The organism is Caulobacter sp. GW821-FHT10C03, assembly GCF_059415485.1.
Genome location: NZ_JBWKNI010000004.1, coordinates 220930 through 278600 on the forward strand (window position 1 = coordinate 220930; position 57671 = coordinate 278600).

General features: G+C 70.6%; 41 protein-coding genes and 1 tRNA gene (2 of these 42 only partly in view). 23 read left to right on the forward strand and 19 right to left on the reverse strand.

Annotated elements, in window-relative coordinates:
* The 6 genes from AC07NG_RS06970 to AC07NG_RS06995 all read left to right on the forward strand — a co-directional run.
* On the forward strand, nt 1-215 hold the final stretch of the coding sequence (locus tag AC07NG_RS06970) for a PaaI family thioesterase (protein WP_110121365.1). The gene continues 259 nt to the left of window position 1, outside the view; the window shows 215 of its 474 coding nt (coding positions 260-474); the start codon falls outside the window, past its left edge; it ends in the stop codon at nt 213-215.
* A gap of 3 nt (nt 216-218) precedes the next feature.
* Nucleotides 219-1139, forward strand: coding sequence for an alpha/beta fold hydrolase (locus tag AC07NG_RS06975; protein ID WP_494592905.1), 921 nt, complete (start codon nt 219-221; stop codon nt 1137-1139).
* 98 nt (nt 1140-1237) lie between these two features.
* A complete protein-coding gene (locus tag AC07NG_RS06980; RefSeq protein WP_487292030.1) occupies nt 1238-1477 on the forward strand; it encodes an aa3-type cytochrome c oxidase subunit IV in 240 nt (79 codons plus the stop codon).
* A 210-nt stretch (nt 1478-1687) separates the two neighbouring features.
* Entirely contained in the window at nt 1688-2830 is a 1143-nt protein-coding gene (locus AC07NG_RS06985; RefSeq protein ID WP_494592907.1) for a Re/Si-specific NAD(P)(+) transhydrogenase subunit alpha, read from the forward strand.
* A gap of 23 nt (nt 2831-2853) precedes the next feature.
* The gene (locus AC07NG_RS06990) at nt 2854-3177 is read left to right on the forward strand and encodes a proton-translocating transhydrogenase family protein (protein WP_110121368.1); all 324 of its coding nucleotides are present in this window, start codon (nt 2854-2856) and stop codon (nt 3175-3177) included.
* A 31-nt stretch (nt 3178-3208) separates the two neighbouring features.
* A complete protein-coding gene (locus tag AC07NG_RS06995; protein ID WP_487292027.1) occupies nt 3209-4627 on the forward strand; it encodes an NAD(P)(+) transhydrogenase (Re/Si-specific) subunit beta in 1419 nt (472 codons plus the stop codon).
* A 167-nt stretch (nt 4628-4794) separates the two neighbouring features.
* On the opposite strand, the gene AC07NG_RS07000 is transcribed toward AC07NG_RS06995, so the two are convergent.
* Complete coding sequence (locus tag AC07NG_RS07000) at nt 4795-5139, reverse strand: UrcA family protein (protein ID WP_492855847.1); 345 nt, start codon at nt 5137-5139, stop codon at nt 4795-4797.
* A 323-nt stretch (nt 5140-5462) separates the two neighbouring features.
* Between AC07NG_RS07000 and AC07NG_RS07005 the strand changes: the two genes are divergently transcribed.
* Entirely contained in the window at nt 5463-6248 is a 786-nt protein-coding gene (locus AC07NG_RS07005) for a M23 family metallopeptidase (protein ID WP_494592910.1), read from the forward strand.
* Nucleotides 6249-6258: 10 nt separating this feature from the next.
* Here AC07NG_RS07005 and AC07NG_RS07010 read toward each other — a convergent pair whose 3' ends face one another.
* A complete protein-coding gene (locus AC07NG_RS07010) occupies nt 6259-6615 on the reverse strand; it encodes a phage holin family protein (RefSeq protein WP_492855849.1) in 357 nt (118 codons plus the stop codon).
* A gap of 214 nt (nt 6616-6829) precedes the next feature.
* On the opposite strand from AC07NG_RS07010, the gene AC07NG_RS07015 reads away from it, so the two are divergent.
* Both AC07NG_RS07015 and rpoH read left to right on the forward strand, forming a co-directional pair.
* Nucleotides 6830-8965, forward strand: coding sequence for a histidine kinase dimerization/phosphoacceptor domain -containing protein (locus AC07NG_RS07015; RefSeq protein WP_494592912.1), 2136 nt, complete (start codon nt 6830-6832; stop codon nt 8963-8965).
* 386 nt (nt 8966-9351) lie between these two features.
* Nucleotides 9352-10239: an RNA polymerase sigma factor RpoH gene (gene rpoH, locus AC07NG_RS07020; protein ID WP_487292019.1), complete on the forward strand. Its 888-nt coding sequence runs from the start codon at nt 9352-9354 to the stop codon at nt 10237-10239.
* A 76-nt stretch (nt 10240-10315) separates the two neighbouring features.
* Here rpoH and AC07NG_RS07025 read toward each other — a convergent pair whose 3' ends face one another.
* Nucleotides 10316-11233, reverse strand: a complete 918-nt coding sequence (locus AC07NG_RS07025) for a hypothetical protein (RefSeq protein WP_494592914.1) — start codon at nt 11231-11233, stop codon at nt 10316-10318.
* A 220-nt stretch (nt 11234-11453) separates the two neighbouring features.
* On the opposite strand from AC07NG_RS07025, the gene AC07NG_RS07030 reads away from it, so the two are divergent.
* A complete protein-coding gene (locus tag AC07NG_RS07030) occupies nt 11454-11936 on the forward strand; it encodes an ASCH/PUA domain-containing protein (RefSeq protein ID WP_494592916.1) in 483 nt (160 codons plus the stop codon).
* A gap of 14 nt (nt 11937-11950) precedes the next feature.
* Here AC07NG_RS07030 and vapC read toward each other — a convergent pair whose 3' ends face one another.
* Genes vapC through AC07NG_RS07045 form a run of 3 tightly spaced genes read right to left on the reverse strand, consistent with a single transcriptional unit; the run spans nt 11951 to nt 13956 of the window.
* Complete coding sequence (vapC, locus tag AC07NG_RS07035; RefSeq protein WP_494592918.1) at nt 11951-12364, reverse strand: tRNA(fMet)-specific endonuclease VapC; 414 nt, start codon at nt 12362-12364, stop codon at nt 11951-11953.
* On the reverse strand, nt 12364-12585 hold the full coding sequence (vapB, locus tag AC07NG_RS07040; protein WP_110121377.1) for a type II toxin-antitoxin system VapB family antitoxin: 222 nt from the start codon (nt 12583-12585) through the stop codon (nt 12364-12366). The genes vapC and vapB overlap by 1 nt, the downstream gene beginning before the upstream one ends.
* A 54-nt stretch (nt 12586-12639) precedes the next feature.
* Nucleotides 12640-13956, reverse strand: a complete 1317-nt coding sequence (locus tag AC07NG_RS07045; RefSeq protein WP_494592920.1) for an MFS transporter — start codon at nt 13954-13956, stop codon at nt 12640-12642.
* Nucleotides 13957-14100: 144 nt separating this feature from the next.
* Here AC07NG_RS07045 and AC07NG_RS07050 point away from each other — a divergent pair, with 144 nt between their 5' ends.
* From AC07NG_RS07050 to mnmC2, 4 genes are all read left to right on the forward strand, one after another.
* Nucleotides 14101-15903, forward strand: a complete 1803-nt coding sequence (locus AC07NG_RS07050; RefSeq protein WP_494592922.1) for a methyl-accepting chemotaxis protein — start codon at nt 14101-14103, stop codon at nt 15901-15903.
* 123 nt (nt 15904-16026) lie between these two features.
* Nucleotides 16027-16896 carry a flagellar motor stator protein MotA gene (gene motA / locus AC07NG_RS07055; RefSeq protein WP_487292013.1) on the forward strand — a complete coding sequence of 290 codons (870 nt, stop codon included), beginning with the start codon at nt 16027-16029 and terminating at the stop codon, nt 16894-16896.
* 143 nt (nt 16897-17039) lie between these two features.
* Nucleotides 17040-17345 carry a hypothetical protein gene (locus AC07NG_RS07060; RefSeq protein ID WP_487292012.1) on the forward strand — a complete coding sequence of 102 codons (306 nt, stop codon included), beginning with the start codon at nt 17040-17042 and terminating at the stop codon, nt 17343-17345.
* Between the two features lie 76 nt (nt 17346-17421).
* A complete protein-coding gene (mnmC2, locus tag AC07NG_RS07065; protein WP_494592925.1) occupies nt 17422-19200 on the forward strand; it encodes a tRNA (5-methylaminomethyl-2-thiouridine)(34)-methyltransferase MnmC2 in 1779 nt (592 codons plus the stop codon).
* Nucleotides 19201-19409: 209 nt separating this feature from the next.
* Here mnmC2 and AC07NG_RS07070 read toward each other — a convergent pair whose 3' ends face one another.
* Nucleotides 19410-20639 (reverse strand): OmpA family protein, encoded by a 1230-nt coding sequence (locus AC07NG_RS07070; RefSeq protein ID WP_492855856.1) that lies wholly within the window; start codon nt 20637-20639, stop codon nt 19410-19412.
* Nucleotides 20640-21406: 767 nt separating this feature from the next.
* On the opposite strand from AC07NG_RS07070, the gene AC07NG_RS07075 reads away from it, so the two are divergent.
* Both AC07NG_RS07075 and AC07NG_RS07080 read left to right on the forward strand, forming a co-directional pair.
* Nucleotides 21407-22714 carry an MFS transporter gene (locus tag AC07NG_RS07075; protein ID WP_494592927.1) on the forward strand — a complete coding sequence of 436 codons (1308 nt, stop codon included), beginning with the start codon at nt 21407-21409 and terminating at the stop codon, nt 22712-22714.
* Nucleotides 22715-23719 carry an AraC-like ligand-binding domain-containing protein gene (locus AC07NG_RS07080; protein ID WP_494592929.1) on the forward strand — a complete coding sequence of 335 codons (1005 nt, stop codon included), beginning with the start codon at nt 22715-22717 and terminating at the stop codon, nt 23717-23719. It abuts the gene before it with no gap.
* Between the two features lie 13 nt (nt 23720-23732).
* Here AC07NG_RS07080 and AC07NG_RS07085 read toward each other — a convergent pair whose 3' ends face one another.
* The 6 genes from AC07NG_RS07085 to bcsA all read right to left on the reverse strand — a co-directional run bounded on the left by AC07NG_RS07085 (nt 23733) and on the right by bcsA (nt 36306).
* Nucleotides 23733-25934, reverse strand: coding sequence for a WD40/YVTN/BNR-like repeat-containing protein (locus AC07NG_RS07085; RefSeq protein WP_494592931.1), 2202 nt, complete (start codon nt 25932-25934; stop codon nt 23733-23735).
* A 175-nt stretch (nt 25935-26109) separates the two neighbouring features.
* Nucleotides 26110-26436 carry a hypothetical protein gene (locus AC07NG_RS07090; RefSeq protein ID WP_494592933.1) on the reverse strand — a complete coding sequence of 109 codons (327 nt, stop codon included), beginning with the start codon at nt 26434-26436 and terminating at the stop codon, nt 26110-26112.
* 31 nt (nt 26437-26467) lie between these two features.
* Nucleotides 26468-27478, reverse strand: coding sequence for a family 8 glycosyl hydrolase (locus AC07NG_RS07095; RefSeq protein WP_494592935.1), 1011 nt, complete (start codon nt 27476-27478; stop codon nt 26468-26470).
* A gap of 7 nt (nt 27479-27485) precedes the next feature.
* Nucleotides 27486-27953, reverse strand: a complete 468-nt coding sequence (gene bcsD / locus AC07NG_RS07100; protein WP_494592937.1) for a cellulose biosynthesis protein BcsD — start codon at nt 27951-27953, stop codon at nt 27486-27488.
* Entirely contained in the window at nt 27950-31903 is a 3954-nt protein-coding gene (locus AC07NG_RS07105; RefSeq protein WP_494592939.1) for a cellulose synthase subunit BcsC-related outer membrane protein, read from the reverse strand. The genes bcsD and AC07NG_RS07105 overlap by 4 nt, the downstream gene beginning before the upstream one ends.
* Nucleotides 31904-31917: 14 nt before the next feature.
* Complete coding sequence (gene bcsA / locus AC07NG_RS07110; RefSeq protein ID WP_494592941.1) at nt 31918-36306, reverse strand: UDP-forming cellulose synthase catalytic subunit; 4389 nt, start codon at nt 36304-36306, stop codon at nt 31918-31920.
* Nucleotides 36307-36829: 523 nt separating this feature from the next.
* Here bcsA and AC07NG_RS07115 point away from each other — a divergent pair.
* Nucleotides 36830-43468 (forward strand): hypothetical protein, encoded by a 6639-nt coding sequence (locus AC07NG_RS07115; protein WP_494592943.1) that lies wholly within the window; start codon nt 36830-36832, stop codon nt 43466-43468.
* A gap of 267 nt (nt 43469-43735) precedes the next feature.
* On the opposite strand, the gene AC07NG_RS07120 is transcribed toward AC07NG_RS07115, so the two are convergent.
* Both AC07NG_RS07120 and cpdR read right to left on the reverse strand, forming a co-directional pair.
* A tRNA-Val gene (locus AC07NG_RS07120) sits at nt 43736-43810 on the reverse strand.
* Nucleotides 43811-43940: 130 nt separating this feature from the next.
* Complete coding sequence (cpdR, locus tag AC07NG_RS07125; RefSeq protein ID WP_110119269.1) at nt 43941-44297, reverse strand: cell cycle two-component system response regulator CpdR; 357 nt, start codon at nt 44295-44297, stop codon at nt 43941-43943.
* A 151-nt stretch (nt 44298-44448) separates the two neighbouring features.
* Here cpdR and AC07NG_RS07130 point away from each other — a divergent pair, with 151 nt between their 5' ends.
* Together AC07NG_RS07130 and typA are read left to right on the forward strand one after the other, a co-directional pair.
* On the forward strand, nt 44449-45381 hold the full coding sequence (locus AC07NG_RS07130; protein ID WP_494592945.1) for an N-formylglutamate amidohydrolase: 933 nt from the start codon (nt 44449-44451) through the stop codon (nt 45379-45381).
* Nucleotides 45382-45916: 535 nt separating this feature from the next.
* On the forward strand, nt 45917-47752 hold the full coding sequence (typA, locus tag AC07NG_RS07135) for a translational GTPase TypA (protein ID WP_487289824.1): 1836 nt from the start codon (nt 45917-45919) through the stop codon (nt 47750-47752).
* A gap of 99 nt (nt 47753-47851) precedes the next feature.
* On the opposite strand, the gene AC07NG_RS07140 is transcribed toward typA, so the two are convergent.
* The 3 genes from AC07NG_RS07140 to AC07NG_RS07150 form a co-directional block, all read right to left on the reverse strand.
* Nucleotides 47852-49033 (reverse strand): glycoside hydrolase family protein, encoded by a 1182-nt coding sequence (locus AC07NG_RS07140; RefSeq protein ID WP_494592948.1) that lies wholly within the window; start codon nt 49031-49033, stop codon nt 47852-47854.
* Nucleotides 49034-49226: 193 nt separating this feature from the next.
* Nucleotides 49227-50537 carry a PQQ-dependent sugar dehydrogenase gene (locus AC07NG_RS07145; RefSeq protein WP_494592950.1) on the reverse strand — a complete coding sequence of 437 codons (1311 nt, stop codon included), beginning with the start codon at nt 50535-50537 and terminating at the stop codon, nt 49227-49229.
* A 17-nt stretch (nt 50538-50554) separates the two neighbouring features.
* Nucleotides 50555-50806, reverse strand: coding sequence for a GlsB/YeaQ/YmgE family stress response membrane protein (locus AC07NG_RS07150; protein WP_110119265.1), 252 nt, complete (start codon nt 50804-50806; stop codon nt 50555-50557).
* A 236-nt stretch (nt 50807-51042) separates the two neighbouring features.
* Between AC07NG_RS07150 and AC07NG_RS07155 the strand changes: the two genes are divergently transcribed.
* Together AC07NG_RS07155 and AC07NG_RS07160 are read left to right on the forward strand one after the other, a co-directional pair.
* Nucleotides 51043-52191 (forward strand): aminotransferase, encoded by a 1149-nt coding sequence (locus AC07NG_RS07155; protein WP_494592952.1) that lies wholly within the window; start codon nt 51043-51045, stop codon nt 52189-52191.
* A 102-nt stretch (nt 52192-52293) separates the two neighbouring features.
* Nucleotides 52294-54156: a glycoside hydrolase family 2 protein gene (locus tag AC07NG_RS07160; RefSeq protein ID WP_494592954.1), complete on the forward strand. Its 1863-nt coding sequence runs from the start codon at nt 52294-52296 to the stop codon at nt 54154-54156.
* Nucleotides 54157-54159: 3 nt separating this feature from the next.
* Here AC07NG_RS07160 and AC07NG_RS07165 read toward each other — a convergent pair whose 3' ends face one another.
* A complete protein-coding gene (locus tag AC07NG_RS07165) occupies nt 54160-54636 on the reverse strand; it encodes an SRPBCC family protein (protein ID WP_494592956.1) in 477 nt (158 codons plus the stop codon).
* A 158-nt stretch (nt 54637-54794) separates the two neighbouring features.
* Here AC07NG_RS07165 and AC07NG_RS07170 point away from each other — a divergent pair, with 158 nt between their 5' ends.
* Together AC07NG_RS07170 and AC07NG_RS07175 are read left to right on the forward strand one after the other, a co-directional pair.
* Nucleotides 54795-55559, forward strand: a complete 765-nt coding sequence (locus AC07NG_RS07170; protein ID WP_492854445.1) for an SDR family oxidoreductase — start codon at nt 54795-54797, stop codon at nt 55557-55559.
* Nucleotides 55560-55687: 128 nt separating this feature from the next.
* Nucleotides 55688-57671, forward strand: the 5' portion of a protein-coding gene (locus AC07NG_RS07175; protein ID WP_494592958.1) for a hybrid sensor histidine kinase/response regulator. The gene runs 590 nt beyond the window's last position; only the first 1984 of its 2574 coding nucleotides appear in the window; the start codon lies at nt 55688-55690; its stop codon lies off the right edge, out of view.

The window sequence follows — 57671 nt, forward strand, 5'->3', positions numbered from 1 at the left end:
CGGTCCGGCTGATGACCGACTTTCTGTCCGGCGCGCAGCTGGGCGAATTCGTCGAGGGTCGGGGCGAGCTGCTGGCCGAGGAGGACCTGGTCTTCACCGTGCGCGGCCGCATCTGGACCGGCGAGCGCACCCTGATGACCGGCACGGGGATCTTCAAGGCGCTCTCCCCCCGCAAGCCCCGCCCCGGCGAGGTCGCCTTCCGCGAGGAGGGCTGAGCCATGGCCGACGACCACGCCCCCGCCTCGCTGCTGGCCCCGTTCCACGGCGCGCCGCCGCCCGCCCCCGCCTGGTTCGACGCGGCGATCGCCCACCAGCCCGAGCGCTCGACCATCGACGTCCTGGGAACGCCCATCGAGCTCCTGACCTGGGGCGAGGTCGGCAAGCCGGGCCTGCTCTTTTTGCACGGCAACGGCGCCCACGCCGACTGGTGGAGCTTCATCGCCCCGTCCTTCGCCAAGGAGTGGCGGATCGCCGCCATCTCCTGGGCCGGCATGGGAAGCAGCGGCTGGCGCGAGGCCTACAGCGCCGAGACCTTCGCGGCCGAGGCCTTCGCCGCCGTCGAGGCCGCCCAGCTGGAAGCCGGCGGGGTGAAGCCGATCTTCGTCGGCCACTCGTTCGGCGGCTTTCCCACCCTCTATTGCGCCGCCCGCCATCCCGAACGGCTGCGCGGCGCGATCCTGGTCGACACCAGCATCCAGCCGCCGGAAAAGCGCTGGAAGGGCCCGCCGCCGCGCTCGGGCTTCGGCACCAAGGTCTATCCGACCCTGGAGGAGGCCCTGGCCCGCTTCCGCCTGGCTCCGCCCCAGCCCTGCGAGAACCTCTACGTCGCCGACTACATCGCCCGCCGCTCGCTGAAGGAAGTCGAGGGCGGCTGGACCTGGAAGTTCGATCCGGCGATCTGGCAGCGATTCTCGATGCCGGACCTTGGCCAGCTGCTGACCGAAATCGCCTGCCCGGCGGCGCTGATGTGGGGTGAGCGCTCGGGCCTGATGCACGCCGAGACCCTGGACTACATGATCGCCCAGATGCCGGACGCGGTGCTGCGCCTGCCCGTGCCCGACGCCGACCACCACGTCATGCTCGACCAGCCGCTGGCCTTCGTGGCCGGACTGCGCGGTCTGCTGGCGGCCTGGGAATAGTTGGAACGTCGTTCTACGTCATGGCGCCGCCCCAGCTTGAGCCCCGGGCGGGCTTGATATACTTCGGCTGTGGAAAAAATTCAGGGAGAGGCTCCTCGATGGGCAACCAAGCGTCCGACTACCACCGCGGTGAAATGGACATCCACGAACAGGCCGCGACCTATGCGGCGTTCGGCAAGATGACCAAGTGGGGCTCGCTGGCGATCGCTGTCGCCCTGACCTTCTTTACCCTGCTCTTCTGCACCCCCGCGGGCTTCATCGGCGCGGCCGGAACGGCTGTCGTGCTGGCCGTCGTCGGAATCCTGGCCCTTCGCGAGAAAGCCGCCCCGGCTCACTGACACCGGTGGACATCGGCAATTTTTTGCGCCCGACACGCGGGTATTTCTCGACAAGAGGCAAGAACCTCCCCTAAAGAGCGGCTCAAGTTGCTGGAGCGGCGTTAGGCGAAAGTGTCAGCGGCATCAACGCTGAACGCCGCTCCAACTTTAGGATCCCGTGCCTGCGAGACCTCGCGGGCTCGGGGAGCGAACAACGCTCACGGGGGAGGTATGCCGATGGCCGTCATCGCCGTCACGAAAGAGACCCGCGCCAATGAGACGCGGGTCGCCGCGACGCCCGAGACCGTCAAGAAACTGACCGCCGCCGGCTTTTCGGTGGTGGTCGAGGCCGGAGCCGGAACGGCCGCCTCCTATCTCGACGCCGACTACGAAGCGGCCGGCGCCAAGCTGGCCAAGACCGCCAAGGACGCGATCAAGGACGCCAATGTCCTGTTCAAGGTCCGCGCGCCCGAGGCCGCCGAGATCGCGGCCCTGAAGAGCGGCGCGATCGTCGCGGCCGCCCTCAATCCCTACCAGGACAAGGACACGCTGAACGCCCTGGCCAAGGCGGGCGCGAGCGCTGTCGCCATGGAGTTCATCCCGCGCATCACGCGGGCCCAGGTGATGGACATGCTGTCCAGCCAGGCCAACCTCGCCGGCTATCGCGCCGTGATCGAGGGCGCCGAGGCCTACGGCAAGGCCCTGCCGATGATGATGACCGCCGCCGGCACCGTCGCCGCGGCCAAGGTGTTCATCATGGGCGTCGGCGTCGCCGGCCTGCAGGCCATCGCCACCGCCCGCCGCCTGGGCGCCGTGGTCACCGCCACCGACGTCCGCCCCGCCACCAAGGAGCAGGTCGAAAGCCTGGGCGCCAAGTTCCTCGCCGTCGAGGACGAGGAGTTCAAGAACGCCCAGACCGCCGGCGGCTACGCCAAGGAGATGTCGGCCGAGTACCAGGCCAAGCAGGCCGAGCTGGTTTCCAGCCACATCGCCAAGCAGGACATCGTCATCACCACCGCCCTGATCCCGGGCCGCCCGGCGCCGAAGCTGGTCAGCGCCGCCCAGGTGGCGTCGATGAAGGCCGGCTCGATCCTGGTCGACCTTGCCATCGAGCAGGGCGGCAATGTCGAGGGCGCCAAGCTGGACGAGACCGTGGTCACCGCCAACGGCGCCAAGATCCTCGGCCACGCCAACCTGCCCGGCCGCATCGCCGCCGACGCCTCGGCGCTCTATTCGCGCAACCTGTTCGCCCTGTCGGCCCTGTTCCTGACCAAGGAAGGCGCCTTCGCCCCCGACTTCGAGGACGAGATCCTCAAGGCGGCCGTGGTCACCCGCGGCGGCGAGATCGTCCACCCGAACCTGAAGACCGCCTAACCGGCATAGAAAGGGAGGCTCCCATGGAAGCTGTCGACCCCACCGTGTTCCGCCTGGCGATCTTCGTGCTCGCCATCTTCGTCGGCTACTACGTCGTCTGGAGCGTGACGCCCGCCCTGCACACCCCGCTGATGGCCGTGACCAACGCCATCTCGTCGGTGATCATCGTCGGCGCGCTCCTGGCCGCCGCCGCGCATGGCGCGTCGGGTGCGCCGGACGCCGGTTCTGTGTGGATCTCCAAGGGGGCCGGCGCGCTCGCCGCGGCCTTCGCGGCGGTCAACATCTTCGGCGGCTTCCTGGTCACCCAGCGGATGCTGGCCATGTACAAGAAGAAAGAAAAGAAGTGAGCGGCGAGAGCCACTTGGGGGAAATGACATCATGAACGCCAATCTCGCCGCCATCCTCTACATCGTCTCGGGCGTGCTCTTCATCCTGGCGCTGCGCGGGCTGTCCAGCCCGGTGACCAGCCAGACCGGCAATCGCAACGGCATGATCGGCATGGCCATCGCCGTGGCGACCACCCTGGCCACACTGTGGACGCAAGGCGCGCTCGACATCGTGACCCTGGGCCTGATCCTCGGCGGCGTCGCCGTCGGCGGCGCGGTGGGCGCGATCATCGCCCGCAAGGTCGCCATGACCTCGATGCCGCAGCTGGTCGCCGCCTTCCACTCGCTGGTCGGCATGGCCGCCTGCCTGGTGGCCGTGGCCGCCATCTACACCCCGGCCGCCTACGGCATCGTCGGCGAGGACGGGGCCATCCACCTCAACAGCCTGATCGAGCTGTCGCTGGGCCTGGCCATCGGCGCCATCACCTTCACCGGCTCGGTCATCGCCTTCGCCAAGCTGAACGGCAACATGGGCGGCGCGCCGATCCTGCTGCCGGCCCGCCACCTGCTGAACATCGCGATCGCGGCCGCCATCGTCGCCCTGGTCGTGGTGCTGGTGATCAGCGGCGGCCAGGCCAAGTGGGCCTTCTGGGGCATCTTCGCGCTCAGCCTGCTGATCGGCGTCACCCTGATCATCCCGATCGGCGGGGCCGACATGCCGGTCGTGGTGTCGATGCTGAACAGCTATTCGGGCTGGGCCGCGGCGGCGCTGGGCTTCACGCTCGAGAACACAACCCTGATCATCACCGGCGCCCTGGTCGGCAGCTCGGGCGCGATCCTGTCCTACATCATGTGCAAGGGCATGAACCGCTCGTTCGTCTCGGTGATCCTGGGCGGCTTCGGGGCCGACGCCGCGGCCGCCGGCCCCGGCGGCAAGGTCGAGACCCGTCCGGTCAAGCAGGGCTCGGCCGACGACGCGGCCTTCATCATGAAGAACGCCAGCAAGGTGATCATCGTCCCGGGCTACGGCATGGCCGTCTCCCAGGCCCAGCACGCCCTGCGCGAAATGGCCGACAAGCTGAAGGAAGAGGGCGTGGAGGTGAAGTACGCCATCCACCCCGTCGCCGGCCGCATGCCGGGCCACATGAACGTGCTGCTGGCCGAGGCGAACGTCCCCTACGACGAGGTCTTCGAGCTGGAAGACATCAACTCGGAGTTCTCGACGGCCGACGTGGCCTTCGTGATCGGCGCCAACGACGTCACCAACCCGGCCGCCAAGACCGACCCGACCAGCGCCATCTTCGGCATGCCGATCCTGGACGTCGAGAAGGCCCGCACCGTCCTCTTCGTGAAGCGCGGCATGTCTTCGGGCTATGCCGGGGTCGAGAACGAGCTGTTCTTCAAGGACAACACGATGATGCTGTTCGCCGACGCCAAGAAGATGGTCGAAGGCATCGTGAAGGGGCTCTGAAGCCTTCTTCTCCCGCCAGAAACGCGAAAGCCCCGGTCGCAGGACCGGGGCTTTTTCGTTTGATCCTCCCCCTCTGGGGGAGGTGGTCCGCAGGACCGGAGGGGGCCCTCCGGCAAAGGCCCCGGGTCTACCCGGGCCTCCGCGGCGGATGGCTTTGCATGCGGGGCTCAGCGAGCGGCCACCGCCATCGGGGTCGCGCGGGCGGCCGAGGCCAGGGCCTGACGCTGCTTGTCCGAGAGCTTGTCGTTGATCTCGTCACGGACGTCGATCTTGCAGGCGCGCTGCGACATCAGGTCGAGACGCTCGTGGTTGGCGCGGGCGCGGCAGAAGCGCTTGGTGGCGTCGGCGGCGCGGGTCTCGAACTCGGCGGCGTCGGCCGGATCGGCCAGGTTCAGGTCGCCGACGCGAACCGTGACCGGCGCGGCGTGGGCCGCCTGGGTCAGGCCGATCAGCGGCACGGCCGCCAGGGTCAGGGTCGCGATCGAGGTGAGGCTGATCATGAACTTGCGCATTGGAATTTTCCCTCTGTTCCCGGGCGCGTCCGCCGCGCCTCCATGGACAAAGGTGTACTGAACGATACTTGAAGAGTCTCGTTAAGTGTCGTTCATGACTCCATATTCATAGTATTGACTGGATTTAATATTCTAAAATTCGTGTAATGTTTGACAAATTCGCGACAGCCTCCAGCCAAGCTCTGGCGAACACCACGGCTCAGCTGCCGCCTTTCCGCCCGATCAGGCGGGCAAAGAGCCGCGTTCACGATCGCGAAAGGCCAAGCCCCTAGAACCGCCCGGCCCGCGATCCTCGCACATGACCGATCCACGAGGTTCCGTTCTTGGCGCCAGACACCCAGGCCCCGCCCGCCCGCAATCTCGCCCTGCCGCTGACGCTGGGCTTCGCCGTCGTCGTGGCCGCCGCTTCCGTGCCGGCCGCCCGCGCCCTGGCCGACCTGCTGGCGCCCGCCCCCATCACCGCGCCCGTCGTCCAGGCCGCCGCCGAGCCCGCGCCGCCGGCCCCGCCGCCGCCCGCCTACGCCTTCGACGCGCCCCTGCCCGGCCGCGACATCGCCTCGCCCTTCGGCCTGCGCAAGCTGCCCTGGGAAGAAGGCGGCCGCCTGCATGAAGGCGTCGACATCGCCGCCCCCTCCGGCACGGCGGTGAAGGTCGCCGCCGACGGCGTCGTCCTGCGCACCGGCGTCGACGCCGGCTACGGCCGCTTCGTCGAGGTCAGGCACAAGGACGGCTTCACGACGCTCTATGCGCACCTGGGCCGCAATCTCGGCATGAAGAAGGGCGTCTTCGTGCGCCGCGGCACGCCGATCGCCCTGGTCGGCGACAGCGGCCGCTCGACCGGCTCGCACCTGCATTTCGAGATCAGCCGCAAGGGCCGGCCGCTGAACCCGGCCCTGTTCATGGACAAGACCTTCGCGCAGGCCGACGACCTGCCGCTGAAGGCCGCCGCACGCGTGCCGCGCAAGGTGCGCCTGGCCCAGGTGTCGCGCTGGCCCGAGGGCATGAAGGAAAAGGTCGCCGCCCGCCGCGCCGCGAATGGCGGCGTCGGCGTCGCCACGCGCGGCGAGGACGGCCGCGTGCGCGTTCGGATCCAGGTCGCCGACGGCTAGAGCTTCAGGCTCATTCCCGCTCGGCGCCTTCGCCCAGCAGCAGGTGGCCCAGCCAACTGACCACGCCGATCACGATCGCGCCGAAGACGCCGGCCCAGAAGCCGTGAACGACCAGCCCTCGCAGCAGCATCGCCACCAGGCCCAGCATGGCGGCGTTGACCACCAGCAGGAACAGACCCAGCGTCACCAGGGTGATCGGCAGGGTCAGCAGCACCACGATCGGCCGCACCACCGCATTGACGATCCCCAGCAGCACCGCGGCGATGGCGATCGTCTGCCAGCCAGAGGCGCTGATCCCCGGCACGATCCGCGACGCCAGCCAGAGCCCCAGCCCAGCGAACAGCGCGCGCAGAAGAAAGCCGGTCATGCGGATGGGTCTCCCGAAAAAAACAAGCGCGACCGTGACGCTCTCGAAAGATGCAGACAAGCCCTGTTCGCGTTGTCGTGGGCCAAATGTCGACAAGACGACGGTCAGCCTGTTCAATGCGACGTACTGTCAAGCACCGGCCTAGGCCGTCTGGAGCCGCCGCCGTGACCGTAGCTTTCCCGTCGCACGCCCCCATGCTGGACAGGCTTGACGCATGACGGCCGCGCCGACGCCCGAGCAGATCCAGGCCTGCGATCGCGAGCCGATCCACATCCCCGGCGCCATCCAGCCGCACGGCGTGCTGCTGGCGCTGGACCGCGACGGCCTGACCGTGCGCGCCGCGGCCGGCGACGTGGCCGGCCTGCTGGGCGTCGGGACGTGGCTGGACCAGGCGGTCGGCGCCGTGATCGGCGACGACCTGGCCGGCCAGGTGGCCACCATCTCCAATTCCCGCCCGGCCGGCGGCTTCATCGGCGTGCTGCACCGGAACGGCCGCAATCTCGACCTCAGCGCCACGGTGCAGGGCGAGCTCGTCCTGCTTGAGATCGAGCCCGGCCTCGAGCGGCCGATGGCCGGCTCGCAGATCCTGACCCACCTGGAAGCCGCGGCCGCCGCCTTCGAGCGCTGCCCGGGCCTGAAGACGCTCTATGACCGCGCGGCCCTGGAATTCCGCCGCCTGACCGGGTTCGACCGGGTGATGATCTATCGCTTCGGGGTCGAGGACGACGCCGGCGAGGTGGTCGGCGAGGACCGCGCCCAGCACCTGAAGAGCTTCCTCAACCACCGCTTCCCCGGCTCGGACATCCCCAGGCAGGCCCGCGCCCTCTATGTGCGCAACCTGGTGCGGGTGATCCCGGACTCGGCCTACACGCCCGCCCCGCTGGAGCCCGCGCCGGAAGGCCAGCTCGACATGAGCGACCTGGCCCTGCGCAGCGTCTCGCCGGTGCACCTGCAGTACCTGCGCAACATGGGCGTCGTCGCCTCGGCCTCGGTGTCGATCGTCAAGGACGGCCGCCTGTGGGGCCTGGTGGCCTGCCATCACAACAGCCCGCGCCTGCTGCCCTACGAGATCCGCGCCGCCTGCCGCGCCCTGGCCGGCGGGCTGGCCCGCCAGATCAAGGCCAAGGAAGAGGCCGAGACCTGGCGCGAGAAGCTGCGCCTGCGCGCCCTGGGCGACGACCTGGCCTCGGTCCTGTCGCAGTCCGACATCGGCGACCTGGCGCTGGAGGAGCACGTTCCCGACCTCGTCGCCCTGGGCGAGGCCGACGGCGTGGCCCTGTTCCGCGACGACCGCATCGAGACGGCCGGCAAGACACCGCCGCACACGGCTCTCGCCATGCTGCGCGACTGGCTGCTGGACGTCGACGCCGGCGGGGTGATCGCCACCGACCGCAGCGCCGCCGTGTTCCCCGGCGCCAGCGCCTTCAAGAGCTGGGCCTCGGGCCTGATGGGCGTGGTGGTCGAGCGCTCCCCGCTGCTGGCCGTGCTGTGGACCCGCGCCGAGGAAGTCGAGGTCGTGCACTGGGCCGGCGACCCCTACCGCACCGCCAAGGCGGCCGGCGGCGACGGGGCGCTTACGCCGCGCGCCTCGTTCGACGCCTGGAGCGAGACGGTCCGCGGCCGCTCGCGCCCGTGGAGCACCTCGCAGACCGAGGCCGCCCTGCGCCTGCGCCAAGACCTCCTGGACCTGCGCCGCGCCCGCCGCACGGCCGAGCTGAACAGCCAGCTGCGCGCCACGCTGGACGACAAGGACGACCTGCTGCGGCAGAAGGACTTTCTGCTGCGCGAGGTGAATCATAGGGTCCAGAACAGCCTGGCCCTGGCCGCCGGCTTCCTGACCATCCAGATGAAGACCATCGAGGATCCGGCCGCCCGCGCGCCGCTCGAAGAGGCCAGCCGCCGACTCACCGCCGTGGGCCTGGTCCACCGCAGGCTCTATCGCGGCGACCAGCTGGAGACGGTGTCGCTCGACCGCTACCTCGTCGAGCTGGCCGAGGAGCTGGTGGAATCCCTGGGCCTGGAGTGGGCGCGGATGCTGCGCGTCGACGCCGCCCCGGCCACGGTCTCGACCGACAAGGCCGTGACCATCGGCCTGGTGGTCACCGAGCTGGTGATCAACGCGGTGAAGTACGCCTATGGCGGCCGGCCGGGCCGCATCGATGTCGGCCTGGTCGAGCACGGCGGCCGCGTGCGCATCTCGGTCGCCGACCAGGGCGGCGGCAAGCAGGGCCCCCGCGTCGGCTTCGGCAGCAAGATGATGGACGCCATGGTCCGCCAGCTGGCCGGAACCCTGGCCTATCACGACAACAATCCCGGCGTGCGGGCCGAGCTGGACGCGCCGGCGGGGTAGGTGATCCTTCTCCCCTTGCGGGAGAAGGTGGCGGCGAAGCCGTCGGATGACGGGTCTCTCGGACATCCGACGCCCGCGCCAGCCTGCCCGCCACTCGCGGCTTTGAGCTCTGAAAGACCCCTCACCCGACCTCCCTCCGGGAGGCCACCCTCTCCCGCAAGGGGAGAGGGGCCTATTCAAGCCTCTTGCAATTTTGAGAATGATCGTTCATTTTTTTGAGAATGAACGTTCATTCCGCCATCGAAATGTCCAATACCTGAGCCACGGTGTCGGACATTACATTTGCGTTATCGACCTTACCTTCGCCGCAACCCGTACCTATCTCACCCATTCGAAAGTGGGCCTCGGGAGCCACGTTGGCTTCGGGCCCAGGGGATGTTGAACTCATGGCAGTGAATTCCTTGTCGGTGATGTCGCCGGACGGCGGCCTGTCGCGCTACCTCACCGAAATCCGCAAGTTCCCGATGCTGGCGAAGGACGAGGAGTTCATGCTCGCCCAGCGCTGGAAAGAGCATCAGGACAGCGACGCCGCGCACAAGATGGTCACCAGCCACCTGCGCCTCGTGGCCAAGATCGCCATGGGCTATCGCGGCTACGGCCTGCCGATCGGGGAAGTGATTTCCGAAGGCAATGTCGGCCTGATGCAGGCGGTCAAGAAGTTCGAGCCCGAGAAGGGCTTCCGCCTGGCCACCTACGCCATGTGGTGGATCCGCGCCTCGATCCAGGAATACATCCTGCGCTCGTGGTCGCTGGTGAAGATGGGCACGACCGCCGCGCAGAAGAAGCTGTTCTTCAACCTGCGCAAGGCCAAGAGCCAGATCGCCGCCTTCCAGGACGGCGACCTGCGCCCCGACCAGGTCAGCTACATCGCCACCAAGCTGGGCGTGCTGGACAGCGAGGTCATCTCGATGAACCGCCGCCTGGGCGGTCCCGACGCCTCGCTGAACGCGCCCCTGCGCGCCGACGGCGAAAGCGAGTGGCAGGACTGGCTGGCCGACGACGACCAGGTTTCGCAAGAGACCGTGGTCGCCGAGAACCAGGAGAAGTCCATGCGGATGAGCCTCCTGGAAGAGGCCATGGTCGAGCTGACCGACCGCGAGCGTCACATCCTGACCGAGCGCCGCCTGAAGGACGACCCGACCACCCTGGAAGACCTGGCCGCCCAGTACGGCGTCAGCCGCGAACGGGTCCGCCAGATCGAGGTCCGGGCCTTCGAGAAGCTGCAGAAGTCCATGCGCGAGGCGGCCCTCGCCAAGAACATGGTCGAGGCGTAAGGCTCCCCCTTCGCCTAGCAAGAAGGCCGCCGCGCTCCCCCGCGGCGGCCTTTTTCATGCGTGGACCGGACCCGGATCAGGCCTTGGGCGCGCACTCCCGCACCAGCCGCCGGAAGCCCTCGGAGCGGCCGCCCGGATACTCGTTCGACGGACCGTTCTCGCCATAGAGCGAGATCATCGGCGCCGTCGCCACGGCGCGGGCCAGAGCCGGCGTCAGCGCCAGGCGCCCGACGATGCTGCGGACCTTCGGCTCGCCCTTCAGGACCAGGTTCTGCTCGTGCTCCGTCGCCGGGTCCCGGAGGATCAGCAGCAGGTCCCGCAGATCCTTGTCCCAGGTGCGCGGATCGCCCTCGTCGGTGAAGAACTCCAGCCGCAGCGTCGCGCGCTCGCAGGTCGCGCGGAAGGGAATGCTGCCCGGACCGGCGATGAACTCGGCCACCGCGCCGTGACCGTTTCGTCCGGGCGTGTAGCGCCACAGATCGTACGCGTCGGCCGCGACCGCCCAGGACAGCTCGTCCAGATCCGCGGCGCGGCAGGCGGCCTTGCTGAGCGTGAAGCGGCCATAGTTGACGGCCTTGGCCGGCGACGGCGCCAGCGCCTCGCCCCGTCGCGCCAGATCGATCTCGACCTCGTCTCCGGACCGGCGGACACGCGCCCTCGCCGGCGCGCCCCAGTTGTCCACGAACCGCACCGTCCCGGAGCCGTCCGCCGCCGGGGTCAGGAATTCAGGCGAGAAACTCAAAACCTCGCCGCCCGGCTTCAGGCGGGAGTCGAAGGACACGAACGCCTTCCCCGGGCCGCTCGACGGCGTCCGCCAGACCAGCACGGCCACGCCGTCGCCCGGCAGTCCGGCGTCGGCGGCCTGCAGGCAGAAGCGCTCCTCGACCGGCTCGACATAGCGCGCCGCGCCGGGCGGTGAAGCGGCCTCGGCCATCGAGGCCGTCATTGACGCCACCAGCCCGAAGACCGCCAGCACCACCCCGATCCGCCGCACGCGCATCTCCCCCAAAAGTTGAGCGCGAACTTGACCGCGACGCCCGCGCATCGTCAATCGCCGCCTGGGGTTGGCGCGACTTGCTGCTATGATGCCGCTGGTTTCCTCGCCTGCGCGTCACGGCCCGGTCACAAACCGCCTTTTCCTCGCCGCCGACGCGCTCTAAGAGCGTCGCCTTCGATTTTTCCGGCGCTTTCGGGCGCCAATTCAAAGACTTTCCATGACCCGTCACGAACTGAAGACCTGGCCGCAGTATTTCGCCGCCGTGCGCTCGGGCAAGAAGCGCTTCGAGATCCGCCGCAACGACCGCGAATTCAAGGTCGGCGACGTGCTGGTGCTGCGCGAGTTCGATCCCGATCAGGACGTCTATACCGGTCAGATCGAAGAGCGTCAGATCACCTTCCTGCTGTCGGAAGAAGACTACGGCGTCATTCACGGCTTCGTGGCCATCGGCTTCGGCGACGTGGTGCACCACCCGAGCGCCGCCGAGGACCACCCCCTGACCGCCGGCGAGCTGGCCGAGTGGCACGAGACCGCCGCCGCCAACGCCGCCCTGCGCGGCGAGGAAGCCCGCCGGGTGTCGCAGTCCTACACCACCACCGGCATGAGCGTCGCCGCCGACCGCCACGGCGCGGTGGCCGCCCTGGCCGAAACCGACGCGGCCTTCCACGCCGCCGCCGCGCGGATCATCCGCAAGGGGTGAGCCTCTGAGGACCGTCAGCCGATGTCGCTGGCGGTCCAATCCTCACAGCGCAATCCTTCGACCCTACCGAACTCGACAAGGTTGCCGGTGATGACGGCAAGGCCACGCGAACGAGCGTGGCCGGCGATAAGCAGGTCGTATCCGCCGATCGGACGCCCGGCGCGTTCAAGGCGGGCTCGAATATCCGCAGCGTGATCGGCCGCATAGGCGTCGAAGGACAGCACCTCTAGTTTGGCGGCGAAACGCTCCACCAAGTCACGATGATGCTCGGGCCGGGCCGACTTGGCCGCACCGTGCAAGAGTTCAGTCAGCACGATCGTCGAGATGCAAAGCGCATCGGCATTGCTGTTGAATCGTTCGCGCAAGCTGGGTGGGCGATCCCTGAGCACACGGATGCACAGGCTGGTGTCCAGCATATAGCGCAGCATCAGAAGCTTTCGCGATCCTGGGCCACGGGCTGATCGCGCTCGCCGAGATCGATACCGGGCTCGTCGAAGAAATCATCCCAAAGCGCGTCGGACGGTACGATGACCCGCCGGTTTCCTTCACGCAGCACGGTCACCGAGCGAACGCCTTCGGGAAAAGCCACTTCCTTGGAAAGTCGAACGGCCTGAGAGCGGTTCGATTGGAACAAGGTGGTCTTGACCATGAAAGATCCCCACTTTGGATATACAGACAGTATATCCCAAAATTCCACGACCGCCTACACCCCGCCCTCGTCGCCGCGTTCCAGGCCGGCCAGGGTCGCTTCGCCCGGCGTCTCCTCGTCGCTGACCTTGCGCAGCACGGCCTGGCGCAGGGCGTAGGCCAGCATGGCCGCCAGGATCAGGGCGTTGAGCACGAACGGGGCCCAGCGCACGGCCTCGTAGAGCAGCACGAACAGCGGCGCGACCACCACGTTGAGGCCGTTGATGGCGGCGATGGCGCCAGCCGCTCCTGCTTGGTCCTTGGCCTCGACCGACAGCGACGCTCCCGCCGTGAACCCGGGCCGCGCGAAGCCGTAGCCCAGCGAGGACACCGCATAGCCGATGGCCACGGCCGCATAGTCCGGCGCGAAGGCCACGACCACGTTGCCCAGGGCCGCCACGCCGACGCCCCAGCGCATCAGCTCGCGCGGGCCCATGGCGAACATCCGGATCAGGCCCCACTGGGCCAGCAGGCCCGCCACCGCGCCAGCCGCCATGGCCAGGGTGATGAAGCCCTGGGCCTTGACCGGCGCGACGCCCAGCTTGTCGATGATCAGAAAGCCCAGGGTCTGGGTCTGGGCCGTCTGGCAGGTGGCCACCAGGAAGCCGAAGATCAGGAAGGGCATCAGGCGCGGGTCGCGCCACAGGCTGTCGCCCCGCCGCAGCGACGGAAAGGCCAGACGCGCGCGCGGCTGGACCTCGCCCGCGCTCGCCGGCCCCCTGGCTTCCTCCAGGCCCCGGTGCACGATCCACATCATCACCGCCGCCAGCCCGGCGAAGGCGAACATCGGCCCGGCCAAGCCCACCACCGGCAGCACGAACAGCGGCGCCAGCAGCGGTCCGACCACCGTGCCCAGGCCGAACGCCCCGGCCAGGGTGGCCATGGCCTGGGTGCGCTCCTCGCGCTTGGTGCGCTCGGCCAGATAGGCCTGGGTGGCCGGATTGGCGGCCGAGCCGAACAGGCCAAACAGCGCTCGCGCCAGCAGGAACAGCACGAACACCAGCATCGGCGGAAAGAGATGGTGCAGGCCCGCGCTGACCACGAAGGCGCACAGGGTCATCGACACGCAGAAGCCGCCCAGCCCCAGCAGGATCAGGGGCTTGCGCCCCCGCACGTCCGAACGCTTGGCCCAGAACGGCGACGACAGCGCCCACAGCAGGGCCGATAGCGAAAAGATCGCCGCCACCATGGCGTCGGGGATGCCGATCTGCCGGCCGATGGCGGGGAGGACGGACAGCATGCCCGTATTGCCCAGCGCCGTGGCCGCCGACACCCCGAAAAGGATGGCGAAGGCCCGCCGGTTGACCTGTTGATCTTGAGCGGCGGCAGACATCGAACAAACGTTAGAGTGCGTTCGTCGCCAGGGGAAGCCCGTGGAAGCGCCGGGCGACGCCCGGACGCTCCAGGGACGCTATGTCGCAACCCTGGGGCGGTCCCGGTTAAGGGTCCGCTCATGGCGCGGGCGCGTACTGGACCCATGCTGCGTCACATCTCCGTCCCCCACAAACTGCTGCTGGCCTTCGCCGCCATGATCACCATCTGCGGCGCGGCCAGCGCCGTGGTCGCCCTGGACCTGTGGTCGCTGCGCAAGGCGACCGAGATGACCGACGACTCCATGGCCCTGACCATGGCCAGCGCCCGCATGCAGGCCGCCGCGCTCGAGCAGCAGAACGCCATCCTCGGCTATGTCGCCTCGGGCGCCAGCGAGCACATCAAGCGCTTCGACGCCGCCGAAAAAGCCCTGGAGGCCGATCTCGACGCCCTGCGCAACGCCGACGCGGCCGGCGACTACGCGACCGCCGCCGCCAAGCTCTCGGACGCCCGCAAGCAGTACAAGGCCGAGGCCCAGGCCTTGATCGCCATGGCCGCCACGCCAGAGGGCCGCGCCCAGGCCGCGACGCGGACGGAGGCCAGCGATCGCCTGGCCGACCTGCGCAAGGTGCTGGCCGAGGTCGAGGCCCAGGAGCATCGCGACGAGGCTGTGCGTTCGGCCAGCCGCGAGCGGGCCTTCGGGCGCGCCTTCCTCGGCATCGTGGTCGGCGGGATTCTCGGCCTCCTCGCCTCGCTGGGCCTGGCCTGGCTGCTGACCCGCGTGCTGGGCCGGCCGGTCACCGCCCTGACCGGCGTCATGACCCGCCTGGCCGGCGGCGACAACGGCGTCGAGGTGCCCGACGTCGACCGCCGCGACGAGATCGGGGCCATGGCCAAGGCCGTGCTGCGCTTCAAGGACGCCGCCATCGAGAAGATCGCCGTCGAACGCCAGGTCGAGATCGAGCGCCAGGCGGCCGAAGTCGCGCGCCAATCCGCCGAGGCCGAACGCGAAGCCGCCCGCGTGCAGCTGGAGGCCGTGGTCGACAGCCTGGCCGGCGGCCTGCGCGCCCTGGCCCAGGGCGACCTGACCCGCCGCGTCGACATCGCCTTCCCCGCCGAGTACGAGCGCCTGCGCGCCGACTTCAACGCCGCCATCGCCCAGATGGAGGACGCCCTGAAGGTCATCGTCCGCTCGGCCGGCGGCATCGAGGCCGGCAGCGACGAGATCGCCTCGGCGGCCGACGACCTCTCCCGCCGCAGCGAGCGCCAGGCCGCCAGCCTGGAGGAGACCGCCGCCGCCCTCGACGAGATCACCGCCACGGTCCGCCGCAGCTCGGCCGGCGCCAAGAGCGCGGCCATCGTGGTGGGGGCGGCCCGCAGCGACGCCCAGCGCTCGCGCGTCGTGGTCGGCGACGCCGTCGGGGCCATGACCCGCATCGAGGCCTCCTCGCGCGAGATCGGCCGCATCGTCGGGGTGATCGACGAGATCGCCTTCCAGACCAACCTTCTGGCCCTCAACGCCGGGGTCGAGGCCGCCCGGGCCGGCGACAGCGGCAAGGGCTTCGCCGTCGTCGCCATGGAGGTGCGGGCCCTGGCCCAGCGCTCGGCCGAAGCGGCCCGCGAGATCAAGGTGCTGATCGCCACCGCCGCCCGCGAGGTCGAGCAGGGCGTGTCGATGGTCGGCGAGACCGGCCAGGCCCTTCAGGCCATCGCCGACAAGGTGGGCGAGATCGACGGGCTGGTGGGCGAGATCGCCGCCTCGGCCGCCGAGCAGTCGGCCGGCCTGTCGGAGGTCAACGGCGCCATCAACCTGATGGACCAGACCGTCCAGCAGAACGCCGCCATGGTCGAACAGTCCACCGCCGCCAGCCACAGCCTCAAGACCGAGGCCGCCACTCTTTCCCACCTGATCGGCCGCTTCCGGGTCGGCGGCGCGACCCAGGCCCGCAAACCGGCGCGCGCGGCGTGACGGGGCGTGACGTGACGGGGCGGCCTGCGCTCAGCCGCCGCACGGACCTGCAAACCGCCGATACCTTGGATTAATCATTAACAGCCATGATGCGGGCTGAATTCTTCGGGGCCTCCTGACGTCATGTTCCAGATCATCGGCATCGTGCTGCTCTTCGGCCTCGTGTTCGGCAGCTACCTGATGGGTGGCGGCAAGATGGACGTCATCATCGAGGCGGCCCCTCACGAACTGATGGCCATCCTCGGCGCGGGCGTCGCCGCGTTCCTGATCTCGAACTCGATGACCGTCATCAAGGCCACCGCGGGCGGCTTCGGCAAGATCTTCGCCGGCCCCAAGTGGAAGGCCGGCGACTATCGCGACCTGCTGGCCCTGCTGTTCCTGCTGACCAAGACGATGAAGTCCAAGGGCGTCATCGCCCTGGAAAGCCACATCGAAAAGCCGCACGACAGCTCGATCTTCTCGCGCTACCCGAAGATCTCGAAGGACCACTTCGCCGTCGACTTCATCTGCGACACCCTGCGGATGATGACCATGAACCTGGAGGATCCCCACCAGGTCGAGGATGCGATGGAAAAGCAGCTCGAGAAGCACCACCACGAGGCGCTCGAGCCGGCCCACGCCCTGCAATCCATGGCCGACGCCCTGCCCGCCCTGGGCATCGTCGCCGCCGTGCTGGGCGTCATCAAGACCATGGGCTCGATCACCGAGCCCCCCGCCGTGCTCGGCGGCATGATCGGCGGCGCCCTGGTCGGCACCTTCCTCGGCGTGTTCATGGCCTACGGCCTGGTCGGCCCGATGGCCGCCCGCCTGCAGGCCGTCGTCAACGAGGACGGCGCCTTCTACAAGATCATCCAGGCGGTGCTCGTCGCCCACCTGCACGGCAACGCCGCCCAGATCAGCGTCGAGATCGGCCGCGGCAACGTGCCCAGCGTCTGCCAGCCCAGCTTCGTCGAGCTGGAAGAGGCCCTGTCGCAGATCCCGGCCGAGGGCTGAGCCCGATCCTTCCGTCCGTGCACGGCCAGATCACGCGCCCGTGATCTTTGCTTGCAACGGGGCGTGAAAAGCGGTTCCTTGCCAGCATGGCGCCCGGCTCCCACGCCGGGCGTTTCCATTTAGACGTCGCAAGGGATGCCCCGATGACCACCCAAGTCCTCCGCAAGATCCTCATCGCCGGCGCGGCCATGACCGCCCTGTCGCTGGCCGCCTGCGGCAAGAAGGACGAGGCTCCCGCCGCCGACGAGAAGGCCGCCGCCGCGGCCGCCGCCGGCGCCAGCGAAGTGACCGCCGCCGACGCCGGCTCGGCCGAGGACCAGGCCGCCGCCGACGCCAACAAGGCCGCCGCCGACGCCGCCGCCGAACCGGACGCCGTCTCGGCCGCCGAAGGTACGGCCCCGGCCGCCGCCGCCGCTCCTGCCGAAGAGAAGAAGACCGAAGGCCACTGAGCCTTTTCAGGCTTTTTCGAGCTTCGACTATCCGAAGGGCCGTCCGCGAGGGCGGCCCTTCTTCTATGATGGCGCCATGACTTCCGACTCTTCAGACACCGCCCCGGGCTCCCCGCTGATCTGGCGCGAGGACGGCCTGCCGCAGTCGCGGCTCTATGGCGACGTCTACTTCTCCAGCGCCGACGGCCTGGCCGAGACCCGGGCGGTGTTCCTCGACGGCTGCGGCCTGCCGGGCGCCTGGGCCGAACGCGACCGCTTCATGGTCGGCGAGCTGGGCTTCGGCACGGGACTGAACATCGCCGCCCTGCTGGACCTGTGGCGGCGGGAAAAACCCACGGGCTCCAAACTCAACATCTTCTCGATCGAGGCCCACCCGATCACCCGCGACGAAGCCGCCCGCGCCCTGGCCGTCTGGCCGGAGCTGGGCGAGGCCGCCCAGGTGCTGCTCGACCATTGGCCCAGCGCCGCGCGCGGCTTCCACCGCATCGACCTGCCCGGCTTCGACGCGGTGCTGGATCTGGCCGTCATGGACGTGACGGAGGCGCTGGAGGCCTGGAGCGGGGCGGCCGACGCCTGGTTCCTCGACGGCTTCTCGCCGGCCCTCAACCCGGCCATGTGGAGCGAGGACATCCTCGCCGCCGTCGCCGCCCGCACCGCGCCCGGCGCGAAGGCCGCGACCTTCACCGTCGCCGGGGCCGTGCGCCGTGGCCTGGCCGCCGCCGGCTTCACCTGGGAAAAGCGCCCCGGCTTCGGCCGCAAGAAGGAACGACTGGAGGCGACCTTCCCCGGCGAGCGCCCCGCGCCGCGTCGGCCCAAGAGCCTGGCGATCGTCGGCGGCGGCATCGCGGCGGCCAGCCTGGCCCGCGCCGCCCGCGCCGAGGGCCTGGTCGTCGCGGTGATCGACGCCGGCCGCGACCCGGCCTCCGGCAACCCGGCCGCCCTGGTCACCCCGGCGCTGGACGCCGGCGGCGGTCCGCGCGCGGCCTTTCCGGCCCAGGCCCTGGCGCGCGCCGCCGCCCTCTACGAGGCCCTTCCCGGCGCGGAGCTGGCGCGCGGCGTGCTGCGGCTGGCGACCGGCCCCAAGGACCCCGACCGCTTCGCCGCCGTCACCGACCAGGACCTGTTCGCCGCCGGCGAAATGACCGTCCTGGACGCCGGGACGGCGAGCGCCGCCCTGGGCGAGCCGGCGAGCGGCGCGCTTTCCATGGCCCTGGCCCGCGTGGTCGAGCCCGCCGCCGTCCTCGCCGCCTGGCGAGGCGAGGCGATCGCCGCCGAGGTCGCGCGGATCGAGCCCGGCGACGACGGCTGGCGTCTGCTGGACGAGGCCGGCGCAGTCCTGGCGACCGCCGACGCCGTCGTGCTGGCCGGCGGCGCCGACCTGGTCCGGCTCTGGCCCGAGGCGCCCATCCGCCCGGTGCGCGGCCAGACCAGCTGGGCCGGCCCTATCGACACGGCGATCACTCCCGCCGCCTTCGGCGGCTACGCCGTTCCCACCCGCGAGGGCGGCGTGCTGTTCGGCGCCACCCATGACCGGGGCGAGACGGCGACCGAGCTTCGCGAGGCCGATCACGCCCGCAACCGCGCGGCCCTGGCCAAGGGCCGGCCGGACCTCGCCGCCCGCCTCGCCGACGCCCCGCTGGACGGCCGCGCCGCCGTGCGCGCCACGACGGCCGACCATCTGCCGCTGGCGGGCGCGGTTCCCGGCGCGCCGGACGGCCTGTTCGTGCTGGGCGGCCTGGGCGGGCGAGGCTTCACCACCGCCCCGCTGCTGGCCGAGCACGTAGTCGCCCTGATGCTGGGCGCGCCGTCGCCGCTGCCGCGGGCGCTGGCGGGGTTGGTGGAGCCTGGCAGATAACCCTCCCCCTTGATGGGGGAGGGTTGGGTGGGGGTGATGCGGCGTCGGAAGCCTAGCGCTGCGCGCCGGCTCAGCAGGTCACCCCCATCCCCGCCCCTTCCCCCATCAAGGGGGAAGGGAGACCCCGCGCAAAGCAAAAGGCCCCGGAGTTTCCTCCGGGGCCTTCGCATTTCGTCGGGAAGCGTGAAGCCTCCGTCCGGGACCCGATCTTAGAAGTTGATCGAGATCGTCGAACGACGGTTCAGCGGTTCCTTCACGCCGTCGCCGGTGGCGACGGCCGGGGCGCTTTCACCCTTCCAGTCGACCGCCAGGGTCGTGGCGGGGACGCCGGCGCCGACCAGACCATCGGCCACGGCCTTCGCACGACGTTCCGACAGGCGGACGTTGTACTTCGGCGAGCCCGAGGTGTCGGTGTGGCCCACGACCGTGATCTTGGTCGCGTTGCCGCCCTTGGCGTAGTCAGCGGCCTGCTGCACCACGGCCTGGGCTTCCGGCGTCAGCACGTACTGATCGAACGGGAAGTAGACCACGAACTCGCGGGCCTCGTAGGCCGGCGGAGGCGGCGGCGGGGGCGGCGGAGCCGGGGGCTCGGGCGGCGGAGGCGGCGGGGGAGGCGGCGGCGGGGGCGGAGGCGGCGGGGGCGGCGGCGAGCCGAAGGTGTAGCGCACACCCAGGGTGATCGAGCTGTCCTTGTAGTCGCCTTCGAAGTAGCCGAGCGAGGTCGGGGCCGGACCGGCCGCGCCCACGTTCGTCGAGACCGAACCCCAGGTGACGTTCTTGGCGGTCAGGTAGCGGCCCGTCAGGTCGAGCGACCAGTTCGGGGTGATGTCCCAGGCCAGGCCCAGCAGGCCTTGATAGGCGAACGCCTGATCGACGTCGTCGATGCTGAGGTTCTGGTAGGGCGCCGCGCCGGTCGGCACGCCGCTCAGTTGGCCGTAGACCTTGTTGTGCACCCAGGCCGTACCGACGCCGACGCCGACGAACGGACGCCAGGACGAGTCGGGCAGGAAGTCATAGATGACGTTGGCCATCAGGGTGGTGGCCTTCAGCTCGCCGTTCGGCTCGCCGCAGGTCGGGCTGGTCACCGTGCGGATCGGACCGGCGGTGCAGAGACCCAGCGGCTGCGGACGCGAGCCGTCCTCGGAGCGGACGCCCTTGATGTCGCCGCCGCGATAGCCGTATTCGCCTTCGACGCGCCAGTTCGGCGACAGACGGTAACCGAGGCGCGCGAAGCCCGCCCAGTCCTTGTCGGTCGAGAAGGTCCAGTCGTAGGGACGGCCGTCGGAGGCGTCCACCGACGAACTCGTTTCGACGCCCTCGGTCGAGTGGTAACCGACGTCGCCGGCCACGTACCATCCGCTCAACGCGCTTTGGGCGGAGGCGCCTGACGCCGCGCAAAGCGCGACGGCTGCGACGCCAGCCAGCAACCCGAATTTCATGTGAGAACCCTCTTTAAATTAGCCAGGACGCCCCCCGCGGGGCGGCTTCCACGACGACAAACGCGTGACCTCGCAAATCGGCTGTGGCGCTGGCGCCACAGTGAGCGAGTTTCGTCGATATCTCGACAGAACCTCCTCTGAAACGATCGGTCCACGGACGTCGTGATCGCCTCGCGCCGGTCTTCGCGCGAGCCGGGAAATAATCGCCGTGTTCGCAATCAGCGTCCAGATCAACCCAGGCGATTATTGGCAGAACGGTGGATGGTGAGCGCTGTTTGATCAGCGGGGAGGCGACCAGCGGCGCAGAATGCGCGTCGCTGGTCGCGGACCGGGCCGCGGATCGCCCCCACGACCCTGCGGCCAGGCCACCCTCTCCTCTTCACCGCTTGGAGGAAGCGGCGAAGGCTGTCGTCGTCCGGGCGCCGATCATCGCGGCCACGGGCGAAATCTCGTCGGGTCCGTCTCGACGCCGCCGACCGCTTGTGGAGTGCGTGACGACGTCGAGCCGTCCCCCGGCAGCGTCACGGCGGGGATCGAGGGATCGACGGGCCCGGCCAGAACGCAGGAGACGCTCGTCGCTTCCCTCGCCATGCGATGGAAGCGCTCGAGGGCGACGGCTAGCACCCGCTCCGGGGAATTGTCGCGTCCCAAACCTGGAACATTCCGCGACACGGCGCGCCGCGAAGGGCTGGACAGTACATGCGGTTGCGTTAACTACGACTTCGCGCGGGGGAAACAGTGCGCTCCCGGAAAGCTTTCAGAGCCCGATGTCAGAGCGCGTACGGCAGGGCCCGGATGAAGGCCCGCTTCTCGAATTCCCAATCGTCCTGCTGCTGGCCGCCGGCCATTTCATGGCCTTCGTCGACCGGGCCGTGCCCAGCGTCTACGCCCCCGCCCTCAAGGCCGGCTTCCAGCTGACCGACACCCAGCTGGGCGCGTTGCAGGGGCCCGCCTTCGTGGCGTTCTACACCATCGCCACCCTGGTCACCGGCCATCGCGGCCACCGCCTGCCGCGCGGACTGCTGCTGGCGGGATCCGCCGCCCTCTGGACCCTGGCCACCATGGCCATGGCCTTCGCCCAGACCTACGCCGCCCTGTTCGCCTCGCGCCTGGTGCTGGGCCTGGCCCAGGCGGTGTTCGCGCCGACGGCCCTGGCCGTGATCGTGGCCGGCGCCCCCGCCGCTCGGCTGTCGCGCTGGGTGTCGGTGTTCACCTCGGGATCGTCGATGGGCCGCAGCGGCGCCCTGCTGGCCGGGGGCCTGGCCCTGGGCGCCTTTTCGGCGGGGATCTTCCAGGCCTTCGGTCACGCGCCGTGGCGCGCGGCCATCCTCCTGCTGACCCTGCCCAATCTGGCGTTGGTCGCCCTGCTGGCCTGGCGCGTGCGCGGCCGCGACGAGGCCGTTCCCCGGGGACAGGGCCTGGCCCAGGCGCTGGCCCATCTGGCCGCGCGGCCGGCGGGCCTTGGCCTGCATTTCCTGGCCGCCGGCGCGGTGATCCTGCTGGTGCAGGCCGCCGCGGCCTGGGCGCCCTCGATCGTCAACCGCGCCTGCGGCCTGAACCCGGCCGCCAGCGCCCTGCTGGCCGGCCTGGTGGTGCTGGTCGCCGCCCCGGCGGGACATCTGGGCGGCGGCTGGCTGCTGGACCAACGACGCAAGGCCGGCGGCGGACCGGCCCTGGTCGTGACCGGCGGCGCCCTGCTCGCCGTGCTCGGCGCCCTGCTGCTGAGCCGCGCCGGCTCGCCGGCGATAGCGGCCACCGCGCTCTTCCTGATCACGGCCGGCGGCGGGGCTGCGGCCCTGGCGGCCCTGGCCGGCCTGCAGCCGCTGAGCCCGCCGCATCTGCGCCCGGCCATGAACGGCCTCTACCTGGCCTTCGTCACGGTGGCGGGCCTGGGTTTTGGCCCGCTGCTGACCGGCCTGCTGAGCGACCGATTGTTCTCTGGACCGCACGGCCTGGCCATGGCCCTGGCGGCGGTGATGACGGCGGCGGGATCACTGGCCGGGCTCGCCGCGTTTCTCGGTGCGGAGCCCTGGCGGCGGCTGGCGCAAGAGACGAGCGGGATGGCGCGCGCCTAGATGTCTGCTTCAGTGACCGACAGCTTCCATTTCTCGAGCGACGAGCACCCGGCCGAGGAGGCCTTCGCGCTCTATGCGACCCTCTATTCGCGCGGCTCCGACGTCAGCCGCGGCGAAGGCCCGTTCTTCGCCCAGGTGCGGGCCTGGCGGCTGGACAAGATCCTGCTGTTCGAGCGCCGGCTGTCGGGCGTGGTCCATGCCCGGCGCGAGCGGATCGCCGGCGACGGCTTCGATCATTTCGTCCTGACCCACGTGGTCGAGGGCGAGGTGCGGCTGGACGCGCCGGGGCCGCCCCGGACCCTGGGACCAGGCGAAGGCGTGCTGCTCGACACCCGCCGGCCGATGCGCACCGACCACCGCGACGCCGTGATCCTGACCGCCAGCATCGCCCGCGACGTGATCGAGGCGGCGCTCGGCCCGGCCGGACGGCTGCACGGCCAGATCCTGACCCCGCCGGACAACCTGGTCCTGGCCGACTTCCTCTCGTCCCTGGCCCGGCGCGGCGACGGCCTGGCCCCGACCGCCCTGCCCGCCCTGGGCCGGGCCTTCATCGACATCCTGTCGTCGATCGGCGGTGACGCGGCCCGCGCCGGCCGCGAGGACCAGCGCCGCGACCTGGCCCGCCGCGAGAGCGTGCGCCGCTTCGTCCTGCCCCGCCTGGCCGACAAGGCCCTGTCGGTCGACGCCATCAGCGCCGGAGCCGGCATCTCGCGCTCGTCGCTCTACCGGCTGTTCGACAAGCAGGGCGGGGTGGCGCGGTTCATCCAGCTGATCCGCCTGGACGCCCTGCGCGCCGTGCTCGACGCCCAGGGCCACGCGGCCCCGGGCGAGGACGAGCTGGCCGAGCGCCTCGGCTTCGGCGGCGTCGCGCAGATGGAGCGGCTGTTCGCCGAGGTCTATGGCGCCGGCCTGCAGGCCTATCGCGAGGCCGTGGGCGACAAGCCCCGCAACGACCCCGACCTGGCCAAGCGGCGCTGGGAAGGCTGGCTGAACGAGCTGGACTAGACCGCGAGGCGCCTTACGGCGCCTTTGGCGGCCGCCCGACCAGCACGCCGCGACCGTGCGGGGCGATGTAGACGACGCCGTATTCCAGCAGGTCCCCGGCCACGCCCTGGATGTCGCCGAACTGGTGGGCGTCGTCGTTGATCCGCGTCCAGGACCCGCCCTCGTCGTCCGAGCGCCACAGGCCGCCGCGCCCATCGACCTTGCCGTAGAGATAGACCGCCGGGTAGCCGTCCTTCTCCTTGGGCGCGCCGAAGCTGACCGACCAGGCCGCGTCGACCTTGCGGGCCGGCTTGAACGGCGCGCCGGCGTCGCGCGAATGCAGCAGGCCCGACGGCAGGGCGATCCACAGGTCGCGCATCCGGGTCGGCACGACGGCCAGCTGGGCGCGGTCCCAGTGCTGGGTCGCCGGCAGGCCCGAGGCGATCGGCGTGAAGGTCAGGCCGCCATCGACGCTGACCAGCACGCGGCCGCCGGCCCGGTCGTGCACGTAGAACACCCGCTCGACCACCTTGTCGGCGACCGGAACCAGGGTCTGGTCGCCGGCGGCGGGCCAGCCGGCCGAGGCCGTCCAGGTCTTGCCGCCGTCCAGCGAGGCGTAGCCGACGTCCTTCTCGGGCGCCCAAAGCAGGGCCGAGCCCTTGGCCGACACCGCGATCGCGCCCGGCCCGCGCCAGGGCTGGCCTTCGCCCGGGACCTTGTAGGGCTGGGCCGGCATCGGCCGCCAGTCGGCGCCGCCGCTGGTGGAGTAGAAGGCGTTGGCCTTGCCGTTGGCGGTGCGGACGATATAGCCGGGCTTCTGGCCGGCGTAGTCGACGCTCCAGTTGCTCTCGGTGTTGGGCCGGAACAGGCCGTTGGCGGGCGGACGGGCGACATCGTCCCAGGCAGCCCCCGCGGTGTCGCCCATGGCCGCCAGCAGGGTCGCCCCGCCGGTGGGCGAGACCAGCTGGGTGACCGCGCCCTCTTCCAGATTGTCGATCCGGGCGTCCAGCGCCACTGGGGCCTCGCCGCCGGCGGCGGTGAGGTTGCGGCTCATCCACAGGCCGCCGCCGTGGCCATAGATCAGCTCGTCGGCGTCGAACGGATTGACCCGCAGGTCCGAGATCCAGCCGCCCATCTTGCGCTCGGGATTGGTCTCGGCCAGCCACGGATAGGCCCCGGCCGAGAAGCCGGCCTGGCGGCTGAGCGCGCTCCACTTGGCCCCGCCGTCGCGCGAGACGAAGATGTCGTCGTTGGGCCACCAGCGGTCCAGGGTCGAGACCACCAGCGCGCCGTCCGGCCCGATGTCGATCCCCGAGAAACCGCCCTGGCGGGCCTCGCCCTTCAGCGGGGAGATGTCGCGCCACTTGCCCGAGGCCGGGTCGCGCTTCTGCACGCTGCCGCCCTTGGCGTGGCTGGGATTGACCGCGAAGGCGCTGCCATCCCCCTCGGCGAAGGCGACGTAGAGCGTCCCGTCGGGAGCGAACACGGCCCGCTGCGGCAGCTGGGCCGGCGCGCCCGCCACCGGCTGGAACGAAGCCCCGCGATCATGGCTGACGAACAGACCGCCCTTGCCGTCGGCCCCGCCGACATAGAGGTCGCCGCTCTTCGGCTCGAAGATCACCAGATTGATCGCCCGCGCCGGCGAGGCGGCGACCTTGGCGAAGCTGACACCGCTGTCCGTGCTGCGCCAAAGCCCGTCCTGGTTGGAGCCGAACCAGATCGTCTTCGGATCGGTCGGATCGACCATCAGCCGCTCGCCCGCGCCGCGGCCGTCGGCGTTGCCGCCCACCCGGATCGGCAGCTCGGTCTTCTTCCAGGTGGCGCCGCGGTCGTCGGAGCGCAGCACGGCGCCCTTGCGCGCCCAGTCCTGGAGATAGAGGCCGCAGACGGCGTAGAGCTTGTTGGGATCGGCCGGATCGACCGCCAGGCTCAGCACGCCCATCAGGTCGGCGTCCTCGCGCGGCAGGTGGTCGAGCAGCGGGATCCAGCGCTTGCCCGCGTAGTCGTAGCGATAGGCGCCGCCGACGTCGGTGCGGGCGTAGAGCAGGCCCTTCTCGCGCGGGTGATAGACGAAGCCGTCGACATAGCCGCCCGCGCCATAGGGCACGCTGGCCCAGCCATAGGGCTGGTCGGCCGCGCGGGCCTGGGCCGCCGGGCCGCCCACGGCCAGCATCAGGGCCAGCGCCGCGCCGCCCAGGGCTGGTCGCAGGACAGGCTTCATCCGATCGAAGAGCATTCGTTTCCCCACTGCGCTCCGGACGATCCTCAGGCCCGAGCCGGGGTCGTCCTTGATATTGTGAGCGCTACCATAGCGAAGCCGATTAATCCTACAATACGGGATTTCACGGTTATGGGGATAAGGGCGTCAGTTGGATCCCGCCGTCGCGGGAAGGCGCGGAGAGGTGCGGGCCTCAGGCCCGTTCGCGCATGCGCTTGAAGATGTCCGACAGCCGGTTGTCGCCCGGCTGCGTGCTGGCGGCGGCGGAAACCGGCGCGGGCTTTTCGGCATAGGCTTGCAGGAAGCCGAGGTCGCAGGCGGCGACGTCTTCGTTGGCGGCGGCCGGCGGGCAGCCGAAGAAGCCTTCCAGCGCGCGGACCATGGCTTCAGCCTCGGCCTGCAGCGAGGGACGCCCGGGCTCGGGTTCGAAATCGGCCTCGGTCTCCGCCGTCTCGAAGATCTGATACGGCAGATTGATCTGGTTGATCATCGAGAAGAGGCGGTTGACGTCGCCGGACATGTCGTGGCTCCACCGCAAGGCGGTTCGGGGTTCAAGGTCGTCTGGCCCGCCTTTCCCTCCCCGCCATTTCGGCGAGCAGGACGAGGGCGGACGAGTAGTACGTGCGATCCGGCGGCGTCCCCCGAAGCCTCTGGATCGACGGGTCGTTCAGCGCCAGGGCGGCGATGTCGACACCCCCGCTAGATAACGGAAAGTCGGCTTCATGACCGTCGGACATATTGACCCATGCCGGCGGCCTTTTTTGGGCTTGAATGTTTCCGCGCCAGTAGTCCGCGGTCTGCGCGGCCAGCGAATCCTGGCCGCCCCAGGCCAGATAGAGCGGCGCCCGGATGGCGTCGAAACCAAACAGCGGCGGCTTGTCCGGGGCCGGCGCCAGGCTGCCGTCGGGACGCACCAGCAGCCAGTCGGGCGGAACCTTCTGGGGCCCGAACCGGCCGTCGCGCGCCAGGGTCACGCCGTCGGCGATCAGGGTCCGCCACGGCGCCTCGGCCCCGTCGGCGGACGCGAAGTCCTGGAAGGCCGGCAGGATGAAATAGGACGGGTTGACGATCACTCCGGCCGGGCCGCGAAAACCCTCCAGCCCTGGCAGCAGCACCGTGCGCCCGCCGACCTCGACCACCAGCCGCTCGGCGATGGCGTCGCGGATGGCCTTGGAGGCGACCAGATAACCGTCGTCGCGCCAGCGCCGCCCGGCCCGCAGCAGCGCCCAGGCCGCCAGCACGTCGCCGTCGGCGGCGTTGTTCTGGTCGGCGACGGGCGGCTTCGCGCGGGGATCGTAGCGCCAGGCCAGCAGCGGCGCGTTCTTTTGGACCAGGTTGGTCCGGGTCCAGTTCCACGCCCGGTCGAAGGTCTCGCGGTCGCCGTGGCCCTCGGCCAGCAGCATCGTGTAGCCCTGGCTCTCGCTGTGGCTGACGCCGCCGTTCTCGGGATCGATCGTGCGGCCGTCGGGCTGGACATAGGCGGCCTTGAACGCGGCCCAGCCCTCGCCGGGCGGCCTGGCGCAGGCGCCCGAGGCTCCGGTCGCGGCGATCACCACCGCCATCAGCAGCCTAGACCCGGTGCTCGAACACCAGCGGCGAAGCCGAAGGATCGCGGCAGGTGGTGACGCCGCCGGGGCTGCCCTGGGCGGCGAGCCAGGCGCCGTAGGCCCCCGCCAGAACCTCGGCCATGAGCGGCGGCCATGCCCGCCTGTCGTCGTCGTCGAGCGCATTGGGACAGGCCCCATGGGTGATGAGGATATGATCGTCCGCCGCCGCCAGCCGGGTCCAGCCCCAGTCCATCCCGCCGAGCACGACATTGAGCTGCGTCTCCAGCTCGTCGAGCGTCTCGACCGTCGGCAGGGCGAAGCGGCGGGCCATGCGCTCGCCCGTGGCCCGCAGGAAGCGCCGGGCGGCGGTCGGGTCGGCGACGGCGGTCAGTTCCCCGGCCAGGGCCGCCAGGAACGGCGACCACTGCGGGCTGACGCGGCGGCGGTTCAGGTAGTCGAGGTCTCTGGCCTGGGCGTCATCTCCGCTCATCGGCCGCCCTCCCCGCCCAGGGTCTGCTTCACGCCCACGCTGACGGCGGTCTCGTTGTAGACGCCGAAGGTGTTGAAGTTGACGGCCCCGCCGATGCTGGCGCCGGGCCGGAACTGGTAGTCGGCCGACAACCCGCCCGATATGCCAAAGCCGCTGGCGCTCTCCGCCAGATAGCGCGGGAAGACGTCGCTGTCGGACAGGGCCAGGGTGTTGAGCTCGGTCTGCAAGGCGACGTCCATCGGGAAGTAGGCCGCCCCGGCCTGGTTGTAGGTCTGGTAGCCCGGCGCGATCGCGCCCTTGAACTTCCACGGCCCCTGGCGGCCGGTGACGCTGATCGGCGCGGTCAGGCTGGTGAACGACTTGGGGCTGAAATAGCCGCCGTGGCCCAGGCTGAAGAAGTTCTGGTTGTTGTCGAAACCCTGCTGGTTGAGGTTGAAGCCGACCTGAACCTCGGTCTCGCCACGGCGATAGGGGCGGATGTAGCCGCCCAGATTGACCTGGTAGCTGTCGTTGTCGGCCACGTGTTCGCCGTCGTAGTGGCCGTAGCTGGCGTCGCCATAGAGCCCCGAAGCGCCGTCGTCATAGGAAAGGCTGACCCCGCCGCCGGTGCGCATGACGCGGCCCCAGCGCTGGCCGGTGACCGGATCGCGGGCCCCGGCATAGGCTGCGACGCTGTCGGTGACCGGACGGCGCTCGACCCACAGCTTGCCCTGGCCGTTGGCGCCCAGGCGCGGCGAGAACGCGACCCCGCCGGCGACGTCGATGTCGCCGAAGCCGATCGGGGTTGTGCCTATGTCGGCCGACAGGGATCCCGCCGCCATGGCCAGGTTGATCGCCGCCCCCGAGGCGCTCTGCGGCGGGGCGGCGGCGTAGACCGGCGCGAAGGCGCCGACGATGGCGCGGGCGTTGATGATCTGGTTGGCGCCGTAGCGCTGCTCGGCCGAGCCCGAGGGCGTGCCGCCGTCGATGCTGACCGGCGAGATCGAGGCGGTGAACCGCACCTCGCCCAACGACGCCGAGGCCGACGCCCTGGCCGACAGCTCGTGCAGCCGCCCCAGGCCCGCCTCGCCCGAGCGGGCGCGGATCTGGGCCGAGCCGGACACCTCGGCGGCGGTGCGGGCGGTGATCTCGGCGATCTGGCGGTCGATGTCGCCGACCACCGGGTCGCGCGCGGCCGGAGCCACGAACGGATTGCCCGGCGACGGCGAGACGGTGGACGTGGGACGCGGCGAGGCGGCCTCGCCCGCGCGGCCGTTGCGGCCGGTGAACGGGAAGGCGACGCCGGCGAAGCCGCGTTCGGCGGCCGTTTGGGCGGTCGGCGCGGGCGCCGCTGGGGTCAGCACGCCGGCCAGTTGGTCGCCGCCGGACGCGATATCGACGCCGGTAAGGGGCGCGGCGGCGGCCGAGGTCATCAGGTCGTATCGGCCGGCCGCCACCGGCAGCACCGCCGCCCGCGCTGGAACGCCGCCGGCCGTGAACGGATTGGGGCCGAGGCCGCCGCCCGGGGTGGCGTTGGAGCCACCCGGCGCCAGCACGGCGTCGAGACCCGAGCCGAAGGTCGGCCGCCGCTCGCGCAGGGTGCGGGCCATGCGCAGGGCCTCCAGCGCCGCCTTCTCGTCGCCGGCCTGGCGCTCGACCCGGGCCGAGGCGAGATAGAGGTCGGCGTCGCGCGGGCTGGCGGCGATGGCCTGGGCGAGCGTGCGGCGGGCGCTCGCCACGTCGCCCTTGGCGGCAGAGGCGTCGGCCAGGCCGATCAGGGCCTCCTTGTCGCCGGGCTTGGCGCGCAGCAGGACGGCGAAGGCCTGGGCGGCCTCGTCGTACATCCGGCCGTCCTGGTAGACGCGGCCCAGCGGAGCCAGCAGGCGGGTGTTGCGCGGGGCCACCGCGAAGGCGGCCGACAGCACGTCGAAGGCGCTGGCCAGATCGCCGGCCTGGCGCAGGCGGTCGGCCCGCTCGGCCCCGAGGGTGGCGGTCAGGTCGGCGACCGCTCGAACCCCGTCCGGCGAAGCGCCGGAACGAGAGGAGGCCTGGCGGATGATGGCGGCGGCCTCGGCGTCGCGCCCTGCCTTGGCCAGCACCGCGACCATGCCGTCATAGCCGGCCGGCGCCTCGGTGACGCCCTCCACAAGGGTGCGCTGGGCCATGGCCAGGGCGGTCTGGCGGTCGCCCAGGTCGTAGAGCGCCGAGGCCAGGCGCCCCTGCGCCGCGACCGGCAGCGCCGGGCGGGCGGCCAGGGCGCGCAACGAGGCGACGCCGCCGCCCTGTTTGGCCTGATCGATGGCGGCGTCGATCTCGAGCCGGCCGCGCAGGGCGGTCATCTCCGGCGTCATCTTGCCGACGGGCGCGCGGTCGAGCAGGGCCAGGGCCTCGGACGGGCGGCCCTGCTGGTCGGCGAAGACGGCGGCGGCGTGGATCTGCTCGGGCTGGGTTCCGGCGCCGACCGGGGCCATCAGCCCCTCGGCGGCCTGGGCCTCGCCCTGGCCGGCCAGGAAGCGGGCGAAGTCGAGCCGCACCCACGGATCGGACGGCGCGGCGGCCAGGGCGCTCTCGAAGGCGGCGTTGGCGCCCGAGAGGTCGCCATTGGCCCACAGCTGGCTGGCGCGCTCGTGGTCGATGCGGCCGCGCAGCACGTTCTGGCCGCTGGCGTCGGGCTGCAGGGCCGGCGAGGCGGCCGCCACGGCGTCGGCCTCGGCCGTGCGGCCCTGGTCGAGCAGCACCTGGACGAGACCCTGCTGGGCCTCGGCCTGGTTGGGCGCGGCCGCCAGCACGGCGCGATAGGCGCTCTCGGCCTCGGCCGCCTTGCCCTGGCGGCGCAGCGCCTCGGCCAGCAGGCCGCGCGCCAGCAGCCGGTCGGGATAGGTCTCGGCGGTCAGCGGCCGCAGCGTCTGCTCGGCCTTGATCACCTGACCCTGGTCGAGGGCGGCCTGGGCGTCCTGCAGGCCGGCGTAGAAGCGGGCGCTGGTCAGGGCCTCCTTCCAGCGGCCGGCGCTGGCGGGGCTGGACCGGCTGGCCCGTCCCAAGAGATCGGCGGCCTCGCCGAACCGCTGGGCCTGGAGCCGCACGAGGCCCAGCCCGCCCAGGGCGTCGGCGTCGCCCGCGCGGCGGGCCAGGGCCGCCTGGAAGCGCCGTTCGGCCTCGGCGACGTCGCCGCCCTGCAAGGCCTCGAAGCCCTTGGCCCGGTCGCCCGCCGACGGATCGACGGCCGCAGCGGCCGGAGCCTTGGGCGCGGTGCGGGCCGCGGCCAGCTTGCGCGAGATCTCGGCGTCGTTGGGACGGGCCGCCAGGTAGTCGCCGAACAGGTCGGCGTTGCGCGGGCTCTCGTCCATCCAGGTCAGGGCCTGGCGCCAGGCGCTGGCGGCCTTTCCGGCGACGGAACCGCCGCCGCCCGCCAAGCGGGCCAGCAGGGCCACGCCCTCGCGGCGGGTGCCCTCGCGATAGGTCAGGGCCTGGCCGAGCGCCAGTTGCACGTTCTGGTCGCCCGGCTTGCGGGCCGACAGCGCCCGCAGGCCCGTCTGGGCCTGGGTGACGCCGCCCGGCGCGCCAGCCAGGGTCTGGTAGTATTCCAGCGCGACGGCGTCGGGCGGGGTCGAGCCGCCGAACGCCTGGCGGTAGGCCGCCGCGGCGGCCGCGTTCTCGCCCCGTTGGGCCAGGCCCCGGGCCTTGGCCAGGTCGGCGCCGCCGGCCGTCGCTCCGCCCGAAGGCGTCTTGGCCCCGCCGCCCGGCGCGTCGAGGGCCGCCAGGCCCCGCTTGGCCGCCGCGTTGTTGGGATCGGCCGCCAGGGCGCGCTTGTAGGCGTCGGCCGCCAGGTCCTTACGGCCCTTCTGGCTCCAGAAATCGCCCTGGCGCACCAGGGCGCCAACCGCGGCGCTTCCCCCCTGGGCCTGCGCCTGGGCGACGGACGCCGTTCCGCCCGCCAGCAGGATGGCGGCCAGGGCGGCTTCCACGGACATGCGACGCAGGGACTTCACTTGGCGCTACCTTCGAGACGGCGTCGCGCGATGGCCTTCAGCGCGACGATGAGCGGGAACGACAGGGCCAGGCCGACGCCGAAGATCGACAGCGCCAGCAGCAGCGGCCGCTGGCTGAGCCACCACATGCCGTAGACCCACCAGGGCAGGTCGCCGGTGTGGAACACCTTGCCGACCTGGAAGCTGGAGAAGCCCTCCTCGGTGACGATGGCCAGATCGCCCTGGATGCGGGCGTTCTGGGCCGGGTCGTCGAGACGGGCCACCACCGCCGGCAGGCGGGTCGGGTCGCTGGCCAGCACGGCCACCACCGCCCGGCCGCGATCGAAGGGCGAGCGGAAGCTGACCAGGCCCTCGAAGCCCTCGCCGGCCACCAGCAGGTCGTCGGCGTGGTCGCGACCGGCCGAAGCCTCGCCGTCGGCCATCAGGAACAGCCGCTCGATCGGCGCGGCCAGCTTCAGGCGCAGTCGGTCGTCCTCGAAGCGCACCGGCGCGCCGGCGAACAGCGCCCCGAACCGCCGGACCATGTCCGGACGGCCGATCAGCAGCACGTCGCGGCCCTTCAGCGAAGCCGCGTCGGCGTCGCGCGCGATCGCCACCCGGGTGACCGGCGCGCCGGTGACGTCGCCGAACCGGCCCATCAGCGCCAGATAGGCCTCGATGTCGGCCGCTCCGGGATTGGCGTCGAGCACGACGGTGGTCTTGTCGAGGTCGGCGTTGCGGGTGAACGGGAAGCCGGCGCTGGCGAAGAAGGCCAGGTTCGGCAGGGCCGCGAAGTGACGGCCGCCGCTGAGGTCGATCGAGGTGTCCGGGTCTATGCCGCTGTGGACGTTGGTCGGCAGCTGGCCCTGGCAGGCCCCGGTCTTGTTGCTCTTGATGTCGAAATAGAACTGCAGCTGGCTGGCGCCGAACAGCAGGTAGGGCGGCAGGTCCAGGCTGTGCTCGTTGCGGGCGAAGCGGTTGAACAGGCCCCGCACCTCGGCGGTGCGGTCCTGGGCGCTGAGCCGATAGGAGCGCAGGTACTGGCCGTTCAGCGACACGTCCAGGCGCGACTGCTCGCGGTCGAACCACGGCCCCTTCGGATAGCGGTAGCGCACGCGCAGCGGCGCGCCCTGCACCGGCCACAGGAAGAGATCGGGCGCGACGCGGAACGGCACGGAGACCGGGGCCGGCGACAGGCCCGGCGCCTGCAGAAGCTGGGCGTCAACCAGCTCGCCCAGGCGGACCGGACGATCCATGCGCAGCCAGCGCGGGGCGTCATAGGCCGCGCGCGGGGCGATCAGGGCGGTGTCGACCTGGGCCATGGCGCCGTTCAGCCCGCCCTGCGAGATGCTGAGCGCCAGGGCCGCGCGGCGGATCTCGGAGGTGTCGCGGCCGATCACCAGCAGAAGGCGATGGTCGGGGGCCTGCGGATTGGCGACCACGGCCAGGGTCGGGCCGTTCACCTGCGGCAGGGTCAGGCCGCCGATCGTCTGGCCCGACTGGCCGAACACCACGCCCTCGCCCTGCGGCAGGGCGCCGATCAGGGTCGGGAAGGCGAAGCCGCGATAGCTGGCCCGCATGCCGAAATAGGAGGCCGCCGCCCCCGCCCCGCGCAGCACCGCGTCGGAGGGGGTCTCGGCGAACACGAACGGCAGCACCAGCTTGCCGCCGCCCTTGTCGAAGAACGGCCCGGGCAGCATCGCCAGGTCCGGGCTCGCCGGCAGGCGCGAGACCGTCAGCTCCAGGCGCGAGCGCTGGTTGCTGAGCGTCATCCACAGCGACGAATGCTGCGGGTCCTCGCAGGCGCGGGTGTAGTGGCCGATGAAGCGGAGGTTCAGATTGTTGTCGCGCAGGAACAGGGCCGGATCGATCGGGATCGACCACTCGGTTCCGGCCGCCCGGTCGGGGGTCAGCATGACCGCGCCGGCCGGCTCGCCGTTCAGGGTCACGGCCAGCTGCGACAGGTCGCCCAGCAGCGACGGCGAATAGGCGCCCGAGACGACGAGACGGGCGGCGGTCACCACCTCGTCGCGGCGCAGGGTGAAGTCGACGCCGGCCTCGCCCTGCACGCCGCGCAGGCGCAGGGACTGGCCAAAACCGAGATCCTTGAGGGTCAGCACGCGGGTCGTGCCGGACGGCGCCGCCGCGACGGGCGCGGGATCCTGCGCCCTCGCCTGCCCGCTCCAGCCCAGGCCGCCGGCCAGCAGCAGGCCCGCGACGATCACCGCCGCCCGGCCGCCGTCGGGTCCGCCGCCCGTGCGCGAGCGCGGCGCCAGGGCCGCGGGCTTGGCCGCCCGCCACCAGAACAGGATGCTGGCGCTGGCCCGGACCAGCCCCGCCAGGGCGGCCAGGGGACGCACCGGCGCCCAGTGGGCGTTGGGCACCCAAGCGTCGGCGCGGCCGACGACGTTGCGCACCAGGTCGCGGCGTTCGGCGAAGCCGAGCGGCAGGAACTGCACTCTCAGGACCCCCTTGTCGAACATGATGGACCGCGCCTTGAACGGCCGGGCGCGCTCGTCCTGCAGGAACTCGACCGTGTCGAGCTGGCGCTCGTCGCCCCAGAAGCCGTCGGGAATGATCGCCGACAGGCCGCCCATCGAGACCTCCAGGGTCTGGACCTCCAGCACCTCGCCGTTGGTCAGCCGCAGGCGGGCGGGCAGGGAGGCCTCGATGCGGACGTGCTGGCGCACCTGCCGGGTCTCGCGGCCGACGGCGATGGCGGTCAGCAGCACCAGCAGGCTGAACAGGGTCCAGAAGGCGTTGAGCACCAGGGTGCCGACCAGCACGAAGTCCGGCTCGGCCGTCGCCAGCCGCCACATGGCGAAGCAGAGGCCGGCGATCAGCAGGCCCGCGACCACGATGTGCGGCCACATCAGCGACCAGTCGAAATAGCCCTTCTCCAGCCGGCCGCCCTTGTCGGTGACGTTGAACTTGCCGTGCTTGGGCGCGAACAGGGTGACGATCGTCGGCCCCAGCAGGTGGAAGGCCAGCAGGGTCTCGTAGATCTCGCCCCAGAACGCCATGCGTTCCTCGCCCTGCATGCGGTTGTTGGTGACGATCGAGTGCACCAGGTGAGGCAGGGCGTAGGCCAGGATCATCGGGGCCGAGGCGCTGATGATGTTGAACCCCAGCAGCAGGAAGACCAGCGGCGAGGTCAGGAACACGATGCGCGGCAGCGGAAACTGGAAGTGCAGCATCGCATTCAGGTAACAGAGCCGTTGGGCGAGGCTCAAACCCTTGCCGAACAGGGGATTGTCGATCCGGAAGATCTGGGTCATGCCGCGCGCCCAGCGGATGCGCTGGCCGATGTGCAAAGCCAGGCGCTCGGTCGCCAGACCCGCCGACAGCCGGATTTCCAGGAAGGCCGTGTTCCAGCCCCGGCGTTGCAGCTTCAACGCGGTGTGGGCGTCCTCGGTGACGGTCTCGTGCGCGAAGCCGTGGGTCTCTTCCAGGGCCGCGCGGCGGATGATGGCGCAGGAGCCGCAGAAGAAGGCGGCGTTCCACAGGTCGTTGCCCGGCTGGACCACGCCGTAGAAGAGGTCGCCCTCGCCGGGGATGTCCTTCACCGTCTGGATGTTCCGCTGCACCGGGTCGGGCGAATAGAAGTGGTGCGGCGTCTGCAGCAGGGCCAGGCGCGCGTCCTCCTGGAACCAGCCGACGGTCATCTGCAGGAAGGCGCGCGTGGGGATGTGGTCGCAGTCGAAGATGCAGACCAGCTCGGCCTCGGTCTGGCCCAGGGCGTGGTTGAGGTTGCCGGCCTTGGCCCCGAAGTTGTCGGGCCGGGTCATGTAGATCGCGCCGGCCTTCTCGGCGAAGGCCTTGAACTCGGGCCGGCGGCCGTCGTCCAGCAGGTACACCCTGAACCGGTCGCGCGGGTAATCCATGCCCAGCGCCGCCAGCACCGTGTCCTGCACGATCTCCAGGCTCTCGTTGTAGGTCGGGATATAGACGTCGACCTTGGGCCAGGTCGCCGGCGCGCCGGTGATCGGCCGCACCGGCCGTTGCAACGGCCAGGCGGTCTGCAGGTAGCCGAGCAGCAGGATCAGCCAGGCGTAGATCTCGGCCAGGTAAAGGCCCGTGCCGAAGAAGGCCTCGCCGAGATTGCGGAAATGCAGGGTCTCGGTCGTGCGCCACCACAGATAGCGGGTGCTGACGATCACCGAGACCACGCACAGCGCAATGGTCAGGTGCTTGGACTGCGACAGGCGATTGGCCGCGATCACCCCGACGATGGTCGCCAGCGCGAACAGGGCCTGGTCCTTGAAGCTGAGCGGGATGACGATCGCGACGAGCGCCACCGCCAGGACGGCGGCGATCAGCAGCGCGACACCCACGCGCGAGGCCAGCCGCGCCAGCAGCGACCCTGAAGCCGGCCCCGAAGCAGAAGGCGACGTCACAGCGTCCATCGGCCCAACCCTCCGGTCGACGGCCCAGGCCGCGCTGCGGTCATCGTCGCTGGATCTCTCGTTCGAACAGTCAAGCTTTCACCAAGTCTTCGCCGCCGATGCTAGCGGCCGGCGCTTGCGACCTACAAGCGTGGCTGTATGACTATTCTCGTCCCCGTTCCAGGCTCGCCGCCGCGACCAAAAGCCGCATTACTTCCCCATAGCCGCCCCTCACGATTCGAAAACCATCATTTTACAAACGCCAAGGCGGCGTTACTGCGTGGAAGCTTGAACGCCGCGCATTGAAATACATTGCACGGCCAGATCGAATTTCATGGCGCCGCCGCAGCGCGGATCGAGCCGCAGTCGCCGAGGCCGCCTCGACTCGGCGGCCAGACGCTCGTCTACCCCCTCAAATGTTCCAATGTTGGAACACGACGGTCACCGAGCGCGGTGCTAGCGGTCACGCTTGCAACAATGGCGCGCCAACGCGCCAGACGGGGCCGTGATGCCGGATCGCGGTCCTTCGGGGGACTGAGACCACATGAAGAAGACCAACGACCGCCTGTCGCGGACGATGATGACGAGCGCCTCGATCGCGGCGCTGTGCGCGCTCGCACCCAGCCTCGCCGGCGCCCAGGCCGTGCTGAACGGCGCCCCGGGCCAGGCCCTGACCGCCGGGACGATCACCACGACCACCAGCGGCGGCATACTCGACGGCGGCACGGGCAGCGGCGTTTCGGTCACCACGGGGGTCAACGGCCAGGTCGGCGTCACCGACGCGGTGATCGCCGTCACCGCCAACACCTGGAACGGCGTCAGCGTCTCGTCGCTCGACACCACCGCCGGCCAGATCCTGGTCACGCTCGACGGCGTCAACAGCATCCAGGGCGGCTCGGCCGCCGTATCGGTCTACACCGACACCCAGGACATCCTGCTCGACGCCAGCGGCGGCTTCGGGACCTATGTGGGCGCGGTCGCCAACGGAACGGGCCTGAGCGCCAGCTCGCTGAACGGCTCGGTCGCCATCCTCAACGGCGCCAACACCATCAGCGGCGGCGCCGTCGGCGTGCTCGGCGCGACCTACCGCACCGGCGACGTCTCCATCGACTCGAAGGGCGGAACGATCGTCAGCGCCGTTGGCGTACGCGCACTGTCCTACGGCGGCGACGTGACCGTCGGCGCCGACGGCGGCGTGACCACCGCGATCACCGCCACGTCCGCCGGCTCGGCCATCAACGCCACGACGTCGGGCGCGGGCGACATCGCCGTCACCACCGCCGCGGGCGGCAAGCTGGAAAGCGGCGCCAACACCGTCTTCGCCGTGACCGACGGAACCGGCGACGTCCAGGTCACGCTCGGCGACACGGTCGGCGCGACGACGCGCAGCGCCTATGCGGCGATCTACGCCCAGTCGGCCGGCGGCGACGTCGGCGTCGATGCGACGGCGGCCATCCGCGCCGGCGCGGGCGGCATCTCGACCAACACCTCGGGCGCGGGCGACATCACCCTTTCGACGGTGGGCGTGGACAGCGCGTCCAGCAACGCCGTGTTCGGCCGCACGACGGGCTCGGGCGACATTTCCTACACCCTGAACGGCCCCGGCACGGTCACCGGCGCCACGGGCGTCTACCTGACCTCCTCGGGCGCGGGCGCGCTCAGCGTCACGGCGACCGACGCCGGCTCGTCGTTCATCGGCACGACCGGCAACGGCGTCGACCTGCGCGGCGCGGGCGGCCAGATCGACGTCGACGTGGCCGCTTCGATCCGGGGCGACGGCGTCGGCGTCTATGTCGCCACCGGCGGCGCGGGCTCCATCACCGTCCATGCCGGCTCGGTCAGCGCCCGTACGGGCAACGCCGTCTCGGCCAACAACTCGACCGTCGGCGGCGCGGGCACGGTCAGCGTCGGCACGGCCGATCGCCGGCTGGGCTCGGCGACCAGCACCAACGCCACGGCGATCTTCGCCTCCAGCCAGGGCGACGTGAACGTCTACGCCACCGGCGTGACCGCAGGCACGCGCGGTATCGTCGCCGCCAGCCAGGGAACGGCGCCGAACGGCGACGTGGTGGTCGACGTCAGCGGCGCGATCAACGCCGGCTCCTACGGGATCATCGGCGTCAACTACGGCGAGGCCGTGGGCAACGACCTGACGATCCGCACCGCGGGCGCGATCACCGCCGGGACCGGCACCGCCATCAGCGCCGAGGCCGTCAACGGCGACATCTCGATCACCGCCGACGGCGCCCTGAAGTCGACCGGCAGCAACGGCGTCTGGGCCAAGAGCTACGAAGACGGAAACATCAGCGTCGTCACCAACGGCGCGGTCAATGGCGTCTGGGCGATCTACGCCAACGCCACGGCGGCCACGACCGGCGGCGCGATCGACATCACCGCCACCCAGACCGTCACCGGCAAGTACGAGGGCGTCGGCGCGGAATCCACCGGCGACGGCAAGATCACCCTCGATCTGGCCGACGTGATCGCCACCGAAGGCCACGGCGTCTTCGCGAGCGCCAAGCGCGACATCTCGATCTCGACCGGCGCGGTCACCGCGACCGGCGGCGGCGCGATCACCCTCGACGCCTTCAACGACGCGACCGGCGTCACCGGCGCGGCGGGCTATGCGATCAACGCCGTCTCCTCGCTCGGCGCGGTGGACGTGACCTCGACCGGAACCCTGACCGGCGGCGCGGCCGGCGGCCTCTATGTCCGCTCGGCGGCCGGCGACGGCGCCGGCGGCGTCACCCTCGACCTCGCCGACGTCACGGCCGGCGCAGGGCGCGCGATCGAGGTCAACTCGGCCAGCGGCCCGGTGACCGTCACCGCCGGCGCCATCACCGCCGCCACGGACGGCGTGCGGGTGCGCGGCTGGGGCGATGGCGCCACGGCCGGCGCCATCACCGTCGGCACGGCGAGCGACCGCATCGGCGCGGTCAACGCCGCCGGCGGCACGGGCCTGTTCGCCACCGGCTCGGGCGACGTCAGCATCTACGCCACCAACGTCACCGCCGCCACGCGCGGCGTCCTGGCCTCCAGCCAGGGAACCAACCCCGACGGCAAGGTGGTGATCGACGTCAACGGGATGGTCGTCGCCAACGGCAGCTACGGCGTGCTGGGCCTCAACAACGGCGTGCTGGCGGCCAACACCGTGAGCATCACCACCGGCGCGGTCACCTCGACCGGCGGCTCGGCGATCAGCGCCCAGGCCAACGCCGGCGACATCACCGTCGTCGCCAACGGCGCCATCCAGGCCAACGCCTCGCAGGCCACCGGCTCGTGGGACGGCGTCTATGCCGAGGGCTATGACGACAACAATATCTCGATCACGACCCACGGCGCGGTCACCGGCTCGTACAACGGGATCGAAGCGTTCCTGCGCAGCGCCGTCGACCACGGCGCGATCGACATCACCGCCGACGCCGCCATCCAGGGCCAGACCGGCGTCGTCGCCATCTCGACCGGCAAGGGCGGCATCGACCTCGACCTGGCGGCCGTGACCGGCACGAGCGGTCCGGGCGTCTTCGCCAGCGGCGCGGGCGCGGTGTCGGTCTCGACCGGCGCGGTCACCGCCACCAATGGCGGCGGCGTCTCGCAGAACGGCCTCAGCGACGTCACCGGCGTCAACCAGACCAGCGGCTACGGCGTCATCGCCCTGTCCAGCGGCGGCGCGATCGACGTCACGACCGCCGGCCTGGTCACCGGCGGCGCGGCCGGCGGGATCTTCGCCCAGACCACCGGCGGAACCGGCGCGATCACCGTGGCCACGGCCGGCGTGACCGCCGCGAGCGGTCGCGCGATCGAGATCCAGAGCGCCGGCGGCGCGGTCAGCGTCACCACCGGCGCGATCACCGCCCAGACCGACGGCGTGCGGGTGCGCGGCGGCTCGGCCGCCGTGTCGCTCGGCTCGGCGACCCAGCGCATCGGCGCGGTGGCTTCGGGCGGCACCGGCCTGTTCGCCACCGGCTCGGGCGACGTCAGCGTCTACGCCAGCACGATCGACGCCGGCACGCGCGGCGTCGTGGCCTCCAGCCAGGGCGCCAACCCCAACGGCAAGGTGCTGATCGACATCGGCGGCGACATCGACGCCGCCTCGACCTTCGGCATTGTCGGCCGCAACAACGGCGTCCTCAACGTCAACAGCCTGACTATCCGTTCGGCCGGGACCGTCACCTCCACCGGTGGTTCGGCGATCAGCGCCCAGACCGTCGGCGGCGACATCGTCATCGACGCCAATTCGGCGATCGCCAACAACGGGACCGGCGGCTCAACCTGGGACGGCGTCTACGCCGAAAGCGACCAGGCGGCCCTGATCTCGATCCTGACCCGCGGCGCGGTGTCGGGCGGCTACAACGGCGTCGAGGCGATCTCGGGCGTCGGCGGGGCCAACGGCGGCGTGATCGTCGAGACCCGCGGCGACGTGACGGGCGCCCAGGCGGCCATCCGCGCCCAGGTGCGCGGCGTCGGCAATATCAATGTCACGACCGCCGCCGGAACCACGCTGAAGGGCGCGATCGGCGTCTCGGCCGCGACAGTCGGGGCCGGCGACATCACCATCGCCAACAACGCCGCCATCGTCACGGCGGGCACGGGGATCCTGGCCACGACGGAGGCCGGCGACATCGCCGTGACCACCGGCGCGACCGGGACCATCTCGCCCGGCGCGGCCGTCGGCATCAATGCGAGCACCGCCACCGGCTCGATCACCATCAACCAGGCCGGTTCGATCGGCGTGGCCGGCGACAACGGCTGGGTCGGCACGGGCATCCGCGCCGAGATCCTCGGCGGCTCGCAGGATCTGGTCATCAACTCCAGCGGCGGCATCTATGTCGCCCCGGGCTCGGGCCAGCAGAGCGCGGGCATCTACGCCGTCAACCACGGCACGGGCGCGGTCGTCGTCACGACCAGCGGGATCATCGATCCCGGCGCCTACGGCGTGGTCGTGGAAGGCGCGGGCGACGTCACCTACACCGCCGCCGGCGGCGTGGCCGAGGGCGACATCGGCGCCTCGGTGGTCTCGACCGGTTCGGGGACGGTGACGGTGACCACCGCCGCCGGGGCCGTCGTCCGCGGCTTCGACGGGGCGGGCTTCGTCGTCTCCTCGGCCGGCGGCGACGTCAGCGTCGTCAACGCCGGCTCGGTCAGCGGCTCCACCCAGGGCCTGGTCGTCTCGACCAGCGGCGCGGGCTCGACCAGCCTGACCACCACCGGGACGGTGAGCGGCGCCTCGGGCGTCGGCATCGCGGCGACCTCGGGCACCGGCGGGCTGGAGCTGAACATCGGCGGCAGCGTGATCTCGGCCAGCGGCCCGGCCATCCAGGCCGTCTCCACCGGCGGCGGCGTGATCAACATCGCCTCGGGCGCGGTGATCGCCGGCAAGATCGACAGCGCCAATTCGGCGGTCATCACCCTCGACACCGCCAAGGGCGAGCACTCGACGCTCAACGTGGCGTCGGGCGCGACGATCCAGTCGGTCAGCGGCTCGGTCTACGATGTGGCCCTGCGCGCCACCGGCGGCTCGGTCGTGGTCAACAACAGCGGCACGATCGCCGGCCGGGTCGACTTCTCGGCCCTGACCGGCGCCGACAGCGGCCAGCTGGTCAGCGCCGCCGGCACCAACTTCGAGACCGGCGGCGAGTCGATCTTCGCGGCCGGCGACGACGCCTTCGGCAACTCCGGCAAGCTGATCACCCTGGGCGCCCTGACCACCTTCGACTTCCGCGGCGGGACCAACGTCCTGACCAACAGCGGCACGATCTATGTGGGCTTCAACCCCGTGGCCGTCGGCGGCTCGAGCTTCGTCCTCAAGAGCCTGACGCGGTTCAACAACAGCGGCGTGCTGGAGATGGCCAACGGCGTCATCGGCGACAGCATCGTGGCGACGGGGTCCAGCTATGTCGGCTCGGGCGCGGCCCTGCTGTCGATCGACGCCGCCCTCAACGCCGGCGGCAAGGCCGACACCCTGACCGTGGGCACGTCCTCGGGCGTCACCAAGGTGCGGGTCGCCGACCGGGCCAGCGGCTTCGGCGCGCTGAACCTGACCGGGACCGCCGTCGTCGTGGGGACTACCCACGCCGGCGACTTCGTGCTCGACAGCGGCTCGTCCTGGTACAACGCCGCCATCTTCGGCGGGGCGATCGACAAGCCGGGCCTGTTCTTCAGCCAGCTGGCCAACGCTTCGACCGGAACCGTGCTGGTCAGCGCCCCCAAGACCCAGGCCTACCAGTTCGCCACCCTGGCGGCCCAGGCCCAGGGCCTGTGGCACGGCGCGGCCGACCGCGGCGCCCGCAACGCCGAGCTGCGCGACGCGCTGGACCCGGCGGCCAAGGCCGACGCGCCGTCCGCCAAGACCGGCTTCTGGTTCAAGGCCGACGCCGCCCGCGCCGAACGCCAGACCGGCCAGTCGCTGACCGTGCTGTCGAACACCTACGCCTACGACGCCTCCTACAAGCAGGACTCCACCAACGCGACGATCGGCTTCGACGCCGTCAACGCCGCGTCGGACGGGGGCCTGGCCTGGGGCGCGGCGCTGGGCTACGCCCAGGCCAAGGCCCGCTTCGACCAGTACGACACCCTGACCAAGCTGCAGGGCCCGGTGCTGAGCGGCTACGCCAGCTGGCTGTCGGGCGGGACCTTCGTCTCGGCCACGGTCGCGGCCAGCCAGCTGAACGCCAAGCTGGCCGCCTCGCAGCTGGCCGGCTGGACCCAGCAGAAGGCGGACGTGACCTCGCTCGGCGGCGCGGTCGAGGCCGGACTGCGCAGGCCGTTCTTCGGCGGCGCGGTGATCGAGCCGAGCCTCGGCGTGACCTATGTCGACACCAGCATCGACGACGTCTCGACCGCGGGTACGACCTTCCGCTTCGAGGACGCCAAGAGCGTGCGCGCCAGCCTCGGCGCCCGCGTCACCGGCGTCCTGGCCCCCAGCCAGGCCTGGACGACCCGCTACGCCGTCTCGGTGCGGGTGGTCGACGACCTGAAGGGCAAGAACGACGTGACCCTGCTCAGCGCCGGCGCGCCGTTCAAGATCACCGACAAGGCCTTCGACGGCGCCTATGGCGAGTTCGGCTTCAACCTGTCGAGCCGCAGCAAGAGCGGCTGGACCGGCTTCGTGGACGCCAAGCTGCGCGCCAACGACGCCTACAGCGAAGCCGGCGCCTCGCTGGGCCTGCGCCTGCGCTACTGATGACGGAAGCGACGCGGCGTACGGACGCCGCGTCGCTGCCTTCAATTCGAAACCGGGCCGCCCCGAGCGACCCACAGAAAGCGCCACCGAAACGCGGCGCTTTTTCTTTGACGCGTGGTGGTCGGGGCTTCAGGCGAAATGAGTGCGGAGAATAGCGGCTTCATTCTCCGCACGATCTGCGGAGATTAGCACAGCTCAGGCCGCGCGATCGAACGCGGCCGCGCGTCAGCGCGCTCGGCGCAAGTCTCTGATTTTAAAGAGAAGGGATGGTGGACGCGACAGGGATTGAACCTGTGACCCCTACGATGTCAACGTAGTGCTCTCCCGCTGAGCTACGCGTCCGCCGAAGCGATCCGAAGCGCCTCGTTGAGGCGTCCCGGCCGGGAAGGTGTGGGGGTATAGCGGCGGCTTGGCCGGGGCGCAAGCCGCCGAGGAAACTTTTTCGGAGAAGTTTTCAGGAAGCTGTGGAGGCTTACGCCGCCATCATCTTTTCGACTTCGGAGACGAGGTCGCGCAGGTGGACGGGCTTGGACAGCACCTTGGCGCCGGCGGGCGCTCGGTCCTGGGCCGACAGGGCCACGGCGGCGAAACCGGTGATGAACATGATGCGCAGGTCCGGGTCGCGAGCGGCAGCCTGGCGCGCCACCTCGATGCCGTCCATGCCGGGCATGACGATGTCGGTCAGCAGCAGGTCCCACGGGTGGTCGAGGTGGCCGACCGCCTCTTCGCCGTCGGCGCAGGCGGTGACTTCGAAGCCGGCGCGTTCGAGCGCACGGGCGAGGAAGCCGCGCAGCGAGTCGTCGTCTTCGGCGAGGAGGATGCGGGCCATGTCGCTTACGTGTCCGTTGGATCTCGTCTCTGGAAAGCCGAATCTAGGCCCGGGACGGTAAATCGCCGGTGAACCGACGCGGACCGTCCACAGATACGACAGGGCGCGAGGACATTTGACCGCAAGCCCGGGGTTCTCGACTATGTGACGCATGAACGCATGGGACCCGATCACCCCGGACACCGCTTCGCCCCAGGCCGGCGCGACCGCCGCCCAGGGGCGCGAGCCGGCGTACGAGGCCGTGCGGGCCGCGCCGGAGGGCCAGAGCGCCCCGACGCCCCTGGTGTTCGCCTCGCCCCATTCGGGCGCCCTGTACCCGTCGGAAATGATGGCGGCCGCCCGCCTGCCCGAGAACGTGCTGCGCGGCTCCGAGGACGCCTTCGTCGACCGGCTGATCGCCAAGGCCCCGACGCAAGGGATCTCGACCATCCGGGCGCGGCTGGCGCGGGCCTATATCGATCTCAACCGCGACCCGTGGGAGATGGACCCGGCGATGTTCGACGGCGACTTGCCGGAGTTCGCGCGCGGCCGCACCGCCCGGGTCGCCGCCGGCCTGGGAGCCATCGCCCGGGTGGCGGACGGACGGCCGATCTACGCCCGCAAGCTGACCTTCGACGAGGCCAAGGCCCGGGTCGAGCGCGCCCACCGCCCCTATCACGACATGCTGACCCGCCTGCTGGCCCAGGCGCGGGCCGCCCACGGCCTGGCGGTGCTGATCGACTGGCATTCGATGCCGGCGGCGGCGGCGCGCGGTTCGCGGGCCCGCGGCGGCGGCCCTTGCGACATCGTGCTGGGCGACCGCTTCGGCGCGGCCTGCGCGCCCGAACTGACCAAGCTGGTCGAGCAGGCGCTGGAGGAGATGGGCTACAGGGTGGCCCGCAACGCCCCCTACGCCGGCGGCTACACCACCGAGCACTACGGCCGCCCGGCCCGGCGCACCCACGCCCTGCAGATCGAGATCAACCGCTCGCTCTATATGAACGAGACGACCCGCGAGCCGACCGAAGGCCTGGCGACACTGACGGCGCATGTCGAAAAACTGACGGCCCTGCTGGCCGGGGCCGACTGGTCGGGCCTGAAATAGCGCCCTCGCGGCCTGCAAAAACGGCCATTACAGGCCAAGAAGTCCGCAAACCGCCGCAAAGGCTTGCAAAATCGCGCCTCGCCGGCTTCGGGCCAAAAAAAAGCCCGGCGGTAAGGCCGGGCTAGTTCATTAGGGAGGAAACGCCCAGGAAGGGCAGAAGCGGCAGCGCCGCCTCACACCTTCTTTATAGGGTGCGCTGCGAAATCGGGCAAGCGGAAAGTTGGACAACGTTGTCGAATTTTCTGCGACATCCGGTAGCAACCCTTTGCACAGCAAGGATCGGAGAACATCGATCTCCAAGCTTGACTATAAAATAGGCATTGCTGCGCTGCACAATTAGTTGCCCAAGAAACGACAACCGCCAGAAACCACCCCAAACCCGGTAGGAATAAGGGTTTGCGGCGTGACACCGGTAACCGCGACATAAGGCGCCGTTTGGGCGGGGTGGATAAACGCAGCGCAGTCGCGTAAAAGCCGCGCGCCTGACGCGCGCAGCGTCTCATCCGATTTTTCTCCGAAAGCCCGCCGTCCTCCCATGTCCATGCGAAATATCGCCATCATCGCGCACGTCGATCATGGCAAGACCACCCTCGTCGACCAGCTGCTGGCCCAGTCTGGCGTGTTCCGCGCCAACGAGGCGACGACCGAACGCGCCATGGACTCCAATGACCAGGAGCGCGAACGCGGCATCACCATCCTGGCCAAGTGCACCAGCGTCCTGTGGAACGGTGAAGCGGGCGAAACCCGCATCAACATCATCGACACCCCCGGACACGCCGACTTCGGCGGCGAGGTCGAACGGATCCTCGGCATGGTGGACGGCTGCGTCCTGCTGATCGACGCCGAAGAAGGCGTCATGCCGCAGACCAAGTTCGTGCTGACCAAGGCGCTGAAGATGGGCCTGAAGCCCATCCTCTGCATCAACAAGGTCGACCGCGCCCACGCCGATCCGGACCGCGTGCACAACGCCGCCTTCGACCTGTTCGCCGCCATCGGCGCCACGGACGAGCAGCTGGACTTCCCGCACATCTACGCCTCGGGCCGCGCCGGCTGGGCCACGCTGGACATGAACGTGCCCAGCGACAACCTCGGTCCGTTGTTCGACCTGATCGTCCGCCACGTGCCGGAACCCAAGCAGATCGCCAAGAAGGACGAGCCGTTCCAGATCCTGAACGTGCTGATCGAAAGCGATCCGTTCCTGGGCCGCCTGCTGACCGGCCGCATCGAGAGCGGCAAGGCCGTCCCCGGCATGGCCATCCACGCCCTCGACCGCAACGGCAAGGAAATCGAGCGCGGCCGCATCACCAAGGTGCTGGCCTTCCGCGGCCTGAAGCGTCAGCCCGTCGATGAAGGCGCGGAAGCGGGCGACATCGTCGCCATCGCCGGCATGTCCAAGGCCACCGTCGCCGACACCCTGTGCGCGATGGAAGTCACCGACGCCCTGCCGGCCCAGCCGATCGATCCGCCGACCATCTCGATGACCGTCTCGGTCAACGACAGCCCGCTGGCCGGCCGCGAAGGCGACAAGGTCCAGTCGCGCGTCATCCGCGACCGCCTGCTGAAGGAAGCCGAGTCGAACGTCGCCATCAAGGTGACCGAGACCAGCGAAGGCGACGCTTATGAAGTGTCGGGTCGCGGCGAACTGCAGCTGGGCGTCCTGATCGAGAACATGCGTCGCGAAGGCTTCGAGGTCTCGATCTCGCGTCCGCGCGTCGTGTTCCAGAACGATCCGGAAACCGGCAAGCGCCTGGAGCCGATGGAAGACGTCATGATCGACGTCGACGACGAGTTCTCGGGCATCGTCATCGAGAAGCTGTCGCTCCGTAAGGCCGAGCTGCGCGACATGGGTCCGTCGGGCGCGGGCAAGACCCGCATCCAGCTGACCGCTCCCTCGCGTTCGCTGATCGGTTACCAGGGCGAGTTCCTGACCGACACCCGCGGCTCGGGCGTGCTGAACCGCGTGTTCAGCCACTACGAGGGCTACAAGGGCGCCATCGACCAGCAGCGCAAGGGCGTGCTGATCTCCAACTCGGACGGTGAAACCGCGGCCTACGCGCTGTGGAACCTGGAAGAGCGCGGCACCATGTTCGTCGGCGCCGGCGAGAAGACCTATCTCGGCATGATCATCGGCGAAAACGCTCGTCAGGATGACATGGACGTCAACCCGATGAAGGCCAAGCAGCTGACCAACGTCCGCGCCTCGGGCAAGGACGAGTCGATCCGCCTGACCCCGCCGCGCAAGATGACCCTCGAGCAGGCCATCGCCTACATCGAGGAAGACGAGCTGGTGGAAGTGACCCCCAAGAACATCCGCTTGCGCAAGCAGATCCTGAACCCGTCGTTCCGCAAGAAGCGCGTCAAGGAAGACTAGTCTTCCTGGCCCTTCGGGGACTTCCGGACATGAAGAGGCCGCCGACCCCAGGGTCGGCGGCCTTTTTGTTTGGCGGCCCCTTTGGCGGGCGCCTTGCCGCTAGAGCCCGGCGAGATCCCGATCCAGCGCCGCGCCGTCGAAGGGCACGACGATGATCTTGCTGCCATGGCCGTTGCTCCCCGTCTGGTCGTCCTTGGGCGTATCGACGACGGCGAAGGTCATGGCCACTACATGGCCGTTGTCGATGACCACGCCGGGGCGCTCCAGCTTGTTCCAGTGGTTCGCCGCGCCGTCGGCGTAGCGGATGAAGTCGGCGCCGGGCTCGTAGGCCAGCCCCTGGACCTTCCACTGCGTGATCCCGTCGCGCGAGATCAGGTGGTAGGCGCGGCGCTCGCGCCAATGATTGACGACGATGTGGCACCATCCGCCGCTGAACCACACGACGGGATCCTCGAAGGCCCTCAGGTCGTGCTGGGGAATGCCGCTCAGGCCGCGATAGACGCTGTCGCCCATCACCTTGTACGGGCCGAGGATTCCCGTCCTGCTGATCAGGATCTGGCCCGAGCGCGGGACGATCTGATAGGCCCCGTCGGGCCGCAGCATGACGCTGAAATTGGCGGGGCGCGCGGGCTTCGCCGTCGGATCGCCCCGGACGGCGACGTCGCCCGGCGTCTTGACCAGCTGGAAGAGGCTCTGATCGAAGCTGATGGCGCCCAGTTGCCGCCACGGCCCGTCGATCGACTTAGAAACGAAGACGTCGCCGGCCCGCGTCTCGCTCACCACGACGGCGTAGCGCTTGTCGTGCATCCGAAGGGCGGTGACGTTGTGGCCCCGGCCGCCCTGGTTATCGGGCCAGGTCAGCCCCCTGTCGCGATACGGCCCGAACAGGGTGTCGCTGACCGCGCTGACGGCCAGGGACTCTCCCCAGGCCTTGTGGCCGAGCGCCTGGTCCCATCGGCTCGCGAACATGCGGTACCCGCCGTCCGGCCCCTTGAGGATCTGACCGTCCCAGTAGTTCCAGCGCGCCATCCCCGCATCTTCGAGGCCATTGCTCTGATCGCGCGGCCCGACCTCCTTCGCGCCCCAGGCCGTCGTGGACAGCCTGGCGGGCGGCATCGGCTTGAAGTAGGCGATGAAGGGCTTTGGCCCGAGCGTCGGCACGGCTTCGGCGCCGGCGTCGCGACCGGCAGCGCCTTGCGCCGCCACGACATGGGGAGAGGCCTGAAGAAGCAGCAGGCCGGCCAGGGCCGCCGCGGCGAGCTTGCTCGAACGCAAAGACATGCACTTCCATCCCCGTCCGCAGGGAGGCGCGCTTTCGGCGCCTCTTCGTGCCGGACCCTCTCGGCCAGGCGACCCGCCGCCAAACCCAATATATGGACAATAGTCCTATTAATTGGATGATTGTGGGCGCTCGGGATTTTGTCAAAGCTTTCCCGCGCGGGAAGACGGCGACGCGGGGGATCGGAGGGACGCCTTACCGCCCGCTCACCCGCCAGATGACGTTGCCGACGTCGTCGGCGACCAGCAACGCGCCCTTGGCGTCGAAGGCCACGCCGACCGGGCGGCCCAGGGCCTCGCCCTCGTCGTTGAGGAAGCCGGTCAGCACGTCGCGCGGCGGGCCCGACGGCTTGCCGCCGGCGAAGGGCACGAAGATCACCTTGTAGCCGCTGTGCGGCCTGCGGTTCCACGAGCCGTGCTGGCCGATGAAGGCCCCGCCCCTGAACGGCGCCGGCAGGGCCGAGGCCGCATCGAAGGTCAGGCCCAGCGAGGCGGTGTGCGGCCCCAGCGCGTAGTCGGGCGCGATGGCCCGGGCCACCAGGTCCGGCCGCTGCGGCGCGACCCGCTTGTCGACGTGGGCGCCGTAGTAGCTGTAGGGCCAGCCGTAGAAGCCGCCGTCCTTCACCGAGGTCAGGTAGTCGGGCACGAGATCGCTGCCGATCTCGTCGCGCTCGTTGACCACGGTCCACAGGGCGCCGGTGGAGCCTTCCCAGCCCATGCCGTTGGGATTGCGCAGGCCGCCGGCGAACAGGCGCTTGGCGCCGGTGGCCAGGTCGATCTCCCAGATCGCCGCCCGCCCCTCCTCGGCCGCCATGCCGTTCTCGGCGACGTTGCTGTTGGAGCCGACGGTGGCGTAGAGCCGCTTGCCGTCGGGGCTGGCGATCAGGCTCTTGGTCCAGTGGTGATTGCGCGGCCCGGCCGGCAGGTCGGTGACCCGCACGCCCTTGGCCGTGATCGTCGTCTCGCCGCCCTTGTACGGGAACCGCAGCACCGCGTCGGTGTCGGCCACGTAGAAGGCGTCGCCGACAACGGCCATGCCGAACGGCGAGTTCAGCCCCGACAGGAAGGTCGCCCGCAGGTCGGCCACGCCGTCGCCGTCGGTGTCGCGCAGCAGGGTGATGCGGTTGGCGCTCTTGGTCGCCGCCCCCGCCCGCTTCATGACGACGGCCTCGATCTTGGCCTTCAGGCCCTTGCTGTCCTCGGGCTTGGGCGGGGCGTTGGTCTCGGCCACCAGCACGTCGCCGTTAGGCAGGACCTGGATCCAGCGCGGATGGTCCAGCTTGTCGGCGAAGGCCCTGACCGCCAGCCCTTCGGCCGGCTTCGGCGTCGCGCCTTCCGGCCAGCCCTTGGCCGGCGCGATGTTCAGCGTCGGCAGCAGGGTCTTCTTCGGGGCCGGCAGCTGGGGATTGGGACCCGTGCCGGCGGCGACGTCGAGCCTGGCCCGCTCGCCGCAGGCCGCCACGCCCAGCAGGGCCAGGGCCGCGGCGGCGGTCAGGACGCGTTTCATGCCAAGGCGCGCCACCCTCAGGCGCGTCGGCGGAAGAGACCCAGCAGCGCCAGCAGCACCACCGCGCCGATCGTCGAGATCACCAGGCTGCCCAGCCATCCAGTCGCCCCCAGACCCACCATGCTCGCCAGGAAGGCGCCGATCAGCGAGCCTACCAGGCCGACCACCAGATTGGTCAGCAGCCCATGATCGCGCTTCATGATCTTCTCGGCCAGCCAGCCGGCGAAGACGCCGATGATGATCGCGCCGATGAAACCCACGCCGTTCATGCCGTCGTTCTCCTGTTCGCCCTTCGGGTGTCAGGAAAATGCGTAGGGTGCGGCAGAGGTTGCTTCCCCCTCAGTCGCTCCGCGACAGCTCCCCCAGAGGGGGAGCATCTTGGCGCTCCAGATCCTCCCCCTCTGGGGGAGGTGGCCCAGAGGGCCGGAGGGGGCTGGCGCGGCGGAAAGTCTTGGCGCCTCGACCTCGCCAAGCCATGGTCCCCGCCCACACCGCCGAGCCTCCCATGGTCCATCCCGTCTTCGCCGACCTGCCCGTCACCGTCTTCGAGGAGATGAGCGGCCTCGCCCGCGAGCTGGGGGCGATCAATCTGGGCCAGGGCTTTCCGGACGACCAGGGACCGATCGCCCTGCGGCGCAAGGCCGGCGAGGCGCTGATCGAGGGCTCCAACCAGTATCCGCCGATGCGCGGCCTGCCGCAGCTGCGCCAGGCGGTCGCTGGCCACTACGTTCGCACCCAGGGCCTGGAGCTCGATCCCGACCGCGAGATCATCGTCACCTCGGGCGCGACCGAGGCCCTGGCGGCGGCCTTCCTGTCCCTGATCTCGCCCGGCGACGAGGTGGTGCTGTTCCAGCCGCTCTATGACGCCTATCTGCCGATGGTGCGGCGGGCCGGCGGCGTCCCGCGCCTGGTGCGCCTGGCGCCGCCGCATTGGCGGTTCAACCGGGCGATGCTGGAGGCCGTCTTCAGCGACAAGACCAGGCTCGTCGTGCTCAACAGCCCGCTGAACCCGGCCGGCGTCGTGACGCCCGACGAGGACCTGGCCCTGCTAGCCGAGTTCTGCGTGCGCTTCGACGTCACCGCCGTCTGCGACGAGGTCTGGGAGGCCGTGGTCTTCGACGGCCGCGCCCACCGGCCGCTGATGACCTTCCCCGGCATGCGCGAGCGGACGGTGAAGATCGGCTCGGCCGGCAAGATGTTCGGGATGACCGGCTGGAAGGTCGGCTTCCTGTGCGCCGCTCCGCCGCTCGCCAAGGCCCTGGCCGGCGCCCACCAGTTCCTGACCTTCACCACCCCGCCCAACCTGCAGGCCGCCGTCGCCTTCGGGCTGGAGGAACCGGGCGACTGGTTCACGGCCATGCCCGCCGGCCTGCAGCGCTCGCGCGACCGGCTGGCGGCGGGGCTGCGGGACGCCGGCTTCTCGGTGCTGGGCAGCGGCGGGACCTATTTCCTCAATGTCGATCTCGCCGCCTCGGGCATCGACGAGCCCGACCGCGCCTTCGCGCTCAGAGCCGTGCGCGAACACGGCGTGGCGGCGATCCCGGTCTCGGCCTTCTACGCGGAAGACCCGGTCACCAACGTCCTGCGGCTGTGCTTCGCCAAGGCCGACGACGTGCTGGACGCGGCGGTGGAGCGGCTGGCGCGGGCGAAGTGAGCGCCCTCCTCGCCCCGCTGGACAACCCCGCATTGGCCTGACCAATATCCCCGCCAATGACGACGCCGGCATTACCAGCGTCGCGAGGGCAGGGAGAGGCGGATGCGGCGGATCTTCGGATGGGCCTTGGCGGTCGCGGCCGCGTTCCTGGCGACGTCGGCGGCCTTCGCCGGCCCCACCCTGAACCGCGCCGACCTGCGCGCCGGCCAGGACCTTTCCGGCACCTGGAACTACTCGGTCGATCCCTATCGCGACGGCGTTTCCGGCTTCCATCGCGGCCCGCCCGGCGTCGGCCACCGGCGCTATGACGACAGCGACGTCGATCAGGTGACCCGCGCCGATCCCAAGGCGCTCTACGAATACGACATGCGCCGCTCGCCGACGGCGACCCTGCCCGCCTCGTGGCTGACCCACGCGCCGGAGATGCGCCACTACCAGGGCCTGGTCTGGTACCAGCGGCGGTTCGACAGCGTCGCCCTCAAGCCCGGCCAGCGGGCCTTCCTGCGCTTCGAGGCCGCCAACTACACGGCCAAGGTGTTCCTCAACGGCCAGGCCGTGGGCGAGCACGAGGGCGGCTTCACACCGTTCTCGTTCGAGGTCACGGGCCTGCTGCGGGCCGGCGAGAACCAGGTGACGGTCGGCGTCGATTCCACGCCTTCTGCCGACGGCGCCCCGCCGCCGGTCACCGACTGGGAGAACTACGGCGGCATCACCCGGCCGGTGCGGCTGGTGATCACCCCGGCCACCTTCGTCGACGAGGCCTGGGTGCGGCTGACCCGCGACGGCAAGACGATCGCCGCCGATGTGAAGCTCGACGGCCCAGCCGCCGCAGGCCAGGCGGTCAGCGTCAGGGTCGCGGGCCTGACCTTGAGCGGCAAGGCCGGCGCCGACGGCGTGGCGACGCTGTCGGCCCCCGCGCCCAAGAGCCTCAAGCGCTGGGCCCCCGGCGCGCCGGCGCTCTACGACGTCCGCGTCGAGGCCGGCGACGACGTGCTGACCGACCGCGTCGGCTTCCGCACCATCGAGGTGCGCGGCGGCGAGATCCTGCTGAACGGCAAGCCGGTGTTCCTGCGCGGCATCTGCCTGCACGAGGAGGAACTGGGCGAGAACCCGGCCCGCACCATCACCGAGGCCAACGCCCGCGCCCTGCTGGGCGAGGCCCGCGACGGCCTGCACGCCAACTTCGTGCGCCTGGCCCACTATCCGCACTCAGAGGTCACCACCCGCGTCGCCGACGAGATGGGCCTGCTGGTCTGGAGCGAGATCCCGATCTACTGGCTGGTGGCCTTCGACAATCCCCGCACCCTGAAGCTGGCGCGCGACATGCTGGCCGACTCGATCCGCCGCGACCGCAACCGCGCCTCGATCATACTGTGGAGCGTGGCCAACGAGACGCCGGTCAGCGACGCCCGCAACGCGTTTTTGGGAACCCTGACCGACGACGTCCGCGCCCTGGACGACACCCGTCTGGTCACCGCCGCCCTGCTGGCCGCCCGCAAGACGGTTGACGCTCCTGATGGCCGGCATGCCGAACAGTGGATCGACGATCCCCTGGCCGCCAAGCTCGACGTGCTGGCGGTCAACACCTACGCCGGCTGGTACGGCGACGACCCGCTCGACGCGGTGTCCAGGATCACCTGGCGGGCCACCGACAAGCCGATGGTGTTCTCCGAGTTCGGCGCCGACGCCCTGGCCGGGTTCAGCGACCCGGTGCTGATGCGCAAGTTCTCCGAGGACTTCCAGGCCCGCTACTACGTCCAGACCCTGGCCATGGCCGCCAACGCGCCGTCCTTGCGCGGCATGTCGCCCTGGATCCTCAAGGACTTCCGCTCGCCCCGCCGCCAGCATCCGGTCTACCAGCAGGGCTGGAACCGCAAGGGCCTGATCTCGCCCACCGGCCGGCGCAAAGCGGCCTTCAAGGTGCTGGCCGACTACTACGCCAAGCTGGCGGGAGACGGGCGCTAGCCCCTACAGCGTCGCCGCCAGGGCCGTCATCTGGTCGGCGGCGATCCCCCAGCCCTCGTGGAAGCCCATCTGCTCGTGGGTCGCCTTGTCTTCCGCCGTCCAGTGACGGGCCGTGGCGGTGTAGCGGGTCTTGCCGTCGCCGAGATCCTCGAAGCGGACGATGCCGACCATGAACGGCTTTTCCGACGGGACCCAGGCGCTGGTGAAGGCGTCGGTGAAGACGATGAGTTCGTTCTCGACCACCTCCAGATAGACGCCGGGATTGGGCATTTCCTCGCCATTGGGGCCGCTCATGACGATGTAGCTGTTCCCGCCGCCGCGGACATCCATCTGCGCGTGCGACACGCGCCACGGCGGCGGGCAGAACCACCTGGGCAGCAGCTCGGGCGTGGTCCAGCACTTGAAGAGCTTGTCGGCCGCAACGTCGATGATCCGGGTCAGGGTCAACTCGTGGGCGGCGGCGGGCGGCGTGAAGGCCATGGCGGGTCTCCGTCTTGCTGGAAGGACTGTTCGGCCCAAGGACGCGGCCGGTCCAGCCGTCCCGACACGTCGCGGCGGATTTTTCGATCGCGGTTGACCGGGCCGCGCGCGGCGGTCACTGTGCAAGCAATTCAAACAAACGTTTTAGGGAGCGCGCCGTGAGCCTCTTCGACCTTTCCGGCAAGGTGGCGATCATCACCGGATCCTCGCGCGGCATCGGCAAGGCCATCGCCGAGCAGATGGCCCAGCACGGCGCCAAGGTGGTGATCTCGTCGCGCAAGGCCGGCCCCTGCGAGGAGGTCGCCGCGGCCTTGAACGAGCAGCATGGCGAGGGCACGGCCATCGCCGTTCCGGCCAACATCGCCTCGAAGGAGGACCTGCAGCGCCTGGTCGACGAGACCCGCGCCGCCTTCGGCCGCGTCGACATCTGCGTCTGCAACGCCGCCAGCAACCCCTATTACGGCCCCCTGGCCGGCATCGCCGACGACCAGTTCCGCAAGATCCTCGACAACAACATCATCAGCAATCACTGGCTGATCTCGATGGTCGCGCCGGAGATGCGCGAGCGGAAGGACGGGGCGATCATCATCGTCAGCTCGATCGGCGGCCTGCGCGGCAACGCCGTCATCGGGGCCTACAACATCTCGAAAGCCGCCGACTTCCAGCTGGCCCGCAACCTCGCCCACGAGTTCGGCCCCGACAACGTGCGGGTCAACTGCATCGCGCCGGGCCTGATCAAGACCGACTTCGCCAAGGCCCTGTGGGACGATCCCAAGACCCTGGAGCGCTCGACCGCCGGCGTGCCGCTGCGGCGGATCGGCGAGCCCGACGAGATCGCCGGGGCGGCCGTCTACCTGGCCTCGAAGGCGGGAAGTTTCATGACCGGTCAAGCCATGGTGGTGGACGGCGGGGCGACCATCTGAGCCTGGCTCCACCTGCGCGCGATAACGGCGGTCTTTAAGTGCGGCCTAGGGACGCGCCGGCCCGAAATTAACCTCGGACACGGAAACTTGACGCTAGGACAGAGCGGTTGTTCGAGGACCGCCGCCCCGTGAAGCGCATCCTGCCCCTGCTGCTCGCGCTCGTCGCCCTGGCCGGCGTCGCGCCCGCGCGCGCCGCGACGGCCCCGGCCTCGGAACAGGCGCGCAAGCTCGAGCAGCTCTATCGCGAGATCGGCGTACAGCGGGCCGGTCCCGCCCCGCAGGACAACGAGGACGTCGAGCGCGCCGGCCGCCGGGCCCTGCGCCAACGCGGCGACACCCGCCTCTACGCCCTGTGGCGCGTGCTCTACGCCTACAAGAGCAACCACGTTCAGAAGGCCTTCGACGACTGGGAGGCGACGGTTCGCGCCACCGCCCGGGTCGACGACGATCCCGAGCTGGCGGCGCTGGCCGACCTGATGCAGGCCGCCTACGACCTCGACGCGCGCGGACCGACGGGCATGGACGACGCCCGCTGGGCGCGGTTCCTGGGCGGGTCCGGCCGCGAGATCGGCCTGATGGCCGGCGTCGAGCGCATCCGCACCCTGGCGCGCAGCGGTCGCTGGACCGAGGCCAGCCATTTCGCCGGCCAGCTGTTCGAGGACCTGGGCGAGCGCGGCTCGATCGCCCGGCCGCTGCTGGCCGAGGCCCACCAGGTGCATTCGTACACGCTGTCGGAAATCGGCGACAAGGACGGCGCCCTCGACCACATGGCCGAGGCCGCGCGCCTGGACGAGCGCGACGCCTTCTACATGCGCAAGATCGAGCGGCTGTACGACATCGCCTACACCGCCGCCGAGCTGGGCGAGATTCCGGCGGCCGAACGCTTCGCCGAGGTGCACCACCGCATGAGCGTGGGGGCCGGCGATCCGGATCTGCTGACCTGGGACCAGAACCTCTGCGCGGTGATCGCCGACGCCCGCGACGATCCCCAAGGCGTGCTGCGCTGCCTGCGCGACGCCGGCGCGGTGCTGGTCGCGCCGCAGGACCGGGTGGCCGTCTCGATGCTGCGCCTGCGGGCCAAGGCCCTGGCCCAGACGGGAAGGGCCGAAGCCGCCCGCCGCGACCTGACGCTGCTGGACACCGCTCCCCCCCGCGCCGCGCGCCCCGATCCGGTCGGCCGCATGCTGGTCGAGGCGTTCATCGCCAACGCCGAGGGGCGCGGCAAGGACGCCTTCTCGCTGTTCGACCGTTGGCGCGTGGCCCATTCGCGCGAGACCAACGCCGCCCAGGCCGCCACCGCCTCGCAGATCTCCTCGGCGCTGGAAGCCGAACTGCAGTCCAAGCGCACCGAGAGCGAGCGCCTGACCGCCGAGGTCGAGCTGACCCGCCGCCTGGCCCAGGCCACCGGCGTGATCGCCGCCCTGATGGCCCTGCTGGTGGTCGGCGGCGTCACCTGGGCGCTCTACATGCGCCGGGCCCAGGCCAATCTGAAGGACGCCCGCGGCCGCGCCGAGGCGGCCAGCGAGGCCAAGTCCTCGTTCCTGGCGGTGATGAGCCACGAGCTGCGCACGCCGCTGAACGGCATGCTGGGCATGGCCCAGGCCCTGCGCGGGGAGACCCTGGGCGCGGGCCAGCGCGAGCAGGTCGACCTGCTGATCGATTCCGGCGAGACCCTGCTGGTGCTGCTCAACGACATCCTCGACCTGTCGAAGATCGAGGCCGGCAAGCTGGAGATCGCCCCCACGGCCGGCGACCTGGCCCAGGCAGTCGGTCGGCTGGTCAACGGCTTCCAGCCGACGGCGCGCGAAAAGGGCCTCGACCTCACCTTCGCGGTCGTCGGCGATCCGCCGCCGTGCCTGATGTTCGACGTGGTGCGGGTGCGCCAGTGCGTGGCCAACCTGGTGTCGAACGCCCTGAAGTTCACCAGCGAGGGCAAGGTCGCCGTGACCCTGTCGTGCGCGCCCGAACCCAACAGCGGCCGCCAGTCGGTGCGGCTGACGGTCAGCGACACCGGCATCGGCATGACCCCGGCGACCCTGAACAAGCTGTTCGGCGCCTTCACCCAGGCCGACGCCTCGACCACCCGCAACTACGGCGGCTCGGGCCTGGGCC

What these genes read in the sequence shown, in the direction of transcription:
- AC07NG_RS07070 (WP_492855856.1), bottom strand. Translation starts at nt 20,639, where the DNA reads ATGAAATTCGGGTTGCTGGCTGGCGTCGCAGCCGTCGCGCTTTGCGCG.
- AC07NG_RS07000 (WP_492855847.1), bottom strand. Translation starts at nt 5,139, where the DNA reads ATGCGCAAGTTCATGATCAGCCTCACCTCGATCGCGACCCTGACCCTG.
- AC07NG_RS07115 (WP_494592943.1), top strand. Translation starts at nt 36,830, where the DNA reads ATGAAGAAGACCAACGACCGCCTGTCGCGGACGATGATGACGAGCGCC.
- AC07NG_RS07075 (WP_494592927.1), top strand. Translation starts at nt 21,407, where the DNA reads ATGTCAGAGCGCGTACGGCAGGGCCCGGATGAAGGCCCGCTTCTCGAA.
- AC07NG_RS07080 (WP_494592929.1), top strand. Translation starts at nt 22,715, where the DNA reads ATGTCTGCTTCAGTGACCGACAGCTTCCATTTCTCGAGCGACGAGCAC.
- AC07NG_RS07155 (WP_494592952.1), top strand. Translation starts at nt 51,043, where the DNA reads ATGGTCCATCCCGTCTTCGCCGACCTGCCCGTCACCGTCTTCGAGGAG.
- rpoH (WP_487292019.1), top strand. Translation starts at nt 9,352, where the DNA reads ATGGCAGTGAATTCCTTGTCGGTGATGTCGCCGGACGGCGGCCTGTCG.
- AC07NG_RS06995 (WP_487292027.1), top strand. Translation starts at nt 3,209, where the DNA reads ATGAACGCCAATCTCGCCGCCATCCTCTACATCGTCTCGGGCGTGCTC.
- AC07NG_RS07015 (WP_494592912.1), top strand. Translation starts at nt 6,830, where the DNA reads ATGACGGCCGCGCCGACGCCCGAGCAGATCCAGGCCTGCGATCGCGAG.
- AC07NG_RS06985 (WP_494592907.1), top strand. Translation starts at nt 1,688, where the DNA reads ATGCCGATGGCCGTCATCGCCGTCACGAAAGAGACCCGCGCCAATGAG.
- AC07NG_RS07150 (WP_110119265.1), bottom strand. Translation starts at nt 50,806, where the DNA reads ATGAACGGCGTGGGTTTCATCGGCGCGATCATCATCGGCGTCTTCGCC.
- AC07NG_RS07010 (WP_492855849.1), bottom strand. Translation starts at nt 6,615, where the DNA reads ATGACCGGCTTTCTTCTGCGCGCGCTGTTCGCTGGGCTGGGGCTCTGG.
- AC07NG_RS07050 (WP_494592922.1), top strand. Translation starts at nt 14,101, where the DNA reads ATGCTGCGTCACATCTCCGTCCCCCACAAACTGCTGCTGGCCTTCGCC.
- AC07NG_RS07030 (WP_494592916.1), top strand. Translation starts at nt 11,454, where the DNA reads ATGACCCGTCACGAACTGAAGACCTGGCCGCAGTATTTCGCCGCCGTG.
- AC07NG_RS06975 (WP_494592905.1), top strand. Translation starts at nt 219, where the DNA reads ATGGCCGACGACCACGCCCCCGCCTCGCTGCTGGCCCCGTTCCACGGC.
- AC07NG_RS07160 (WP_494592954.1), top strand. Translation starts at nt 52,294, where the DNA reads ATGCGGCGGATCTTCGGATGGGCCTTGGCGGTCGCGGCCGCGTTCCTG.
- mnmC2 (WP_494592925.1), top strand. Translation starts at nt 17,422, where the DNA reads ATGACTTCCGACTCTTCAGACACCGCCCCGGGCTCCCCGCTGATCTGG.
- bcsD (WP_494592937.1), bottom strand. Translation starts at nt 27,953, where the DNA reads ATGAGCGGAGATGACGCCCAGGCCAGAGACCTCGACTACCTGAACCGC.
- AC07NG_RS07090 (WP_494592933.1), bottom strand. Translation starts at nt 26,436, where the DNA reads ATGTCCGGCGACGTCAACCGCCTCTTCTCGATGATCAACCAGATCAAT.
- AC07NG_RS07095 (WP_494592935.1), bottom strand. Translation starts at nt 27,478, where the DNA reads ATGGCGGTGGTGATCGCCGCGACCGGAGCCTCGGGCGCCTGCGCCAGG.
- AC07NG_RS07045 (WP_494592920.1), bottom strand. Translation starts at nt 13,956, where the DNA reads ATGTCTGCCGCCGCTCAAGATCAACAGGTCAACCGGCGGGCCTTCGCC.
- vapB (WP_110121377.1), bottom strand. Translation starts at nt 12,585, where the DNA reads ATGGTCAAGACCACCTTGTTCCAATCGAACCGCTCTCAGGCCGTTCGA.
- AC07NG_RS07085 (WP_494592931.1), bottom strand. Translation starts at nt 25,934, where the DNA reads ATGCTCTTCGATCGGATGAAGCCTGTCCTGCGACCAGCCCTGGGCGGC.
- AC07NG_RS07130 (WP_494592945.1), top strand. Translation starts at nt 44,449, where the DNA reads ATGAACGCATGGGACCCGATCACCCCGGACACCGCTTCGCCCCAGGCC.
- AC07NG_RS07145 (WP_494592950.1), bottom strand. Translation starts at nt 50,537, where the DNA reads ATGAAACGCGTCCTGACCGCCGCCGCGGCCCTGGCCCTGCTGGGCGTG.
- AC07NG_RS07060 (WP_487292012.1), top strand. Translation starts at nt 17,040, where the DNA reads ATGACCACCCAAGTCCTCCGCAAGATCCTCATCGCCGGCGCGGCCATG.
- vapC (WP_494592918.1), bottom strand. Translation starts at nt 12,364, where the DNA reads ATGCTGCGCTATATGCTGGACACCAGCCTGTGCATCCGTGTGCTCAGG.
- AC07NG_RS06990 (WP_110121368.1), top strand. Translation starts at nt 2,854, where the DNA reads ATGGAAGCTGTCGACCCCACCGTGTTCCGCCTGGCGATCTTCGTGCTC.
- AC07NG_RS06980 (WP_487292030.1), top strand. Translation starts at nt 1,238, where the DNA reads ATGGGCAACCAAGCGTCCGACTACCACCGCGGTGAAATGGACATCCAC.
- bcsA (WP_494592941.1), bottom strand. Translation starts at nt 36,306, where the DNA reads ATGGACGCTGTGACGTCGCCTTCTGCTTCGGGGCCGGCTTCAGGGTCG.
- AC07NG_RS07105 (WP_494592939.1), bottom strand. Translation starts at nt 31,903, where the DNA reads ATGTCCGTGGAAGCCGCCCTGGCCGCCATCCTGCTGGCGGGCGGAACG.
- AC07NG_RS07165 (WP_494592956.1), bottom strand. Translation starts at nt 54,636, where the DNA reads ATGGCCTTCACGCCGCCCGCCGCCGCCCACGAGTTGACCCTGACCCGG.
- AC07NG_RS07140 (WP_494592948.1), bottom strand. Translation starts at nt 49,033, where the DNA reads ATGTCTTTGCGTTCGAGCAAGCTCGCCGCGGCGGCCCTGGCCGGCCTG.
- typA (WP_487289824.1), top strand. Translation starts at nt 45,917, where the DNA reads ATGTCCATGCGAAATATCGCCATCATCGCGCACGTCGATCATGGCAAG.
- motA (WP_487292013.1), top strand. Translation starts at nt 16,027, where the DNA reads ATGTTCCAGATCATCGGCATCGTGCTGCTCTTCGGCCTCGTGTTCGGC.
- cpdR (WP_110119269.1), bottom strand. Translation starts at nt 44,297, where the DNA reads ATGGCCCGCATCCTCCTCGCCGAAGACGACGACTCGCTGCGCGGCTTC.